Annotated in this window: 59 protein-coding genes (2 of these 59 running past the window's edge); 45 read left to right on the top strand and 14 right to left on the bottom strand. The window is 70.4% G+C overall.

Annotated features, from left to right (window positions below; translation table 11 throughout):
* On the top strand, nucleotides 1-566 hold the 3' portion of the coding sequence (locus ATK30_RS32650) for a sigma factor (protein ID WP_416332929.1). It extends 436 nt beyond the left edge of the window; 566 of the gene's 1002 nt are visible here — the last part of the coding sequence; its start codon lies beyond the left edge, outside the window; it ends in the stop codon at nucleotides 564-566.
* On the opposite strand, the gene ATK30_RS32655 is transcribed toward ATK30_RS32650, so the two are convergent.
* Nucleotides 500-1984, bottom strand: a complete 1485-nt coding sequence (locus tag ATK30_RS32655) for an aldehyde dehydrogenase family protein (RefSeq protein ID WP_101438649.1) — start codon at nucleotides 1982-1984, stop codon at nucleotides 500-502. The two genes, ATK30_RS32650 and ATK30_RS32655, sit on opposite strands and share 67 nt — an antisense overlap.
* Nucleotides 1985-2388: 404 nt before the next feature.
* Between ATK30_RS32655 and ATK30_RS32660 the strand changes: the two genes are divergently transcribed.
* The 15 genes from ATK30_RS32660 (at nucleotide 2389) to ATK30_RS32730 (ending at nucleotide 15325) form a co-directional block, all read left to right on the top strand.
* Complete coding sequence (locus ATK30_RS32660; protein ID WP_101438650.1) at nucleotides 2389-2907, top strand: cupin domain-containing protein; 519 nt, start codon at nucleotides 2389-2391, stop codon at nucleotides 2905-2907.
* An 11-nt stretch (nucleotides 2908-2918) separates the two neighbouring features.
* On the top strand, nucleotides 2919-3857 hold the full coding sequence (locus ATK30_RS32665; RefSeq protein ID WP_067579027.1) for a PDR/VanB family oxidoreductase: 939 nt from the start codon (nucleotides 2919-2921) through the stop codon (nucleotides 3855-3857).
* A gap of 9 nt (nucleotides 3858-3866) precedes the next feature.
* Complete coding sequence (locus ATK30_RS32670) at nucleotides 3867-4115, top strand: hypothetical protein (protein ID WP_067579025.1); 249 nt, start codon at nucleotides 3867-3869, stop codon at nucleotides 4113-4115.
* A gap of 33 nt (nucleotides 4116-4148) precedes the next feature.
* Nucleotides 4149-4370, top strand: coding sequence for a recombinase-like helix-turn-helix domain-containing protein (locus ATK30_RS32675; protein WP_093574284.1), 222 nt, complete (start codon nucleotides 4149-4151; stop codon nucleotides 4368-4370).
* Nucleotides 4370-5428 (top strand): Rieske 2Fe-2S domain-containing protein, encoded by a 1059-nt coding sequence (locus tag ATK30_RS32680; protein ID WP_101438651.1) that lies wholly within the window; start codon nucleotides 4370-4372, stop codon nucleotides 5426-5428. Before ATK30_RS32675 ends, ATK30_RS32680 begins: the two co-directional genes overlap by 1 nt.
* Before the next feature lie 16 nt (nucleotides 5429-5444).
* A complete protein-coding gene (locus ATK30_RS32685) occupies nucleotides 5445-6371 on the top strand; it encodes a VOC family protein (protein WP_043840271.1) in 927 nt (308 codons plus the stop codon).
* Nucleotides 6368-7147, top strand: coding sequence for an aspartate dehydrogenase domain-containing protein (locus ATK30_RS32690; RefSeq protein WP_244194798.1), 780 nt, complete (start codon nucleotides 6368-6370; stop codon nucleotides 7145-7147). The genes ATK30_RS32685 and ATK30_RS32690 overlap by 4 nt, the downstream gene beginning before the upstream one ends.
* Nucleotides 7144-7932 carry an alpha/beta fold hydrolase gene (locus ATK30_RS32695; RefSeq protein ID WP_101438653.1) on the top strand — a complete coding sequence of 263 codons (789 nt, stop codon included), beginning with the start codon at nucleotides 7144-7146 and terminating at the stop codon, nucleotides 7930-7932. Before ATK30_RS32690 ends, ATK30_RS32695 begins: the two co-directional genes overlap by 4 nt.
* Nucleotides 7929-8669, top strand: a complete 741-nt coding sequence (locus ATK30_RS32700) for a 3-oxoacyl-ACP reductase family protein (protein WP_101438654.1) — start codon at nucleotides 7929-7931, stop codon at nucleotides 8667-8669. The genes ATK30_RS32695 and ATK30_RS32700 overlap by 4 nt, the downstream gene beginning before the upstream one ends.
* 11 nt (nucleotides 8670-8680) lie before the next feature.
* Nucleotides 8681-9469, top strand: coding sequence for an SDR family oxidoreductase (locus ATK30_RS32705; protein WP_101438655.1), 789 nt, complete (start codon nucleotides 8681-8683; stop codon nucleotides 9467-9469).
* Nucleotides 9470-9482: 13 nt separating this feature from the next.
* On the top strand, nucleotides 9483-11108 hold the full coding sequence (locus tag ATK30_RS32710; protein ID WP_101438656.1) for a thiamine pyrophosphate-binding protein: 1626 nt from the start codon (nucleotides 9483-9485) through the stop codon (nucleotides 11106-11108).
* Nucleotides 11109-11120: 12 nt separating this feature from the next.
* Nucleotides 11121-11711: a dienelactone hydrolase family protein gene (locus tag ATK30_RS32715; protein ID WP_101438657.1), complete on the top strand. Its 591-nt coding sequence runs from the start codon at nucleotides 11121-11123 to the stop codon at nucleotides 11709-11711.
* A 202-nt stretch (nucleotides 11712-11913) separates the two neighbouring features.
* On the top strand, nucleotides 11914-13296 hold the full coding sequence (locus tag ATK30_RS32720; RefSeq protein ID WP_101438658.1) for an MFS transporter: 1383 nt from the start codon (nucleotides 11914-11916) through the stop codon (nucleotides 13294-13296).
* Entirely contained in the window at nucleotides 13293-14192 is a 900-nt protein-coding gene (locus ATK30_RS32725) for an MBL fold metallo-hydrolase (protein WP_244194799.1), read from the top strand. Before ATK30_RS32720 ends, ATK30_RS32725 begins: the two co-directional genes overlap by 4 nt.
* Before the next feature lie 14 nt (nucleotides 14193-14206).
* Nucleotides 14207-15325, top strand: a complete 1119-nt coding sequence (locus tag ATK30_RS32730) for an FAD-dependent monooxygenase (RefSeq protein WP_101438659.1) — start codon at nucleotides 14207-14209, stop codon at nucleotides 15323-15325.
* A 29-nt stretch (nucleotides 15326-15354) separates the two neighbouring features.
* On the opposite strand, the gene ATK30_RS32735 is transcribed toward ATK30_RS32730, so the two are convergent.
* Nucleotides 15355-15858: a DoxX family protein gene (locus ATK30_RS32735; protein WP_043840256.1), complete on the bottom strand. Its 504-nt coding sequence runs from the start codon at nucleotides 15856-15858 to the stop codon at nucleotides 15355-15357.
* A gap of 88 nt (nucleotides 15859-15946) precedes the next feature.
* Between ATK30_RS32735 and ATK30_RS32740 the strand changes: the two genes are divergently transcribed.
* The 10 genes from ATK30_RS32740 to ATK30_RS32785 all read left to right on the top strand — a co-directional run bounded on the left by ATK30_RS32740 (nucleotide 15947) and on the right by ATK30_RS32785 (nucleotide 24278).
* Complete coding sequence (locus tag ATK30_RS32740) at nucleotides 15947-16522, top strand: TetR/AcrR family transcriptional regulator (protein WP_101438660.1); 576 nt, start codon at nucleotides 15947-15949, stop codon at nucleotides 16520-16522.
* A gap of 128 nt (nucleotides 16523-16650) precedes the next feature.
* Nucleotides 16651-17145, top strand: coding sequence for a hypothetical protein (locus ATK30_RS32745; protein WP_043840253.1), 495 nt, complete (start codon nucleotides 16651-16653; stop codon nucleotides 17143-17145).
* A complete protein-coding gene (locus tag ATK30_RS32750; protein ID WP_101438661.1) occupies nucleotides 17142-18335 on the top strand; it encodes a WXG100 family type VII secretion target in 1194 nt (397 codons plus the stop codon). Before ATK30_RS32745 ends, ATK30_RS32750 begins: the two co-directional genes overlap by 4 nt.
* A gap of 6 nt (nucleotides 18336-18341) precedes the next feature.
* Entirely contained in the window at nucleotides 18342-19163 is an 822-nt protein-coding gene (locus tag ATK30_RS32755; RefSeq protein WP_101438662.1) for an ESX secretion-associated protein EspG, read from the top strand.
* A 36-nt stretch (nucleotides 19164-19199) separates the two neighbouring features.
* Entirely contained in the window at nucleotides 19200-19982 is a 783-nt protein-coding gene (locus ATK30_RS32760; RefSeq protein WP_101438663.1) for a transglycosylase SLT domain-containing protein, read from the top strand.
* A gap of 10 nt (nucleotides 19983-19992) precedes the next feature.
* Nucleotides 19993-21099, top strand: coding sequence for a CHAP domain-containing protein (locus ATK30_RS32765; RefSeq protein ID WP_101438664.1), 1107 nt, complete (start codon nucleotides 19993-19995; stop codon nucleotides 21097-21099).
* Nucleotides 21096-21413 (top strand): YbaB/EbfC family nucleoid-associated protein, encoded by a 318-nt coding sequence (locus ATK30_RS32770; protein WP_101438665.1) that lies wholly within the window; start codon nucleotides 21096-21098, stop codon nucleotides 21411-21413. Before ATK30_RS32765 ends, ATK30_RS32770 begins: the two co-directional genes overlap by 4 nt.
* The gene (locus ATK30_RS32775) at nucleotides 21413-22114 is read left to right on the top strand and encodes a hypothetical protein (RefSeq protein ID WP_220817332.1); all 702 of its coding nucleotides are present in this window, start codon (nucleotides 21413-21415) and stop codon (nucleotides 22112-22114) included. Before ATK30_RS32770 ends, ATK30_RS32775 begins: the two co-directional genes overlap by 1 nt.
* A 73-nt stretch (nucleotides 22115-22187) precedes the next feature.
* On the top strand, nucleotides 22188-22379 hold the full coding sequence (locus tag ATK30_RS32780; RefSeq protein ID WP_101438666.1) for a hypothetical protein: 192 nt from the start codon (nucleotides 22188-22190) through the stop codon (nucleotides 22377-22379).
* A 111-nt stretch (nucleotides 22380-22490) separates the two neighbouring features.
* Nucleotides 22491-24278, top strand: coding sequence for a glycoside hydrolase family 76 protein (locus ATK30_RS32785; RefSeq protein ID WP_101438667.1), 1788 nt, complete (start codon nucleotides 22491-22493; stop codon nucleotides 24276-24278).
* Here ATK30_RS32785 and ATK30_RS32790 read toward each other — a convergent pair.
* On the bottom strand, nucleotides 24175-26274 hold the full coding sequence (locus ATK30_RS32790; RefSeq protein WP_101438668.1) for an amidohydrolase family protein: 2100 nt from the start codon (nucleotides 26272-26274) through the stop codon (nucleotides 24175-24177). The genes ATK30_RS32785 and ATK30_RS32790 overlap by 104 nt on opposite strands.
* Nucleotides 26275-26625: 351 nt before the next feature.
* Here ATK30_RS32790 and ATK30_RS32795 point away from each other — a divergent pair, with 351 nt between their 5' ends.
* From ATK30_RS32795 to ATK30_RS32825, 7 genes are all read left to right on the top strand, one after another.
* A complete protein-coding gene (locus tag ATK30_RS32795) occupies nucleotides 26626-27285 on the top strand; it encodes a GntR family transcriptional regulator (protein WP_101438669.1) in 660 nt (219 codons plus the stop codon).
* A complete protein-coding gene (locus ATK30_RS32800; protein WP_101438670.1) occupies nucleotides 27282-28094 on the top strand; it encodes a carbon-nitrogen family hydrolase in 813 nt (270 codons plus the stop codon). Before ATK30_RS32795 ends, ATK30_RS32800 begins: the two co-directional genes overlap by 4 nt.
* On the top strand, nucleotides 28091-28750 hold the full coding sequence (locus tag ATK30_RS32805) for a DUF2848 family protein (RefSeq protein WP_167442041.1): 660 nt from the start codon (nucleotides 28091-28093) through the stop codon (nucleotides 28748-28750). The genes ATK30_RS32800 and ATK30_RS32805 overlap by 4 nt, the downstream gene beginning before the upstream one ends.
* Entirely contained in the window at nucleotides 28750-30210 is a 1461-nt protein-coding gene (locus ATK30_RS32810; RefSeq protein ID WP_101438672.1) for a 4-hydroxyphenylacetate 3-hydroxylase family protein, read from the top strand. Before ATK30_RS32805 ends, ATK30_RS32810 begins: the two co-directional genes overlap by 1 nt.
* Nucleotides 30207-30551 (top strand): cupin domain-containing protein, encoded by a 345-nt coding sequence (locus ATK30_RS32815; protein ID WP_037814846.1) that lies wholly within the window; start codon nucleotides 30207-30209, stop codon nucleotides 30549-30551. Before ATK30_RS32810 ends, ATK30_RS32815 begins: the two co-directional genes overlap by 4 nt.
* Nucleotides 30552-30572: 21 nt before the next feature.
* On the top strand, nucleotides 30573-31103 hold the full coding sequence (locus ATK30_RS32820) for a flavin reductase family protein (RefSeq protein ID WP_101438673.1): 531 nt from the start codon (nucleotides 30573-30575) through the stop codon (nucleotides 31101-31103).
* Nucleotides 31104-31212: 109 nt separating this feature from the next.
* The gene (locus ATK30_RS32825) at nucleotides 31213-32553 is read left to right on the top strand and encodes an MFS transporter (RefSeq protein WP_101438674.1); all 1341 of its coding nucleotides are present in this window, start codon (nucleotides 31213-31215) and stop codon (nucleotides 32551-32553) included.
* A gap of 124 nt (nucleotides 32554-32677) precedes the next feature.
* Here ATK30_RS32825 and ATK30_RS32830 read toward each other — a convergent pair whose 3' ends face one another.
* A complete protein-coding gene (locus ATK30_RS32830; protein ID WP_101438675.1) occupies nucleotides 32678-33541 on the bottom strand; it encodes an MBL fold metallo-hydrolase in 864 nt (287 codons plus the stop codon).
* Between the two features lie 91 nt (nucleotides 33542-33632).
* Between ATK30_RS32830 and ATK30_RS32835 the strand changes: the two genes are divergently transcribed.
* From ATK30_RS32835 to ATK30_RS32845, 3 genes are read left to right on the top strand one after another with little or no spacing between them, the layout of a single operon-like run.
* Nucleotides 33633-33836, top strand: a complete 204-nt coding sequence (locus ATK30_RS32835; protein WP_101438676.1) for a hypothetical protein — start codon at nucleotides 33633-33635, stop codon at nucleotides 33834-33836.
* On the top strand, nucleotides 33823-35139 hold the full coding sequence (locus ATK30_RS32840; RefSeq protein ID WP_101438677.1) for an amidase: 1317 nt from the start codon (nucleotides 33823-33825) through the stop codon (nucleotides 35137-35139). The genes ATK30_RS32835 and ATK30_RS32840 overlap by 14 nt, the downstream gene beginning before the upstream one ends.
* Entirely contained in the window at nucleotides 35136-35690 is a 555-nt protein-coding gene (locus ATK30_RS32845) for a TetR/AcrR family transcriptional regulator (protein WP_101438678.1), read from the top strand. Before ATK30_RS32840 ends, ATK30_RS32845 begins: the two co-directional genes overlap by 4 nt.
* On the opposite strand, the gene ATK30_RS32850 is transcribed toward ATK30_RS32845, so the two are convergent.
* The 4 genes from ATK30_RS32850 to ATK30_RS32865 all read right to left on the bottom strand — a co-directional run bounded on the left by ATK30_RS32850 (nucleotide 35687) and on the right by ATK30_RS32865 (nucleotide 41563).
* On the bottom strand, nucleotides 35687-36880 hold the full coding sequence (locus ATK30_RS32850) for a GNAT family N-acetyltransferase (RefSeq protein WP_101438679.1): 1194 nt from the start codon (nucleotides 36878-36880) through the stop codon (nucleotides 35687-35689). The two genes, ATK30_RS32845 and ATK30_RS32850, sit on opposite strands and share 4 nt — an antisense overlap.
* A gap of 71 nt (nucleotides 36881-36951) precedes the next feature.
* Entirely contained in the window at nucleotides 36952-37776 is an 825-nt protein-coding gene (gene xdhC / locus ATK30_RS32855; protein ID WP_101438680.1) for a xanthine dehydrogenase accessory protein XdhC, read from the bottom strand.
* The gene (xdhB, locus tag ATK30_RS32860) at nucleotides 37773-40142 is read right to left on the bottom strand and encodes a xanthine dehydrogenase molybdopterin binding subunit (protein WP_101438681.1); all 2370 of its coding nucleotides are present in this window, start codon (nucleotides 40140-40142) and stop codon (nucleotides 37773-37775) included. The genes xdhC and xdhB overlap by 4 nt, the downstream gene beginning before the upstream one ends.
* Entirely contained in the window at nucleotides 40139-41563 is a 1425-nt protein-coding gene (locus ATK30_RS32865) for a xanthine dehydrogenase small subunit (protein ID WP_101438682.1), read from the bottom strand. The genes xdhB and ATK30_RS32865 overlap by 4 nt, the downstream gene beginning before the upstream one ends.
* A 437-nt stretch (nucleotides 41564-42000) precedes the next feature.
* Here ATK30_RS32865 and ATK30_RS32870 point away from each other — a divergent pair, with 437 nt between their 5' ends.
* Nucleotides 42001-42705: a hypothetical protein gene (locus ATK30_RS32870; RefSeq protein WP_101438683.1), complete on the top strand. Its 705-nt coding sequence runs from the start codon at nucleotides 42001-42003 to the stop codon at nucleotides 42703-42705.
* A 52-nt stretch (nucleotides 42706-42757) separates the two neighbouring features.
* Nucleotides 42758-44158, top strand: coding sequence for an MFS transporter (locus ATK30_RS32875; RefSeq protein WP_101438684.1), 1401 nt, complete (start codon nucleotides 42758-42760; stop codon nucleotides 44156-44158).
* 57 nt (nucleotides 44159-44215) lie between these two features.
* Here the strand turns inward: ATK30_RS32875 and ATK30_RS32880 are convergent, their stop codons facing one another.
* Genes ATK30_RS32880 through ATK30_RS32890 form a run of 3 tightly spaced genes read right to left on the bottom strand, consistent with a single transcriptional unit; the run spans nucleotide 44216 to nucleotide 46349 of the window.
* Nucleotides 44216-44638, bottom strand: coding sequence for a DUF2871 domain-containing protein (locus ATK30_RS32880; protein ID WP_101438685.1), 423 nt, complete (start codon nucleotides 44636-44638; stop codon nucleotides 44216-44218).
* Nucleotides 44635-45333 carry an ABC transporter ATP-binding protein gene (locus ATK30_RS32885; protein WP_101438686.1) on the bottom strand — a complete coding sequence of 233 codons (699 nt, stop codon included), beginning with the start codon at nucleotides 45331-45333 and terminating at the stop codon, nucleotides 44635-44637. Before ATK30_RS32885 ends, ATK30_RS32880 begins: the two co-directional genes overlap by 4 nt.
* Complete coding sequence (locus ATK30_RS32890; protein ID WP_101438687.1) at nucleotides 45333-46349, bottom strand: ABC transporter permease; 1017 nt, start codon at nucleotides 46347-46349, stop codon at nucleotides 45333-45335. The genes ATK30_RS32885 and ATK30_RS32890 overlap by 1 nt, the downstream gene beginning before the upstream one ends.
* 165 nt (nucleotides 46350-46514) lie before the next feature.
* Between ATK30_RS32890 and ATK30_RS32895 the strand changes: the two genes are divergently transcribed.
* From ATK30_RS32895 to ATK30_RS32925, 7 genes are all read left to right on the top strand, one after another.
* A complete protein-coding gene (locus ATK30_RS32895) occupies nucleotides 46515-47690 on the top strand; it encodes a sensor histidine kinase (RefSeq protein ID WP_101438688.1) in 1176 nt (391 codons plus the stop codon).
* Nucleotides 47687-48304 carry a response regulator gene (locus tag ATK30_RS32900; RefSeq protein ID WP_101438689.1) on the top strand — a complete coding sequence of 206 codons (618 nt, stop codon included), beginning with the start codon at nucleotides 47687-47689 and terminating at the stop codon, nucleotides 48302-48304. The genes ATK30_RS32895 and ATK30_RS32900 overlap by 4 nt, the downstream gene beginning before the upstream one ends.
* A gap of 499 nt (nucleotides 48305-48803) precedes the next feature.
* The gene (locus ATK30_RS32905) at nucleotides 48804-49955 is read left to right on the top strand and encodes a cation:proton antiporter (RefSeq protein ID WP_101438690.1); all 1152 of its coding nucleotides are present in this window, start codon (nucleotides 48804-48806) and stop codon (nucleotides 49953-49955) included.
* Complete coding sequence (locus ATK30_RS32910; RefSeq protein WP_101438691.1) at nucleotides 49952-50329, top strand: hypothetical protein; 378 nt, start codon at nucleotides 49952-49954, stop codon at nucleotides 50327-50329. The genes ATK30_RS32905 and ATK30_RS32910 overlap by 4 nt, the downstream gene beginning before the upstream one ends.
* 101 nt (nucleotides 50330-50430) lie before the next feature.
* A complete protein-coding gene (locus ATK30_RS32915; protein WP_101438692.1) occupies nucleotides 50431-51387 on the top strand; it encodes a hypothetical protein in 957 nt (318 codons plus the stop codon).
* A 143-nt stretch (nucleotides 51388-51530) separates the two neighbouring features.
* Complete coding sequence (locus ATK30_RS32920) at nucleotides 51531-52124, top strand: GNAT family N-acetyltransferase (RefSeq protein WP_101441189.1); 594 nt, start codon at nucleotides 51531-51533, stop codon at nucleotides 52122-52124.
* 48 nt (nucleotides 52125-52172) lie between these two features.
* A complete protein-coding gene (locus tag ATK30_RS32925) occupies nucleotides 52173-52544 on the top strand; it encodes a VOC family protein (protein WP_101438693.1) in 372 nt (123 codons plus the stop codon).
* 453 nt (nucleotides 52545-52997) lie between these two features.
* On the opposite strand, the gene ATK30_RS32935 is transcribed toward ATK30_RS32925, so the two are convergent.
* The 3 genes from ATK30_RS32935 to ATK30_RS32945 form a co-directional block, all read right to left on the bottom strand.
* The gene (locus ATK30_RS32935; RefSeq protein ID WP_101438694.1) at nucleotides 52998-53930 is read right to left on the bottom strand and encodes an acyl-ACP desaturase; all 933 of its coding nucleotides are present in this window, start codon (nucleotides 53928-53930) and stop codon (nucleotides 52998-53000) included.
* Between the two features lie 381 nt (nucleotides 53931-54311).
* Nucleotides 54312-54821, bottom strand: a complete 510-nt coding sequence (gene aroQ / locus ATK30_RS32940) for a type II 3-dehydroquinate dehydratase (RefSeq protein ID WP_101438695.1) — start codon at nucleotides 54819-54821, stop codon at nucleotides 54312-54314.
* 46 nt (nucleotides 54822-54867) lie between these two features.
* Nucleotides 54868-55089 carry the end of an MFS transporter gene (locus ATK30_RS32945; protein WP_101438696.1) on the bottom strand. It continues 1143 nt past the right edge of the window, so only the last 222 of its 1365 coding nucleotides appear in the window; the start codon falls outside the window, past its right edge — the gene reads right to left on this strand; the stop codon is at nucleotides 54868-54870.

The following is a 55089-nucleotide window of genomic DNA, read 5'->3' on the forward strand; positions in this document are numbered from 1 at the left end:
CGCGCCCGCGAGGGGCTCCGGCAGGCCTGTCTGCAGGTCCATTCGTCGGAGAACCAAGCGGAAGGCTGCCGGGCGACGGACTGCCCCAACGGGAGCGTGTTCGGGTCGAGAACCACTTGGACGGATGCGAGAGCTGCCGTGCGCTCGCCTCGGAACTTGTGGATATCAACGGCGGACTGCGCATGATCATCGCCCCGATCGTCCTGGGCGGGGCGGCCCCCGGTTACCTGGCGACCGTCAGCACAGAGAAAGCTGCGGCCGCCGCCGCGGGTAAGGCGAGTGCTCGACAGCCGGTCGCCGTCGCGGTGTCCGGAACCCGTCTTCATCGCGGCGCTCGCCGTTGGGGCAGTCACCATGGCGCCTGCCGCGGGCGGTATGCAGCGGCCTCCGGCTGCCTCCTCGCCGATCGCCACCGTATCTCTTGTCCGAGATCCGAAACGTCTTCAACCACGTCGCCGAGTCCTGGCAGTGCGGCACGGCAAGGTCCGAACCTGCTGATTCAGCCCCGCGCCCACGGGATCGGCTCGTCCGCGAGGCTCAGGTACAGGCTCTTCTGCCGCTGGTAACTGCGGATCGCGGTGCGGCCCTTGTCCGTGCCGAGGCCGCTTTCCTTGGTGCCGCTGAACGGTGTCGAGATGCTGAACTGCTTGTAGGTGTTGATCCACACCGTCCCGGCCTCGATGCGGCGTGCCAGCCGAAGCGCGCGGCGGTAGTCGGCGGTCCAGATGCCGCACGCCAGGCCGTAGACGGTCGAGTTGGCCTGGGCGACCAGGTCTTCCTCGTCCTCGTAGGGCAGCAGGACGCCGACCGGTCCGAAGATTTCCTCCTGGCACGTCTTCGCGTCCGGGGCGAGGCCGTCCAGCAGGGTGGGCAGGTAGTACGCGCCGCGCGACAAGCGTTCGTCATCGGGGATTCGGCCACCGCAGCGGACGACCGCACCTTCTTCGCGGGCGCGGTCGACCATCGCGGCCACCTTGTCGCGGTGCGCGAACGTCGCCAGCGGAGCGACCTGAGTGGCGGGGTCGGTGCCCGGGCCCAGTCGCAAGGCGGTGGCAGCGGCGATCAGCCGGGAAGCCCATTCGCCGTACTGCCTGCGCGGCAGGAAGATTCGCGATCCGGCGACGCAGCTCTGGCCGGTCGAGGAGAAGATTCCATACAGGATTCCGGCGACGGTCTCCTCGACGTCGGAGTCCTCGCAGACGATCGTCGGGGATTTGCCGCCCAGTTCCATGGTGACCGGGATGATCCGGTCCGCGGCGACGCGGCCCAGCACGCGCCCGGTGGTCGTGCCGCCGGTGAAGGCGAGCTTGCCGACCAGCGGGTGCCGGGAGATCGCGTCGCCGACGACCGTGCCGGGGCCGGGCAGGACCGACAGCAGCGCGGGCGGCACGCCCGCGTCCTGGACGAGGCGGGCCAGTGCCAGCGAAACCAGGGGAGTGGCTTCCGCGGGTTTGAGCAGGACGGCGTTCCCGGCGGCCAGCGCGGGGGCGATTTTCTGGGCGTCGCTGGCGATCGGCGAGTTCCACGGCGTGATCGCGCCGACGACTCCGATCGGTTCGTGCACGCTCATCGTCAGGTGCGCGCCGCGGCTCGGCGGGAGTTCGCCTTCGAGGGTTTCGAGCGCGGCCGCGTAGTACCGGAAAGTGCCGGCCGCGCTCGCGACCAGCGCGCGGGTTTCGCCGAGCGTCTTGCCGGTGTTGCGGGTTTGCAGCAGGGCGAGCGGCTCGGCGTGGTCCTCGATCGCGTCGGCGACGCGGGCCAGCAGCCGGGCGCGCCGGTGCGGCAGCAGGTCTCGCCACGCCGGGTCCGCGGCGGCCGCGGCACCGGCGCGGGCGGCGGCGTCGACCTGGGCGGAGTCGGCGGCGTGGATCGAGGCGACCGTTGACCCGTCGGCGGGATCCACGCACGCGGACGCGGGACCGCCGCCGCGCTGCCAGCCGCCGCCGACCGGGATTTCGTCGGGCGGGACGGGGAAGGGCTGCATGGGCGACGTCCTTTCGGCACGGGTGACGGGGATGCGACCGAGGAAACCTTAGGACTAAGGTTTCGTCAACCCTCTGGCCGGATCAAGGACCGGTACCTGGCTCCCAGGCGGCGCCATGGGCGCGGTTGCGGGTGCGGGGCCGGGCGGCTCTCGTCGCAGCCGGAGCGGAGGGCGGGGTCGCCGCCCGTGATCCCCTCGCGGACCTGCGGCCGCGGCCACCCGGGCGCCAAGGTCCGCGAAGCCCCGCACGGCGCGCGAGCCGCCGGGAACCGCCGGAAAGAATTTTAGGCCTGAGGGGTTGTGCGGATCACAGCCCTCGGGGTACAACCCTTATCAGTAAGTCTCTTAGACCTAAGGCATTCGGCGGCGAGCCCGCCGAGGACCACCGGAGGAGTTGCCCCGCGATGACCACCACCGAAAGCAAGAATCAGCACCTTGAGGAGCTCATCGACTCGTGCATCGCCGCTCGCGAGACGCGGTACGAGGACTGGGACACCCTCGGCTTCCAGGCCGCCGCGAAGGGCGACGAGTTCCGCCGCGCGCAGATCCGCTACATCGGCTCCGGCGCGACCGGCAACCACGAGGGCGACGCCCGCCAGCTGCCCTCGGAGCACTTCACCTTCTCCAACATGCGGCTGCCGGTCGGCGCGATCGGCCCGGAGCACACCCACCACGACGTGGAAGAGGCGTTCTTCGTCCTCGAAGGCACGCTGGAGGTGACCGTGCACGACGTCGAGGACGGCACCAAGACCGCGACCCGCGTGCTGGGCTACCGCGACCTGATCCGCGTGCCCGCCGGGGTGCCGCGCAGCCTGCGCAACGCCGGCGACACCGACGCGCTGTTCTGCGTCATCATCGGCGCGCAGAAGCCGCAGCTGCCGACCTACCCGCCCACCTCGCCGATGCACGGCGTCACTCGCTGAGGACGACCGCGATGCCGACGATGCTGCGGGTGCACCGGACGACGTGGCTGGCCGACCGGGTCACGCAGGTGGAACTGCGCGATCCGGAAGGAAAGCCGCTGCCCGGCTGGGAGCCGGGAGCGCATCTTTCCCTGCACCTGCCGAACGGGCTGGTGCGCGAGTACTCTCTTTGCGGCGACCCGGCCGATCGGCACAGCTGGACGGTCGCGGTGCTGCGGGAGGAATCCTCGCGCGGCGGCAGCGCGTGGGTGCACGAGCGGCTCACCGCGGGCAGCGTCCTGCCCGTCGAGGGCCCGCGCAACACCTTCGAGCTGCACGACGCTCCGGAGCACCTGCTCATCGCCGGCGGCATCGGCGTGACCCCGATCCTCGCGATGGCCGGGAAACTCGCCGGCGGCCGCGCGCCGTGGTCCATGCTCTACTGTGGACGGTCGCGCGGCGGAATGGCTTTCCTGGACGAGCTTTCCGGCCTCGCCGGGGACCGGCTGGAAGTACACGCCGACGACGAGCACGGCGGTCCGCCCGATCTGGCCGCGAGGCTGGCCGGGCTCGCGCCGGGCACGGTCGTGCACTGCTGCGGCCCCGAACCGCTGCTCCGCGCGGTCGAGGCGGCCCTGCCGGAAACGGCCGCCCTGCGGGTCGAACGCTTCCGGGCCCCCGAGGCTCCGGCAGCCGCGCCGGGAACGGGATTCGACGTGGTGTGCGCCGGTTCCGGGACCCGGGTCGCGGTCGCCGCCGACGAGTCCATTGTGGACGCTCTCGGCCGCGCCGGGATCTCCGTGCCGACCTCGTGCCGCGAGGGCGTGTGCGGGACCTGTGAAACGAAGGTGCTCTCCGGCGAGCCGGACCACCGCGATTTCGTGCTCGACGACGACGAGAAGGCGACCGCCGGGACCATGATGCTGTGCGTGTCGCGGTGCCGCTCCGCCGAACTCGTTCTTGACCTCTAGGAGCCGGCCATGGCGGGACACACCCACCGGCAGCTCGCCGTGCTGCGCGCCGCCGCCGCGGGGCACGTGGAAATGACGTGCAGCCGCGAACCGCACCTTTACGTCGACGGCCTCGCCTGCTGCGACCCGACACTCGGGCACCAGCTGGCCGGGCTGCTCGCCCCCGAACCGGCCGCTCCGCGCGGACCGGGGCTGCGGGTGCCCGCGGTGCTCACCGCCGCCGGGCAGGCCGCGCTCGCCCCGTCCGCCGCCGCTTGAGGCCTGACCACCACGAACCGAAGGGAACGCCCGATGCCGCTGCAGCTGCGGCCGGTGCAGAGCCGCACCGCCCCGCCGACGAGCTACGAGAACGCGCTGTCCGACGAGCTGGAAGCGGTCTACGGCCGGGGTGTGCACGACCTGCCCGGCGTGGTCTCCGCGCTCAACGCGGGCGGCCTGCGCCCGGCCGACGGCTCCGACTGGACCGAAGAGACGTTCACCGCCGAACTGGCGCGGCTGGCGGGGGAGGCGTGATGGCGACCAGAACCGCTGAGGAGCTGCTGGCGCTGGGCCTGCGCGACCGCTGGTACCCGCTGTGCCCGTCCGGCACCGTCAACCGCGGCGAGCTGACCCGCATCGAGCGGGCCGGGGAGAAACTGCTGCTCTGGCGCGACTCCGCAGGGGTCGTGCACGTTCAGGAAGACCGCTGTCCGCACCGTGGCGCGCGGCTTTCGCTCGGGGTGCACATGGGCGACCGGGTCGCTTGCAACTACCACGGCGTGCAGGTGGACGGCGACGGTGTCGTCGTGTCGGTCCCGGGCAGCCCCGGATGTGCGCTGGAGGGCCGTCGCGCGCTGCGGACGTTCCCGGCGGAGGAACACGCCGGTGCGGTGTTCGCCTGGTTCGGCTTGGACGAGGCCGCCGAGCCGACGCCGTTGCAGCTGCCGGACCCGATCGCGGGCGGCGAGTGGGACACCTTCCCCTGCTACGTCGAATGGGACGCGCCGTATGGCTACTCCCTGGACAACCTGCTCGACCCGATGCACGGCGCGTTCCTGCACCGCAACAGCCACACCATGTTCGGCGGCAAGCGCGAGGCCGTCTTCCAGATCCGCGCGATCGACGACGGGTTCGTCTTCGAGAAGACCGACCAGCGCGGCGTGAACTTCGACTGGGTGCAGCTCACCGACGCCGGCGCGCAGTGGGTCACGCTCGACATCCCGTATCCGGACACCGCCGGTCCGGGCGGCGCGTTCACCATCGTCGCCGCGCTGTGCGCGATCAACGAGACCCAGCACGCGGCCTTCTTCTGGCGCTGCCGCAAGGTTTCCGGCTGGGAACGCGACAGCTGGCGCGTCCTCTACCGCAACCGGCTCGAAGCCCGGCACTGGGCGGTGCTGGAGCAGGACCGCGAGATGGCCGAGGCGATGCCGCTCGACGCGTGGGACCGGGAAAACCTGTACCAGCACGACATCGCGCTCGTCCGGATGCGCCGGCTGCTGCGGTCGGAAGCCCGCCGCCAGGCCGCCGCGCTCGCCGCTCCCGCCGCCGCACCGGCCCCCGCCGCGCCCGTGCCCGCCCCGACCCGCTGACGTTTCAGGAGGCCCCATGTCCGCCGAACCCATCGCGCGGCTCCGCGCCCTGCGCGCGGTGACGCTGCGTTCGACGCAGTGCGCCGATTCCGGCGAGTTCTACCGCGAAGTCTGGGGGCTGCACCAGGTCGAAGCCGACCGCGGCGCCGTGTGGCTGCGCGGTTCCGGCGACGAGCACCACGTGCTCCAGCTCGAACAGGCCGACCAGAACGCGCTGGGCAAGATCGCGTTCGCGGTCGCCACTCCGCGCGAGGTCGACGCGGCCGCCGCCCGGCTGGCCGCGCACGGCGTCCCGCTGGTCACCGAGCCCGGCAAGCTCGACCAGGTCGGCGGCGGGTACGGCCTGCGTTTCGCCGACCCGGAAGGCCGGCTGGTGGAGCTGTCCGCCGAGGTCGACGCGGTCGTCCCGGGCGATCCCTACGGTCGCGCCGCGGTGCCGCGGAAACTGGCGCACGTCGTGCTCAACACCGTCGACATCGACGCGGCCTGCGAGTTCTACACGCGGGTGCTGGGCATGCGCATCTCCGACTGGTCCGAGCACCAGATGGCGTTCCTGCGCTGCAACGCCGACCACCACGTGATCGCGTTCAACCAGGCGGAATTCGCGTCGGTGAACCACATCGCGTACGAGATGAACTCGATCGACCACTTCATGCGCGGCATCGGGCGGCTCAAGCACAACGGCGTCACGCCGCTGTGGGGCCCCGGCAGGCACGGTCCGGGCAGCAACACCTTCGGCTACTTCGCCGACCCGGCCGGGCTCGTCTGCGAGTACACCTCCGAGGTCGCGCAGGTCGAGGAAGACGCGTGGCTGTGCCGGGTGTGGCGGCGCACGCCGGAGCTCTCCGACCTGTGGGGCACCGCGGGTCCGCCGTCGAAGGACGTCCGCGCGCACATGCGCGGCGTGCCGGACCCCGGCTACTCGGCGTGGTGGCAGTCGTGAAGGTAGGAGTGCTGGGCGCGGGATCGATCGGCTCGGTCGTCGCGGAAGCGTTGCGCGACGGGCTGGTGCCGGGCGCGGAGCTGGCCGGGGTCGTCGATCCGGCGCTGTCCCCGGCGGGACTGCCGATGTGCGCGCTGCCGGAGCTGCTGTCCACTTCGGACTTGGTGGTCGAGGCGGCGGGACAGCGGGCGCTGACGGACGCCGGGCCGCAGGTGCTGTCGGCGGGGTGCGACCTGCTGGTGGTTTCGGTCGGCGCGCTGGCGGCGGACGGGCTGCTGGAGAAGCTGCTCGCGGCAGGCCCGGGCGCGGTCCATTTGTCGACCGGCGCGATCGGCGGCCTCGACCTGCTGCGTTCGGCGGCGCTGCTCGGGCAGTTCGAGCGGGTGGTCATCGAGACGACGAAGAAGGCGTCTTCGCTGGTCCAGCCGTGGATGTCCGAGGCGGAGGCGGAGGAGTTGCGGCAGGCGACCGCACCGGTCGAGTTGCGGCGCGGGCCCGCGCGGGAGATCACCGCGGCGTTCCCGAAGTCGGCGAACGTGGCTGCGTCGGTGGCGCTGGCGGTGCGGGACTGGGACGTCGTGGAGGCGGCGGTGATCGCCGATCCGGCCGCGCCGTTGACCTCGCACGTGATCACCGCGGCCGGTCCGGCGGGGGAGTACCGGTTCGAGATCCGCAACCGGCCGTCGCCGCAGACGCCGACGTCGAGCCAGGTCGTGCCGTACGCGGTGCTGTCCGCGCTGGAAGCGTTGGCGACGCCGAGGGCGGTGTTCCGGTGACTTCCACAGTGGACGGTGTGCGGGTGCGGACCGCCGGGGACGGCAGTCCGGTCCTGTTGCTGCACGGCATCGGCGGATCGAGCGCGTCGTTCGACGCGCAGTTGGCTGGTCTGGCGCCGAAACACCGCGTGCTGGCTTGGGACGCGCCGGGCTACGGCGGTTCGGCCGATCCGGACAAGCCGCTGGGCATGGCCGGATACGCGGCGCTCGTCGGCCGCCTGCTGACCTCGCTGGACGCGGCGCCGGCACATCTCGTGGGCGTCTCGTGGGGCGGCGTGATCGCGACCCGCGTCGCGCTGGACTACCCGGAGGTCGTGCGGTCGCTGGTGCTGGCCGATTCGACCCGGGGCTCCGGCGTCGACTCCGAGCGCGCAGCGGTGATGCGGGACCGGCCGAGCGAACTGAACCGGGTGGGTGCGGCGGAATTCGCCCGTCGGCGCGCGCCTCGGCTGCTCGCGCCCGGCGCGGATCCTGCGGTGGCACAACGGGTCGAGGACATCATGGCGGGCATCCGGCTGCCCGGGTACACGTCCGCCGCGGAATCGATGGCCGAGACGGATCATGGTCCGCGGCTGGCACGGATCTCGGTGCCGACGCTGGTGCTTGTCGGCGAGCACGACCAGGTGACCGGCGTGTCCGAGTCGCGACGGCTCGCTGCGTCGATCCCGGGTGCTCGGCTGGAAGTGCTGCCCGGCGGGCACGCGGCGAATCAGGAATCGCCGCGCCGGTTTTCCGCCGAAGTGCTGGACTTCCTGTCCCAAGTGGACTCGGTGGTGGCGCGATGAAGGACCGGCTGTATGTGGTCACCGGCGCGGGCCGCGGGCTCGGCTGGGCGATCGCCCGCGAGATCGGGCGTCAAGGCGGTCGCGTCGTGATTGCCGAACGTTCTCCGGATCGGGCTGCGGACGGGGTCGCCCGGTTGCGGGCGGAAGGCGTTGAGGCGCACCGGCTCGACACAGATGTCGCGGATCCGGAGTCGGTCGCGGCCTTGGCGGACGCGGTCGCGAAGCTCGGCCCGTTGCACGGCTTGGTGAACAACGCGGCAATGGCCGATGGCGTGGGCGGCAAGCACTTCGCGGAGCTGGACGTCGAAGCGTGGGACACGTTGATGACCGTCAACGCGCGCGGCCCGTGGCTCGTCTCTCGCGCGCTGTATCCGCAGCTCGCGCAGACCGGCGGACGCATCGTCAATCTCGCGTCCGACGCCGCGCTGTACGGCTCGCCGCGGCTGGTCCAGTACGTGGCCTCGAAGGGCGCGGTGATCGCGATGACCCGCGCGATGGCGCGGGACGGCGGTCCGGACGGCGTGACCGTCAACGCGGTCGCGCCCGGGCTGACCGAGGTCGAAGCCACCGCGGGCATTCCGCAGGAGCGGCACGACCTGTACGCGATGAACCGCGCGCTGACCCGGCCGCAACAGCCGGAGGACGTCGTCGGTTCGGTGGCGTTCCTGCTGTCCGACGCGGCCTCCTACATCACCGGCCAGACCCTCGTGGTCGACGGCGGATTCGTCTGCAGCTGAAGGGAAAACCCGTGGATTTGGGATTGAAGGGCGCGGCGGTGCTCGTGACCGGGGCCAGCTCCGGCGTCGGGCTCGCGACCGCGGCCGCGCTGCTGGCCGAGGGTGCGCACGTCGCCGCCTGCGCCCGCGACGGCGTCCGGCTGGAGAAGGCCCTCGCCGACCTGCCCCGCGCCGAGGGTGCCCGGCTGTACACCGCGTCCTGCGACGTGCTCGACCAGGCACAGGTGGAAACCTTCGTCGCCGATGCCGCCCGCGAGCTGGGCGGCCTGGCCGGGGTCGTGAACAACGCGGGCCGGTCGCTGATGGCGCGGCTCGCCGAGACCACCGACGACCAGTGGCGGGACGAGCTGCACCTCAAGATCTTCTCGGTCCTGCACGTCGTCCGGGCCGCGTTGCCGTGGCTGCGGGCCGCGGCGAATCCGGCTGTGGTGAACGTGAACGCGATCCTCGCGCGCCAGCCCGAACCTCGATTGGCAGCCACTTCGGCGGCGAGGGCTGCGTTGCTCAATCTCTCCACGACTCTGGCGACCGAATTGGCCGAGGACGGCGTGCGAGTCAACTCGGTCTGTCTCGGCCTGGTCGACACCGGACAGTGGCGCCGCCGGTACGAGGCCTCCGGCAGCGAGCTGTCCTTTGTGGACTGGTCGGCGGAGCTGGCGGCCGACCGCGGCATTCCGCTCGGCAGGCTCGGCACCGCGGAAGAGGTCGCTTTCCCCATCGTCACGCTGCTTTCGCCGCGTGCCTCCTACGTGACCGGCGCGACGATCGACGTCGGCGGCGGCATTGCCCGTTACGTCTAGAAGGGACGGACCCATGAATCACGGTCACGGAGGCGAGCTTCTCGTTCGCCTGCTGTCCGAAGCCGGAGTGGACACCGCCTTCGGCGTGGTGAGTGTGCACAACCTGCCGCTGGTGGAAGCAGTCGCGCAGCAGCTGCGGTTCGTGCCCGTGCGGCACGAGGCCGCCGCGGTGAACGCCGCCGACGGGTACTCCCGGGCCAGCGGCGGCCTCGGCGTCGCGATCACCAGCACCGGCACCGGCGCGGGCAACGCGGCGGGCGCGCTGGTCGAGGCCCTCACGGCGGGCAGCCGCGTGCTGCACGTGACCGGTCAGATCGATTCCGAATTCCTCGGCGGCGGACGCGGCGTCATCCACGAGACGCGCGACCAGATCGGCATGCTGACTGCGATTTCCAAGCACGCGGCCACGGTCACGTCGGTCGAGACCGCCGAGGAGACGCTGCGTGCGGCGATCCGGCACGCGCTGTCGGTGCCGAGCGGTCCGGCGAGCGTCGAATGGCCGATCGACCTGCAGTACTCACGGCACGAGTTCCGTACTGGCTCGCTCGAACCGACCCCGAGCCCGCCGCCCGACGCCGCTGCGCTCGCGGAAGCCGCCGAACTGCTCGCTGCTGCCCGCCGTCCGGTGTTCTGGCTCGGCGGGGGAGCGACCAGCGCGCGCGACGAGGTGCGTGCGCTCGCGGAACGGCTCGGCGCGGCAGTGTTCACCAGCAACTCCGGCCGAGGCACGGTGCCGGAGAACCACGAACTGGTCGTCGGGAACTTCGCCGCGCACGAGTCGGCGGCCCAGCTCCTCGCCGACGCCGACCTGCTCGTCTCGATCGGCACGCACTTCCGCTCGAACGAAACCAAGCACTACCACCTCGCATTGCCCGAACGGCATCTGCAGATCGACGTCGACGCCGACGCGCTGGGCCGCGTCTACCCGGCCACTGTCGGAGTGCAAGGCGATGCCGCGACGGTGCTCGCCGACCTGTCCACTGTGGAAACCAACACCGAGCCGGGCTGGCGAGACCGCGTCGTCGAGACCCGGAAAGCGGTGCGGGACAAGCTGAACGAGGCGATCGGCCCGTACGCGGAGATCTGTGCTGCCCTGCGCGAGGGCCTTCCGGCCGAGTCCGTGATCGCCCGCGACGTCACCATCCCGTCGAGCCAGTGGGGCAACCGGCTGCTGGACATCCACGACCCGCGCACCAACGTGTTCCCGGTCGGCGGCGGCATCGGTCAGGGCCTCGCCACCGGCATCGGGGCCGCGCTCGCGACGCCGGACGCGCCGACCGTGGTGATGGTCGGCGACGGCGGCCTCGCGGTGCACCTCGGCGAACTCTGCACGCTGGCCCAGGAACGGCCGTGGCTCGCGCTGGTCGTGTTCAACGACGGCGGATACGGCGTGCTGCGCAACATGCAGGACCACCACCGCGGACAGCGTGCCGGAGTCGACCTGTTCACGCCTGATTTCGCGCGCCTGGCGCAGTCGCTGGACCTGCCGCACACGCTGGTGTCGAAGCCGGGCCAGTTCGCCGACGCGCTGGCGAAAGCGGTGGCCCAGCACGGTCCGTCGGTGATCGAGGTCGACGTGACCGCTTTGCCCGCCACGCCGCGGCCGTTCGTGCCGCCGGTGCCGGTTCCGGAGAGCTGAGGGAGACCAGACGTGGGAGGCACCATCGAAGCTGCCGAAGTCCACCATCACGGGCACGGACCCGCGAACCGCCGCCGCCGGGTGGTGCGGACGTCCGCGCCGCTGCTGGTGCGGCACCCGCCCGGCCGCGTGCGCGGCGCGGTGCTGGTGCTGCACGGCGCCGCCGGCCTCGACGAGTCCGTCGAGAACTGCTGCCGCACGCTCGCGAGCTGCGGATACGTCACTGTCGCGCCGCTGTTCTACTACGAGACCGGCGGCCACACCTTCGGTCCGGACAAAGCGGACGCCGCCTTCGCCGCGCTCGCGCTTCCCGACCTCGAAGCCGACCTCGCCGGCGCGCTCGATTACCTCGGGACCCGGCTGGGCATGCCGCGCCACCGCGTGGCCGCCGCCGGTTTCGGCTCCGCCGCCCACCTCGCCGAACTGGCGGGCGTGGACCTCGCCGCCGCACTCGGACCCGAGCCGCCACCGTGGCCCGGTACGCCCGGATTCGACCCGCACGCACCCGACCGGCTCGTGCTGCCCGCCGGACCGTCCGCCGCCGACGACCTGGTCCGGTTCCTGGACGCCGAGCTGCCGGATTCAACGCCCTCAGGTCCGTGACGAAGCCCGCCCCAATGTGGCACTGGGTGCGTCAGACGCACCCAATGTGGCATTCGGTGCGTCACATGCACCCAATGCCACATTGGGGCGCAAACCCCCCCGCTCCCGGCCCGGCCGCGACGGCAATGTCCAGCGCCGCCTTGATTTCCGGCCGCCTGAACCCCCTACGATCGATTGCACGCTCCGGCTCCGAGGAGGGCCCATGAGTATCGCCGCCACCCCCGAGGTGACCCAGCGGGACATCGCCGCCCGGCTGGAACGGCTCCCGATGTCGCGCTGGCAGGTGTCGATTCGCCTGATCATCGGCATCGTCACGTTCTTCGAGGCGTTCGACCAGCTGCTGATCGCCTACACGCTGCCGGTCATCGGCCGCGAATGGCACATGACGACCGCGTCCAGCACCGCGACGCTGACCATCGGCTCGATCGGCATGCTGCTCGGCGCGCTCGCGTCCGGCTGGGCCGCCGACCGGATCGGCCGCGTCAAGGTGATCACCCTGTGCGTCGCCGTCACGGCGTTGTGCAGCTTGGCGATGACGTTGTGCACCGCGTTGCTGCCGTTCCTGATCCTGCGGTTCGTCCAAGGTCTCGCGATCGGCGGTGAAGTGCCGACCGCGGCCGCGTACATCGCGGAGATCAGCCGGGCCCGCCGCCGCGGCCGCTTCGTGCTGATGTACGAGATCGTCTTCCCAGCCGGGCTCGCGGTCGGCGCGCTGGTCGCGGCCTGGGTCATCCCGCACTGGGGCTGGCGTCCGCTGTTCGCGCTGGCCGCCGTTCCGGGTCTCGCCGCGGTGCTGCTGCAGCTGCGGATCCCGGAATCGCCGCGCTGGCTCGCCTCGCACGGGCACATCGAGAAGGCCGAGGCGACGATGGCGCTGATCGAGCGCCGGGTCGAGGAATCCCTTGGCCGTCCGCTGCCTCCGCCCGCCGAAGCCGTCGCGGCACCGGCAGCGGTTCCTTCGAAGCGCAGTTCGTTCCGCGACCTGTTCGCCGGTCGCTACCGGCGGCGCACGCTGATGGTGTGGACGATCTGGTTCGTCGGCTACCTCGCCAACTACGGCATCACCTCGTGGCTGCCGACGCTGTACAAGGGTTCGTTCCACCTCTCCATCGGCCAGGCGCTCTGGTACAGCACCGCCACGTCGGTCGCCGGTCTCGTCGGCTGCCTGATCGCCGCGCTGGTCGTGGACAAGCTCGGCCGCCGGGTCGTGCTGGCCGCGGGCCTGGGCGGGACGACCGCGATGCTGGTCGTGCTGGGCGCGCTCGGCGCCGGAACCCCGTTGCAGTTGCTGGTGTGGTCGTCGCTCGCGGCGATGTTCAACTTCGCGGTGAACGTCTGCCTGTACCTGTACACGCCGGAGCTGTACCCGACCCGCAGCCGCGCGCTGGGCGTCAGCCTCGGCGGCGTGCTGAACCGGTTCGGCCTGATCCTCGGCCCGATCCTGGTCGGCGCGCTGTACGCGGGCGGCAGCGGGCTCGCGTCGGTGTTCCTGGTGCTCGGCGGGATCTGCTTCGTCGGAGCGCTGGTGGCCGGGTTCTTCGCCGAGGAGACCAAGGGCCGCACGCTGGAAGAGGTTTCGCCGTGACGGACGCGCTGCGCGTGGTCCTGCTCGGCACGGCGGCCGGGCCGTACCCGGCGCCGGGCAGGCAGGGCTGCGCGAACGCGGTGGTGGTCGGCGGGCGCGTCTACCTGGTCGACGCGGGCTACGGGACGCTCGGCAAGTACGTCTCCGCCGAGCTGTCCCTGCGCGATCTGGGCGGGGTGTTCGTGACGCACCTGCATTCCGACCACGTCGCCGAGCTGTTCACGCTCTTCCTGCTCGGCTGGGGCCCGGCCAACCAGGGCGTCGTCGATCCGGTGCGGGTCTACGGCCCCGGTCCGGACCCGACCGACCCCGGCCCGCCCGCCGCGGGCACGGAGGGGCTGGTGGCGGGCAATCTCGCCGCGTTCGGACAGGACGTCGCGGTGCGCCAGCGGACCAGCGACCGGCCGCGGCTGGCCGGGCTCATCCACGCCACTGATCTTTCGGCGGCGGCGGGTGCGGAAATCGTGGTGCACGAAGACGACCGGGTGCGCGTGACGGCTCGGGCCGTCCCGCATCCGCCGCTGCACCTGGCGCTGGGCTACCGGTTCGAGACCGAACACGGCGTCGTCGCGTTCTCCGGCGACACTGCTCGCAGCGACGCGGTCGGCGAGCTGGCCGCGGGCGCCGACTTGCTGGTGCACGAAGCGATGGAGCCCGATTTCTACCGCAGCATCGGCTACTCGCCGAAGCTGCTGGATTTCCTCGCCGCCTCGCACACCTCGCCCGCGGACGTCGGCCGGGTCGCCGCGGCGGCCGGGGCCAGGCGGGTCGCGCTGTCGCACCTCGGCCCGTGCGATCCCGCCCGCCTCGACGACGAAGGCTGGCTCGGCCGGGTCCGCCCGCACTACTCCGGCCCGGTCGTCGTGGGCCACGACCTGCTCGACCTCACTGTCTAAAAGGAGCTTTCGCTGTGCCGGAAATCGCGATCGTCGGCGGCGGGATCGGCGGCCTCGCCGCCGCCGTCGCCCTGCGGAAGGCCGGATTCTCCCCGGTCGTGCACGAACAGGCGGCCGGATTCGGCCGCGTCGGCGCGGACATCAACCTGACCCCGAACGCCGTCCGCGCCCTCGACGGCCTCGGCATCGGCGACGAACTGCGCGAAACCGCCGCGCGGCCGAAGTACCGGATCAGCCGCACCTGGGACACCGGCGAGGAAACGTCGCGACTGCCGATGGGCGACGAAGCCGAACGCCGCTACGGCTCGCCGCAGCTCACGATGCACCGCGCGGACCTGCTGGCCGCCTTGGAACGCGCGCTGCCCGACGGCGTAGTCCACTTGGGACACAAGCTGACCGGACTGTCCACAACGGACTCGGTGTCGCTGGACTTCGGTTCTTCGGCGGTTTCCGCGGATGTCGTGATCGGCGCCGACGGCATCCACTCGGCCGTCCGCACCGCGTTGTTCGGCGCGGAACACCCGGAGTTCACCGGCGTGGTCGCCTACCGCGCGGTGCTGCCCGCGGGTTCGGTGGACGTGCCGAACCTGGACTGCTTCACCAAATGGTGGGGCCCGGATCCGGACACGCAGCTGGTGACTTTCCCGCTCAACCGCGGCGAGGACGTGTTCGTCTTCGCCACCACGAGGCAAAGCCAGTGGCGGCACGAATCCTGGACCACGCCAGGGGATGTCGACGAACTGCGCGAGGCGTACCGCGGCTTCCACCCCGAGGCCCGCGCGTTGCTGGCGGCGTGCGATTCGGTGCTGCAATCGGCGCTGTACGTGCGCGACCCGCTGCCGAACTGGTCATCCGGCCCGGTCACGCTACTGGGCGACGCGTGCCACCCGATGATGCCGTTCATGGCCCAGGGCGCGGGAATGGCCATCGAGGACAGTGTGGTGCTGTCGCGGGCGCTGGCGGCGTACCCGAACACCGAGGTCGCGCTGAAGGCCTACCAGGCCGCCCGGCTGGACCGGACCCGCGAAGTGCAACTGGCCTCGCGGGGCAACAGCTGGCTCAAGGAGAGCGGAAACAGCTCGGCCGCGGCGGACGCGATCTACGGGTACGACGCTTGGCATACTTCGGTGTGACTCGGGGGTCGTGCGTGGCAATGCCGGTTCTAACCGGCATTGCCACGCACGACCTCCAGGTCACCGCTGCTCTCCCCCTTCGCCGACCTGCGGCGGACCTCGCCGACGAGTACCGTCACGGCCGCCGCGAGGAAGATCGCCTGCATGGCTGTGCGCCACGGCAGCTCGTCCCACCACGGAAGGTTTTCGCCGGTCAACGCCACATGAACGTTGGCCGGGAACATCACCGCGAGGAGCAGGGTGAGCCCGCCGGCGGCGAGCAGTCTCAGGCGAGGGACCAGCAGCCCGATCGCGCCCGCCCATTCGGCCAGCCCGGTGAGCGTGACGAGCAGTCCGGGCGCGGGCAGCCACGGCGGCACCATCGCCACCAGGTCCGCGCGCAGGAACGCGAAGTGGACGAATCCGGTGAGCAGGAACATCGCCGCGAGGCCGGTGCGCACCGCGGTCCGCAGCGGAGCGGCGGGCGTGCCCCTGACCAGGCAGACGACGAACGCGACGACGCTGACCGCGACGAGCGTGACGAGCGGTTCCATGGCAGGGCCCTCCGTTAATCTTGTCAGTGACTAGACTTAGGCTAGCCGCTTCGTCTAGTCACTGACAAGTTCATGGCATACTCGCGGCATGGCACGGCGTTACCACCACGGCGACTTGCGGCAGGCGGTGCTGACCGCAGCCGTCGAGGTGCTCGGCGAATCCGGTCCGGCCGCGGTCAACCTGCGCGACCTCGCCCGCCGGGTCGGGGTCTCGCACGCCGCCCCGGCGCACCACTTCGGCGACCGCACCGGCTTGCTCACCGCCGTGGCCGCGCAGGGATTCGACCTCCTCGCGGACACGCTCGAGGAGCTGTCGCCCTCGTCGGACCTGCTCGAGGCCGGCGTCGCCTACGTTTCGTTCGCGGTCGGGCACCGGGCGCATTTCGAGGTGATGTTCCGCGCGGACCTGCTCCGCGGCGACGATCCGGACCTGCTGGCCGCGCAGGAGCGCAGCAGCCAGGCGCTGGACTGGGCGGCCGCCGGGTTCCGGGACGGCAGCGTCGACCCGGTGGTCGCGGGCGCGGCGGCCTGGTCGCTCGTGCACGGGTTCGCGACGCTGTGGCTGCAGCGGGCGCTGCCCGCTGACCTCGGCGACGACGCTGCGGCGGCCGCGCGCTCGGTCGCCGGACTGCTCGTCCGGGGTGCGCACCCGCCGTCCGGGTGACCCGCGGAACCGCGGTCGCGGCGGGCTCGTCTCATCGCCGACTTTCCCGGACCGGATGCCTGCGGTCCGGCTGGCTGACATACTGGTGCGCGCGTCCGAGGAGGACGCCCGCTGGGAGGTGGACTGGGGTGAGTTCGCACCGGGTTTCCGACTGGGCAGACGTCCGTGCCCTGCACAAGAAACAGGCCAAGGAGACGCACCGGTCCGGGCGGCCGGAGACGTCGGATTCCGTGCGGGACCCGTCGGGGGCGGGCAACGCCGAGATCGTCGCCGACACCGGGGTCATCGAGCTGGACCCGGCCGAGATCGCGGCGGCCGACGCGGAGCTGGAGAAGCGCGAGCAGGAGCTGACCGCGTGCCTCGAACAGGCGAAGCAGCTCACGCATCCGCTCAAGGACGGCACCAGCCCGGTGGCCGCGCACCTGCGGAAGGCGTTCGGCCTGCGCGGGTCCGCCGACGGCGGCGCGCAGGCGATCCTGCAGCAGTACCTCGACGAGCTGTCGTCCTTGCGCGAGGCCATCCGCCGGGCGAGCGCGGGGCACGTCCAGCAGGAAAGCGACGCGAAGGACTCGCTCGACGCGCTGGGCCGCCGGGCGGACGACGGGGGAGGGACGCCGGCATGAGCCGGACACCGGGCTACGAACGGCTGCCGTACGAGAAGCACCGCAAGCACCGGCTGTGGAGCGAGGACCACCCGCCCACCGCCGCGCAGCGCCGGGTCCTGCGGCGCACGAAGCTCGCCCAGCGGGCGAACATGAAGGACGCGTCCTTCGGCAAGATCAACTGGAACGCCTGGGCGCACACCACGCTCTACGACATGATCATGACCGCGGACCCGGTCGCCATGGGCGCGTCCGCGCACCAATGGGGGAAGCTGGCGTACGACGTCGACTCGGCGACCTCCGCGGTGCACAAGACGGTGCAGAAGCTGCTGCTGTCCTGGCGCGGCGGCGCGGCCGGGAACGCGGCGCAGTCGGCGTCGAAGCTGACTTCCTGGGGCGCGGGCGCGAGCGAGACGATGCGCACGGTCGGCGACAAGCTCGACCACTACACGAGCGCGGTCGAAACGGCGAAGCACAAGATGCCCGAACCGGTGTTCTACGCAGCCGAAAACCAGTTCCGCGACGGCTACGACGTCAACGCGGCCAGCGGTCCCAGCGGCGCGGTGATGGTCGATCAGCTCCTCGACGACCATCTGCCCGCCAAACGCGCCGCGTCGCACGCGAAGGCCGAGGCGGTCCGCGTGATGGAGGGCTACGAGGCGTCGAGCAAGGGCGTGCACGACAAGCTGCCGCATTTCACCGACGCGCCGGCGGTCACGAACGTCGATCCGGACGGCCGGTCGCGGAGCGAGTCGCGCCGCTCCGGGTCGTCCGGGCATTCGTCCGGCTCCTCCTCCGGTTCCTCGGACGCGGGCCTGACCACGGCTTCGTCCGCGCTGGCGGGAGGCTCCGGGCTGCTGCCGGGGGCGAGCGGTCCGTCGGGCGGGACAGCCGGAATGCCGGGATCGTTCGGCAGCGGACCAGGCGGTGCGCTCGGCTCCGGCGCGGGCGCCGGCAGCGGGAGCGCGTCGCCGGGCGGGCTGCTCGGCGGTGGTTCGGCCGGAGCCGGCGGTGCGGCCGGGGCGGCGGGTGCGACCGGGGCCGCGGCTGGCATGCGCGGCGGCAGCCCGACGTCCGGAGGATTCTTCCCGCCGATGGCGGGCCAGCGCGGCGAGGGCTCCGAAGACCACCAGAACCGCTACACCAAGGGCAGCGCCTTCGACTTCCTCGAGGACCTGCCGGACGCGTACCCGCCCGTGCTGGGCGAGTGAGGCGGGATGGCCAGACATCTGCCCGAGGTCGACGGGATCGCGCTCTCGCATCTGGAATTCGACCTGCTGTGGTCGGATTTCGACCTCGGTCCCCCGCCGTATCCGCTCGAAGTGCCGTCGCACGGGCAGACCATGGACGAACGCGACCGGCTCGGCGCGCAGGTCGCGGAGAGCCTCGCGGCGGCCGGGCTGCTCGACGACGAGGACGAACTGCATCCGCGGCTCGGCCAGGTGTTCGCGGTGCTGGCCGAACCGGCGTTTTCGGTCGACCTGCTGGTGTTCCGCGATCCGCCGCTGCGCGCGCTCGCCGCGGCCGGGCGCAAACTCGGCGTGCTGGCGGTTCTCGACGCGGCTGAACTCGCGCTGCGGCCGTGCCTGCCGGACGACGTCCCGCAGCTCGCGGCGAGCGTCATCGGCCCCGCCGAACCCGGGCCCGGCAACGCGGTGCGATTGCCGCGCGAGGCGTTTTCCGAAGCTATGCAAGCGTTTGCGGACCACGGGCACGGTGCGTTCGAGCGAGTGCTCGGCCGGGCCGGTCTCACCGGTCGCGATCTGCGCGCGATTTCGACGCTCGTCGCCACGCCGCGCGTCGCGTACGGCCAGTTCGCGGTCAACGGTCCGGGCGGCCGTTCGCCGGTGGTCGCTTGGTACGACACGGAGGCGGGCCGGTACGGCGCGGTCGTGCGCGAGTCCGCGGGCACGAAATGGGTCACCCTCGCGCCCGCGGACCACGCGTGGCTCGCCGACCGGATGCAGGAACTCGGACGCGGGGTGTCGTCCGTTCGGGGGACTAGGGAACCGGCAGACGAAGGGTTCCGTCTCACTTAGGGCAGCGGCGAAGCGCCCTGCTGAAGGGGGCAGGAGATGAGCAAGTTGTCGGCCGAGGAAATCGCCCGGCACGCGTACCGGGCGGGGTTCCGCGGGCACGCGCTGACCACCGCGGTCGCGGTGGCGCTGGCGGAATCGGGCGGGAACCCCCGTGCGCACAACGGGACCCCGCCGGACAACTCGTACGGGCTGTGGCAGGTCAACATGCTCGGCTCGCTCGGGCCCGCCCGCCGCCACGAGTTCCATCTGCACTCCAACGACGAACTGTTCAACGCGGACGAGAACGCCAAGGCGGCCTGGGCGATTTCGGGGCACGGCGCCAGCTTCCAGCCGTGGTCCACCTACACCAACGGCGCGTACAAAAGCCATCTCGCCGCCGCGCGCAAGGCCGCCGAGGATGTCACCCGCGACCACGGCAAGGACGGCCATCATCCGCACAAAGCCGACCACCGCACGCACAAACCGCATCACGGCAAGGGCGGCAAGGACGGCGGGTTCAAGGCCGATCTCGAACAGTTCCTCGCCTACGAGCGCACCACCGAGCACGTCGCGGACGAACTGGTGTCGGTCGGCAGGAAGACGGTGCACCGGGTCACCGGGATCGCCAAGGACAGCTTCGGGAAGGTCGGCCAGGAAACCGGGTTCTCCGACGCGCTGGGGGATTTCAGCCGTTCGCTGGAATCGCAGGTGCGCGCCACCGGGGCGCACGCGCGCACGCTGAGCGCTTCGGTGTTCCGGGCCCGGCAGGCGTACGCGGGCGCCGATGCCGACGCCGGCGCGGCGATCCGCGAACACGACATCAAGGGCATTCTGGGCTGAGGGGGAATCCGTGCTGGACACCGCAGGGGTCGCGACGCTGTTCGCGGACGAGATGAAAACGCACCACGGCAAGCTTCAGGGCAAGGCCGCGGAGTCGCAGGCCGCGCAGCACGCGCTGCAGCAGGCGGCGCACGAGATCACCGAACAGTACGAGGCGCAGCGCAAGGCCGCGCACGCGCTGCTGAACACGTGGCACAGCAAGGCGAATCCGGCTTTCGAACACGACACTGACAAGTTCGGCCGCGATCTCAAGGTCACCGCGCAGGCGAGCACGCACGGAGCGAAGGTGGTCGGCGAGGTCACCGACGCGCTCGCCGGGCGGCACCAGGCGACCGGCAAGCTGATCGACGAGTTCGTCGCGAAGGCGCGGAAGATCATCGATGCCGGATACGTCCTGGCGCGCAACGGAAGCCCGGCCGCGCTGCTGATGGCGATCGGCGACGTGGCCGACCTGGCGGGCAAGTACCTGAAGGAATCCGGCGGACACCTGAAGAACGCCCGCGCGGAGATGGAAGAGGCGGCCCGGAAGCTGCGCGCGCTGCAGAAGGACCTGAACCACGACGGCGTCGCCGACCCGGGCGGAACGCACCGCGGCAAGCCTGGGGAGCATCGCGAGCACGAGCAGCATAAAAAGCACGAAGCGCACCAAAAGCACCAGCAGCACCACGGGTCCACGCACGCGAGCCACAGCAGGAAGGTCGACGAGATCCTCGACCACGCGCAGCACAACCTCGGCTACCACGAGGGCCCGAACAACCGGAACAAATGGGGCCCGACCGGACAGCCGTGGTGCGCGTACTTCGCGACGTCGATGTGGCGCTCCGCAGGGGTGGACATCCCGAAGTACGGCTTCACCGGCGACGTCTACAAGTGGGGCCAGCGCCACCACCTCGCCTACGACCGCGCCGCGCTCGCGCACAACGCCCGCCCGGGTGACACGATCCTGTTCGGCGACGGTCCGTCGTGGGGCGAGAGCCACCACATCGGGATCATCGAAAAAGTCGAGGGCAACAAGATCACCACGATCGAGGGCAACGCGAACGACCAGGTCGAGCGCCTCACGTACACGCTGCCGCGCGACCTGCACAAGTTCTACGGCGGGGTGCACCCGCAGTGAGCATCACCGGCACGGCGCGACACGCCGGGGTGACAGTCGAGGTCGCGCCCGGCGGAGCCCTGCGCACCCTGGAACTGACCGCAGACGCCCTCCGCGGCGGCGGTCCCCGGCTGGCGGACACGATCCTGCGCGCGGTACGCGAGGCTGCCGCTGAGGCGAACGAACGCGCCCGCCGAGCCCTGGAAGCAGAACTAGGAGATCTCGGCGGCTCCGGCGGTCTCAGCGGTGCCGAACTGAGCCGTCTCGGCCTCGGCACCGAGGAAGGCCTGGCCGACCGGGCCGAAAACACCACCCCGGACACGTGGAGGGTGTGATGACGGAGGCGAACTGGGGCAACCCGGCCGAGGACCAGCGCGCGGCCGCAGGCGAGAGCGGTTCTGGCGGTGCGGAGGTCGCCGCAGCGGCGCGGCCTGCGCCCGGCGGGCACCCAGCTCAGCCGGTGATCGAGGAGCGAGCCGCCGCGTTCGAGCGAGGGGCAGCCGGGCTTTCGGGCCAGTTCGCGGGCGAAGGTCCCGAGGCTCCGGGCGAGTCCCGTGCACTGGTCGAGGCAGCCGATCCCGCCGGAGACGAGCGAGGCATCGACGAGCTGATCGAGATCGCCGAGGAAATCCCGGATCAGCTGGGCCTGTCCGAAGGCCTCGCCGCCATCCGCGCGACGGCTAGTGGCGAGGGATTGAGCGTCACGGTGAACCTGCACGGCATGCTCGTCCACCTGGACATCGGCGAGTCCGCGCTCGAACTGGGCCCCGCCGCGCTGGCCGCCGAGATCTCGCGGCTCAGCACCGAGGCTGGCTCGCTGGCGTTGCAGCAGGGTCTGCGGGCCGTCCGCGCGGGGTGCGTCCCGGCGGTCGCGGCGGCCGTCGAAGACGAGTTGGCGCTGGACGACGTTCCGGAAGCTCCCCAGCCCGCCCAGGAGGCACCGCGCGAGCCTGAACCGGCGCGGGTCTCGCGGCGTCGGGCTCCGGTCGACGACCAGGACGACGAAGGGTTCGTGCTCACCCCGGTCAAGGACTGAACGACGCGCCCGCATCCCCCGCCCTCGGTGCGTCCCCGAGCGCCTGACCGCGCCCGATGCCATCCTGTGAGGCATGACCCACTACGCACTGACCCAGTCCGTGGCGATCGCGACCGATCTCGAGGCCAAGGGGTTCCTCGGCACAGTCGGGAAAATCGCCGCCGCCACCGTCATCTTCTTCATCGCGATCGGTCTGATCGTCGGGCTCATCATCGGGTACTTCATCGGCCGTTCGGTGGGACGGCGCCAGAGCACCGGCGGCTGATCGGGTTAACCCGGCTGTCCGGAACGGGACAGAACCTCGCGCGGGGCTTCACCGGCACCCGCGCGGGTTCTTATTCTGGGCGGAAATTCACCCGGCCGAGGGGACGAGTCCATGCGGACCGTGCTCGTACTGCTGCTCGTGTTCGCCTCGTTGACTGTCCCGCGCGCGGCCGCGGACACCGCCGCTTTCTGCGCGCTCTCGTGCGACACCCTCGATCCGTCGCGGGCAGCGCAGGAGAGTTTCCCCTTGCCGGACAAGGACATCAACGGCCGGGTGCTGCGGCTGCACGTGTCCGATCCGGACGGAATGGCCTGGGCCAGCATCGACAACGGCCGCACCGGCGACGCGGTGTGGCTCGACCGGTCCTGGGACGGCGGCCGCACCTGGGACGGCCTCCTGGGCAAAGCGAGCATTCCGGACACCTGGACCGGCACCCGCACGCTCATGTACAACCTCACCGACCCGGTCGGCCACCGCCGCGGCCTGCTCCGGGCCTGCGGAGACGCACAAGCGGTCGCGTGCACGGCCTGGATCTACCCGACCGTGTGCGCCGCAGCGTGCGACGGTTCCCCACCCGGTGTCGGCGACCACCAGCCGGTGCCGGGCGCGACGATCTTCGGTCGAGCCGTCCGGCTCCACTTCGACGACCGCGGAATGGCCTGGGCCAGCATCGATTCCGGCGGCCCCGGCGATGAAACCTGGCTCGACCGGTCGTGGGACGCAGGCGCCACCTGGCCCGACGGCTCGTCCCTCGGCCGCACGAGTGTCCCCGCCGGGGCGACCGCGACACAGACCGCAACGTTCGCCGCCCGAGATCCACGCGGACGGATGAACGGGGGCGCCGTTCGGGCGTGCGGCCGGCAAGCCTCTCACCAAGAGGGCACCTGCACCGAGTGGGCACGCCCCGTCCCGTCTCGAGTCGCCGCCGGCGTCGACGCTTTGCTGTGGTCACAGGACATTTACCGAGCCTGGTGGCCGTCGAGCTGGTGGAATTCGGCAATTGCGGTGACCGCCTTGGCGGATTCCGGAGTGCCCGACCTGGACCCGGTACTGGCAAGGGTTTTCGACGTGAACCGGGCGGCGTTCCCCGCCGGAGCACGCAGCTCCGACCCGATCGACGGCGACTTCATCAGCCGATCGATCGACGACACCGCATGGTGGGGCCTGGCCTGGCTCGCGGCCTACGACCGTACGCACGACACCCGGTATCTCGCCGAAGCCACGAAAATCGCCGATTACGTGCACGGTTTCTGGGACCCCAGCACCTGCGGCGGGGGAGTGTGGTGGGATCGCGAACGGACGTACAAAAATGCCGTCACCAGCGGTCTCTACCTTCGCCTCGCGGCCGCCCTGCACCGCCGCCTAGACGGCGACACCGAATGGCTCGCGCGCGCCCGCACGGCCGGTGACTGGTACCTGCGAAGCGGCCTGATCAACTCGGCCGGCCTGGTCAACGACGGCCTGACTTCCGGCTGCGCGAACAACGGCCAGACGGTTTGGACCTACAACCAGGGCCTGGCCATCGGCGGCTTCACCGAACTCTGGCGAGCGACCGGTGATCAGTCCTATGTGGATGCCGCCCGCCGACTGGCAGATGCGGCAATGATCGGTCTCACCTCGGACAGAGTGCTGGTAGAATCGTGTGATACCGGCTCCTGTGATGATAATCAGAAGCAATTCAAGGGCATCTTCCTGCGCTATTTCGGCGATCTAGCGTCAGCGATCGGCGACCAGAAGTACCGGGATTTCGTGCGGCAGCAAGCGGATTCGATCTGGTCGCGGGACCGTGACTCGCTCAACCGGATCGGCGAACGGTGGGATGGCAGCACGCCGAACGCGGTGGATTGGCGGACCCAGGCGTCGGGGCTGGAGGCGTTGATCGCCGCGGCCGCGCAGTAACTGGCGATGGCCGGTCGTCGGGCCGTCGTGTGGCGGCTGGCGGTGGCTGGTTGTTGGGTCGTCGTGTGGAGGCTGGCGGTGGCTGGTTGTTGGGTCGCCGAGTGGAGGCTGGCGGTGGCCAGTTGTCGGGTCGCCGAGTGGAGGCTGGCGGCGGCCGTTGGCCAGTTGTCGGGTCGTCGGCTGGCGGCGGCCGTTGGCCGGTCGTCGGGATGCCGTGTGGTGGCGGGCGTTGGCCGGTCGGTGGGCCGTCGTGTGATGGCTGGTCGTCGGGATGCTGTGTGGTGGCTGGGATGCTGCGCGGTCGTCGGGATGCTGTGTGGTGGCTGGGATGCTGCGCGGTCGTCGGGATGTGACCTGTCGGCCGAGAGGCTGTGTGGTCGCCGGGTTTCCGCACTGTGGCCGGGGCCGTCGCGTGGTCGTCGAGATGTCGCATGGTTGTCGGGATGCTTTGTGGCGGCTGGGATCCTGCGGGTGGTTGGCACGCTGTCATCGCGGCGAGGTCGCGTGGTGGCACGAATGTTGCGCGCTGACTGGAGATCCTGCGCGGCGGCGGCGACGCCGGGTGGCCATCGGTAGGTTGCGGAGTGGCCGGGATGCTGCGTGGCGCATCGAATGTTGTGTAGTGACGGGACCGTTCTGCGGCGATCGGGATGCGGCGCGGTCGGCGGGATGCCGCATGGCGGTCGGGACGTTGGGGTCGTCGGAAGGTCCCGTGGTGAGCGGCATATCGCGTGGACGCAGCGTGGCACCGCGCATGACCTGCCGCCACCGGATCCGGCGTGCGCGACCGCGTGGCCTGGCCCAGCCGACGAGGCGCGTCAGGAGCCGTTGCGCCAGACGCGGCGGATTGAGAGGGTGTCGCCGATGGTGGCCGTGGGTCGCCGGCGACCAGTACGAGGTCTGCGCGGAGACCGGGCTTGATGCGGCCTCGGTCGGTCAGTCCGAAGCGCCGCGCTGGGACGGAGGTCGCTGCTCGCAGGGCTTCGGCCGGTGTGAATCCCGCCGTCGTCAGGAGGCGCAGTTCGTCGTGCAGGCTCGCTCCGTGGGCCATCCCGGGCGCGCCGAGGTGTGCCGCGTCCGTGCCCGCGAGGATGCTGACCCCGGCTTCCTTGAGTGCGGCCAACGTTTCCAGTGCGTAGTCGAAGTACGAACGGGGGCTGGTGGCCATCGCGCCGCACAGGTTGTCTCGCCATTCTGGAGCCAGCTTGGGATAAACCCGCCGATCCTCAGCGAGCCGTCGACCGGCGGGCTCGCCGGTGATGGACGCGATCACCGTCAACGTGGGAATGACGAACGTGTCGGCAGCAGCGACCTTTGCGATCAACTCCACGGTGGGCGGCCGATCGAAGAAGAGATGAGTGAGCCCGTCCACTCCCGCGTCGACGACCTGCTCGGCGGTTTCCGCGGTCATCGCGTGCGCCAGCACCATTTTCCCGCGACGGTGACTCTCGCGAACCGTCGCATCGACCAACTCGGGAGCGAGGCGGGGCAGCGTGTCGCTTCCGAACAGCCGTCCGTCCTCCACCAGCACCTTGAGGTAGTCGGCCCCTTCCGCGATCCGGGCCTCGACAAACGCCGCTACCTCGTCCGGACGGGTGGCAGTCGGCCACGGCGGGTCGCCTTCGCCCTTCCTCAGTTGATGCGGATGCCCGCCCGCGGGGGTGAGCCCGATGGACGGAGAACGCACGTCCGCGAGGTCATTCGACGCGGCGACCTGGCTGCGCAACGGAATCATCTGGTGCGGCATCGAAAGCATGTCGAATTCAGTGGTGACCCCGAATGCCAACGCCTGGCGGAGCGACTCCGCGCCGGTGTGGGTGTGCGCGTCGATGAGCCCGGGCAGCAGGGTGGCACCGGACCCGTCGATGAGCTCAACCCCGTCGGGGTGACCGCCTCCGACGCTGGCGATCTTGCCGTCGGCGACTTCGACGTCCACGGTTCCTAGCGAATTCTCGCCGTCGAAGACGCGCGCGCCCGTGATGACGAAGTGGTTCACGGAGCACTCCTGGCAGGTTTCGTGCTGACTCCGGAACGGTAAGCCGAGGTGATCATGGTGCCAAGAAGGCACTTTTCGGCTAGCTGGTGAGGCCGAGGTGACCACGTTGCCCGGACGCGAGAAGTCGCTCGGCAACCGTCACGGGCGCTCCCCGCGCGGCGTCGGCACGGGGAAGGAGTGCCACCCGGTGAGGACCAAGGCTGCTCAGCCGGGAGAGTCGAAGCAGGCGATCCGGTGGCCCCGCAGGTCCGGAGACCCCTCCCCGGAAGGCCGAGCCCGCTCGGTCCCACCGGTGCCACCTCGGCAAACGCCTCTTGCCCGCCTGCCATGCGTGATGTATACATCTTGTCCATGAGCAGTGTACGACAGGCTGGGCGGGCCGGATCCGCGCAGGACGTCACCTATCGGTTCCTCAAGCAGCGCATCGCCGAGCTGCCCCGCGACGGCGGGACGTTCCTCACCGAGTCGGAGGTCGCCGAGGCGGCCGGGACGTCGCGTACGCCGGTCCGGGAGGCGCTGTTGCGGCTCGAGGCCGAGGGGTTCCTCGAGATCGTGCCGAAGAAGGGCGCGTTCGTGCCGCCGATCTCCGACGCGGAGGTGCGGGCGGTGATGGAGGCGCGCGAGCTGGTCGAGGACTGGTGCGTCCGCAAGCTCGCCGAGCGCGTCGACGAGGCCTTCCTGGCCGAACTGGACGACGTTCTCGCGAAGCAGCGCGAAGTGGTCGACGAACCGGTGCGGTTCATCGAGTTCGACCGCGCGTTCCACCGGGCGATCGTGCGGCGTGCCGGGAATCCCGTGCTGGCCGAGTTCTACGAATCGTTGCGGGACCGGCAGGTCCGGATGGGGCTGCGCGCGGTCGCGGGCAGCGAGACGCGGGCGGAAACGGTGCTGGCTGAGCACGCGGCGATTGTCGAAGCGTTGCGGGGCGGCGAGCCGGCCGCGGCAGGCGAAGCGCTGGCGAAGCATTTGTCCAGCACGATGACGGCGTTGCGGGTCGGGGAGCGGCTGTGAAGGTCGCGTTGGTGCAGCTGGCCAGCCCGCCGGACGAGACGGCCGCGGACCGCCGGGTGCGGGCCGGGCGGTTGGTGGAGGCGGCGCGCGGAGCCGAGCTGGTCGTGCTGCCCGAGTTGTGGGCGGCGGGGTATTTCTCGTTCGACGCGTATCCGGACGAAGCGGAATCGCTCGACGGGCCGACGGTCGCGGCGGGGCGCGAGTGGGCGCGAAGCCTTGGTGCGTATGTGCATCTCGGCAGTCTGGTCGAGCGCGACGAGGCCGGGCGGTTGTTCAATACCGCGGTGTTGCTCGCGCCGGACGGCACCATCGCGCACACCTATCGCAAGGTGCACGTCTTCGGCTATGCCTCGCGTGAGGCGGAATTGCTCACGCCGGGGGATTCCCTCAGCGTCGCCGAGACCGAACTCGGGCCGATCGGCGCGACGACCTGTTACGACTTGCGATTTCCCGAATTGTGGCGCGGGCTGGTGGACCGAGGCGCGAAGACCGTCGTGGTTCCGGCCGCGTGGCCGGCGGCGCGGCGCGAGCACTGGCGGATGTTCACCTCGTGCCGTGCGGTGGAAGAGCAGGTCGTGGTGATCGCGGTCAACGCGGCCGGCACCCAGCGCGGCGGCGTCGACTTGGCTGGTACCAGCCGGATCGTCGACCCGTGGGGGACCGTGCTGGCCGAGGCGGGCACGGGCGAGGAAGTGCTGCGCTGCGAAATAGACCAATCCATTGTGGACACCGTACGGGCGGAGTTCCCGGTGCTGGCCGACCGGCGGTGGCCGGTGTCCACAGCAGACTTCACGGGAGCGGGAGTATGAGCACGATTGCCCTGCACGTCGCGGGAACCGGGGAGGAACTGGCCTTCACTCCGGCGCGGCTGGTGGTGGCCGGATACACCGGAAGCGACGAGGCCGCGGTCGAGGAGCACATCGCCGAACTGGCGGCGATCGGCGTGCCGCGGCCGGAATCGGTGCCCGCGTTTTACCGCCTGGATCCGGAATTGCTGACGACCGAGCCGGTGGTCGGCGTGAGCGCGCCGGGGACGTCCGGGGAGGTCGAGCCGGTGCTGATCCGGCACCAGGGAAGGTATTTTCTGGGCGTCGGATCCGACCACACCGACCGCGACTTGGAGCGGGACGGCGTGGAACTGTCCAAAGCGGCCTGTCCGAAGCCGCTCGGGGAGGTGGTCGCCGAGCTAGGTCCCGAAGTGTCCATTCCGGACTGGGACCACGTCGTCGCGGACTCCAGTGTGGACGGATGTCCGTACCAGAAGGGGGAACTGTCCGCGCTGCGGCATCCGGCGGATCTGCTCGACCGGCTCGGTCCGGTCGACGGCGATTTCGCCCTGTACTGCGGCACCCTGCCGCTGCTTGGCGGCGAGTTCACCTATGGCGCGTACTGGCGCATCCACCTGGAGCTGCCCGGCGGCCCGACCCTGACCCACGCTTACGAAACGAAACAGAGGAGCGAGTGATGCGCAGCGGAGCCGACTATCTGGCCGCACTGAAAGGCCCCCGGCGGATCTATCTCGACGGCGCGCCGGTCGAGGACGTCGCCCATCACCCGGCGTTCGCGCCGATCGCGAAGACCATCGCGGAACTGTTCGACCTCGCGGCCGACCCGGAGAACGGCATCTCGGTCACCGACCCGGCGACCGGGTCCACCGTGAACCGCCTGTTCACGCCGCCGCGCAGCCGGGAAGACCTGAAGGCGTACCGGGAAGCGGCGACCGTCTGGGCGCGGCACACGCACGGCTGGGTCGGGCGCAGCCCGGACCACGTCGGCGCTTTCGTCGCGGCGTTTTCCGCGCACCCGGAGGCCTTTTCGCAAGGGGAGCGGGACTTTTCCGCCAACATCGCCGCGTACCACAAGCGCGTGCTGGAGGAGAATCTGTACGTCTCGTACGCGATCATTCCGCCGCAGGTGTCACGGGCTACCACCGCGCACGCTTGGGAGGGCGACCTGATCCAGGCGGGGGTCGCGGAGGAGCGCGAGGACGGCATCGTGATCCGCGGCGCGCAAATGCTCGCGACCGGCGGCGCGGTGGCCGACGAGATCTTCGTGTCCTGCATCAAGCCGCTCGGCCCGGAGGACGCTGACTTCGCGCTCGGCTTCGCGGTTCCCGTTGACGCAGAAGGGCTTAAACTCTACTGCCGCCGTCCGTACGCGCCGGCTGCCACGAGTGAATACGACTACCCGCTCACCTCGCGCTACGACGAAACCGACGCGCTGGTGGTCTTCGACGACGTCTTCATTCCGTGGGAGCGGGTGTTCGTCTATCGCGATGTCGCGGGGTTGCGGCGGCAGTTCTTCGACACCGGCGCGCACGTGTTCGGCAACTGGCAGGCGCAGATCCGGTTCATGGTGAAGACGCAGTTCATCGCCGGGCTCGCCCGCAAGGTCGCCGCTGTCAACGGGGTGGACAAATTCCCCGGCGTGGTCGAGAAACTCGGCGAGCTGGCGAGTCTCACGTCCATTGTGGAATCCGCGGTGCTGGCGGCGGAATACACCGCGGAACCGGACGAGAACGGCATGTGGCGGCCCGGCTCCCGCGCGGTGTACGGCGCGATGGGGCTGCAGGCCGAGCTGTACCCGCGGCTGCTGGCGATCCTGCGCGACCTGGTCGGCGGCGGGGTGCTGCAGGTGCCCTCCAGCGTCGCGGACCTGACGAATCCGGAGACCCGTGCCGATATCGACAAATACATTTACAGCCCGTCCGCGCCCGCCGAGGAGCGGGTGAAGCTGTTCAAGCTCGCCTGGGACGTCGTCGGCAGCGAATTCGCCGGACGCCATCACCAGTACGAGATGTTCTACGCCGGCGCGCCCTTCGTGGTGAAGGGCTACGCCTTCCGCAATTACGGTTTCGACGGCGTGCTCGGCGACATCGACGCCTTCCTCTCCAGCTACGACCTCGACGGAGCGATCACCCGATGAACAAACCGGAACACGAATTCTTCCCGGTGACCGACGTCGCCTTCACGGTGTGCCCGGGCGACGACCCGAAGATCACCGAACGGATTCTCGCCAAGGACCCGGAAACCGGGGTGGCGACGCGGATCCTGCGCTACGAACCCGGTGCCGATTCGACGCCGATGGGCGTGCAGAAACACGATTTCTGGGAGGAGGTCTACATTCTCGAGGGCTCGTTCACCGACCTCACGCTCGGCCGGACGTTCACCGCGGGGATGTACGCCTGCCGTCCGCCGGGCATGCCGCACGGCCCGTGGCGGACCGACGAGGGGGTCGTCACATTCGAGGTCCGCTACCCGGCTTGACCCTCCGCAAGGGAGAACCCCATGATCACCACTCCGTCGACTTCCGAGGCCGAGGTCGACCCGATGACGATGCGCCGCACGATGGGGCGTTTCGCCACCGGCGTCGCGGTGGTCACCACCCGGGGGGCGGGGGTGCCGCACGGGATGACCGTCAACTCGCTGACGTCGGTTTCGCTGGATCCGCCGCTGCTGCTGGTGTGCCTGACGATCGGTGCGCGCAGCACCGACGCCGTCGTCGAGGCGGGCCGGTTCGCGGTCAACATCCTGTCCGCGCGGCAGGAACAGCTCGCGCTGCGCTTCGCGCGCCGCGGCGAGGACCACTTCGCCGGACTGGAGGTGACCGAGGGCAGGCACCGCGTGCCGGTGATCCCGGACGCCTTCGCGCACCTCGAATGCGACGTCGAACGGCACCTGGTCGCCGGCGACCACGTGGTCGTGTTCGGGCACGTGCGCAGCGTGTGCGAGCGCGACGGCGAACCGCTGGCGTTCCACGGGGGACGGTTCGCGGACCTCGCCGACCGGGCCAACGAGCCCGTGCACTGGTTCTTCTGAGGCAGTTCCCGAGGGGGGAATACGCCTCGGTGGCTGCGGCAACAGCCACCGAGGCTTCCGGCACCAGCACTTCATCCGCGTCACGGACCCTCCGACTCCAGGAGCCGAAATGCCTGACACCTCTCGCGAACGTAACAGAAAACGCCCGCACACGCGGCTGGGGGTGGTGGCGGCGTCGAGCCTCGCCGGCACCGCCGTCGAATGGTACGACTTCTTTCTGTACGGCACCGCGTCCACTTTGGTCTTCAACAAACTGTATTTCCCGTCGCACGACCCGCTGGTCGGCACGGTTCTCGCGTTCGCCACCTACGCCGTCGGATTCCTCGCCCGGCCGCTGGGCGCGGTCGTGCTCGGCCACCTCGGCGACCGCAAGGGACGGCGGTCGACGCTCATCTCCAGCCTGCTTTTGATGGGTGCTTCGACCTTCTTGATCGCTCTGCTGCCCACTTACGAGGCGGTCGGCGTGCTCGCGCCGTTGCTGCTCGTTGTCTGCCGCCTGGTGCAAGGGTTTGCGCTCGGCGGCGAATGGGGCGGGGCGGTGCTGCTGGTGTCCGAGCACGGCGGCAGCGCGCGTCGGGCGTTCTGGTCTTCGTGGCCGAATGTCGGGCCGCCGCTGGGAAATCTGCTCGCCGCCGGTGTGCTGGCGGTTCTCGGCGCGGCGATGCCGTCGGCACAGTTCCTGTCCTGGGGCTGGCGGCTCGCGTTCGGACTTTCCGCGGTGCTCGTTTTGATCGGGTTGTGGCTGCGGCTTTACGTCGCGGAAACTCCGCTGTTCCACGACGCGCCGAAACCCCAGGGGCTGCCTGCGGGCGTGGTGATTCGCAAGCACTGGCGTAGCGTGTTGCTCGCCGCGGCGACGCGTTTCGGCGAGAACGCCGGGTTCTATCTGTTCTCGCTGTTCGTGATCACTTACGTCACGACTGTGCTCAAAATGGACAGTTCGGTCGGGCTGACAGCGGTGCTGGTCGGGCAGGCGTGCGCGGTCGTGACGATTCCGCTGTTCGCCCTGCTGGCCGACCGGGTCGGACGGCGGCCGATCTACGTGGTCGCTTCGGTGGCGACCGTAGTGTGGGCGTTCGTGTTCTTCGCCTTGGTCGACACGCGGAGCCCCGGCCTGATCATGGTCGCGGTGGCTGGCGGGTTGCTCATCTTCGCCGCGTACAGCTCGGTGATCGGAGCGTTCTTCGCGGAGCTTTTCCCGACTGAGGTGCGGTATTCCGGAGTTTCGCTGGCGTACAACCTGGCGTCGGTGCTGGCGGGTTCGCTCGCTCCGATCATCGCGATCGGGTTGTACGCGAAGTTCGGCACCGGATACGCGATCGGGGCGTACCTGGCGGTGATGGGCCTGATTTCGCTCGTGGCTTCGTTGCTCGCGAAAGAAACGAAGTCGGTCGATCTTGGTTCGGTGGCGGGGAAAACGGTGGAAGAAGTTCGTGCGCCCGTTGACTGACGATCTCGAGGTGTACGGCCGTAGCGGTGTTCGGTTCGGACGCGACTGACAACGCCGAAGCGCACCGAGCCACCTGTGCTGAAGTCCGTGAAGGACTCCTTGCGGGAATATCGCGAGGAGTCCTTCACGGCTTTTCCACCAGCCGGTAGCCGGAACCGTGCGGGACCAGGTGCCCGCCGGTGGGCGGGGTGAAGTGCGTGCCCAGCACGAGAGTTTCCGAGTCGGCCAGTTCGGTGAGGAGGCGGCGGCGGGTCTTCTCGGACGCCGCCGGGTCGATGTCCACCGACGCGCCGATTTCCGGGTGCGCGAACTGCACGGGATGGTGCACCGCGTCCCCGGTGATCAGCGCGGTCTCGCCGGCGCTGCGCAGTTCGACCGAGACGTGGCCCGGGGTGTGGCCGGGCGTCGGCAGCAACCGCACGCCGGACACGATTTCCACGCCGTCCGCGGGGACGTCGACCAGGTCCAGCAGCCCCGCGCGCTCCACCGGCAGCACGGAATCCTCGAACATCTGCCGCCGCGGCGCGTCCATGTCGTAGCCCGCCCAGAACTCCCGTTCGGCGCGGGCAGTGACGTGCCGGGCGGAGGCGAACGTCGGCACCCACTCGCCGTCCTGCTCGCGGGTGTTCCAGCCGACGTGGTCGGCGTGCAGGTGGGTGAGCAGCACCAGGTCCACTTCGTCCGGAGCGAACCCGGCGGCCGCCAGCGCGTCCAGGTACCCGGTGTCGAGGTCGTGCCACGCCGGGTTGGCGCGGGTTTTCCCGTTGCCGATCCCGGTGTCCACGAGGATTTTCCTCCCGTCCTTCTCGAACGCGAAACTGTGGCTGTGCAAGCGGATCGCGCCGCCGTCGGCGAAGTCCGGCCGCAGCCAGTCCTCGCCCGAGACGACCTCGGCGGTCGCGCCGGGCAGCAGCCACGGTCCGGTCTCGGCGGGGAATTCGATCTCGTCGACCCGATGGACAGTGATCTCACCGACGGTCCAGGACATGCCCCGTTCCTCCTTAACGCAACTTGTTTGCTTTAAGCGACGGTAGCGACTACGGTCGCTTAAAGCAAATGGTTAGCTTTTAGGAGTCTCCGTGTCCGACCTGACCCCCGACGAGGCAGCGAGCCTGGCCGCCCGTGCCGGACTGCCGCTGGCTGCGGCGCGGCACACCACCGTGGCCGCCGTCGCCAACCACATCCACTCCGTGGTGAGAGTCCTACGCGACCTGGATTTCGGCGACACGCCACCGGCTTCCACCTATCGTGCGGAGGAGGACGTCCGGCATGTCGCTCGCTGACCTCACCCTCGCCGAAGCCTCCGCCGCGATCCGGGACCGGCGGGTGTCGCCCGTCGAGCTAGTCGAGGCCGTCCTGGCTCGCATCGACGAGGTAGAACCCCGGCTGCACGCGTACGTCGCGGTCGACGCAGATCGGGTCCGGGCCGAAGCGGCCGCGCTCGGGCAGATCCGCGGCCCGCTGCACGGCATCCCGATGGGCTTGAAGGACCTGATCGACGTCGCCGGAACCGCGACCACCGCCAGTTCCCAGGTCCGCGCCGGGCATCGCGCCGAACAAGACAGCACCGTCGCCGCCCAGCTCAAGGCCGCCGGAGCAGTCCTCCTCGGCAAAACCCACACGCACGAGTTCGCCTACGGGCTCACGACTCCGCAGACGCACAACGCCCGCAACCCCTCCCGCGTGGCCGGGGGATCGAGCGGCGGTTCCGCGGTAGCTGTCGCAGCAGGCGCCGCGACATTCGCCCTCGGCACCGACACCGGCGGTTCGATCCGGGTGCCCGCCGCGCTGAACGGAGTCGTCGGCCTCAAGCCGACCTACGGCCTCATCCCGCGCCACGGCGTGACGTCGCTGTCCTGGTCGCTGGACCACGTCGGCCCGATCACCCGCACCGTCGAGGACGCCGCGCTCGTGCTGTCTGTCTTGATTGGACAGTCGTTCCCGATCGGCGACGACCTGACCGGCCTGCGCGTCGGAGTCCCCGGCAACTACTACTTCGACCACATCGACCCGACGGTGGAAGCCGCCGTTCGCGACGCCATCGACCGCCTCGCCGAGCTGGGGGCCGAGCTGGTCGACGTCGAAATCCCGCTGACGCGCTACCTCCAGGCAACGCACTGGGGCCTGATGGTTCCGGAAGCCACGGCGTATCACGAACAAACCCTGCGCACGGTGCCCGGCCAGTACGCCGCCGACGTCCGGGTCCTGCTCGAAGCCGGTGAGCTGATGGGCGCGGGGGACTACCTGCGCGCACAACGCGCCCGCACCCTCATGCGCCAGGAATGGACTCGACTGTTCGAAGAGATCGACGTCCTCGCCGCGCCGACCGTTCCGATGACCGCCGTCCCTGCTGGTCAGGAAACGGTCACCTGGTCCGATGGCACCGTCGAAGCGGTCTCGGACGCGTACGTGCGGCTGTCGGCCCCCGCGAACATCACCGGCGTACCGGCCTTGACGCTCCCGATCGGCGACGACCTCGACGGAATGCCGATCGGCCTGCAGCTCCTCGCCCGGCCGCACGGCGAGCAGGTGCTGCTGCGGACCGGACACGCACTCGAACGGACGCGCCTTAAAGTGGCACGGTGAGCCAGAAGCGGATGGTGCGTCCGGGCGGGCGCAGTGCGCGAGTCCAGGAATCGGTGCACGCCGCCGTCCGCGACCTGATCGCCGAATCGGGCCGGGACGCGCTGACCGTACCCCAGGTCGCGGCGCGGGCGGGCGTCACGCCGTCGACGATCTACCGGCGCTGGGGCGACCTGCAGGAACTCCTGTCGGACGTCGCGGTCGAACGGTTGCGCCCGGAAGCGCCGCCGGAGGACCACGGTTCGCTGGCCGCGGACCTGGCGGCGTGGACCGAGCTGTTCCTGGACGAAATGGCCTCTCCGGCGGGCCGCGCCTACATCCGCGACGCGCTGCTCGGCGATCCGGACGGCAGCAACGCCGGGCAATGCTCGGCGTACGCCGCTGACCAGGTGGAAGTCGTCCTGGCCAGGGCGGTCGCCCGGGGCGAGGCGGCCCCGCCGGCGGAGACGGTGATGGACCGGGTGGTGGCGCCGATCATGTACCGGATCCTGTTCCGTCCGGAGGGGCTCGACGCCGCCTACGCCCGCCGGTTGGCGGCTGAGGTGCTGGCTTAGAACCAGTGCACGCAGTGCGGCGCGCGATCCGACCGGAACAGCGCGTCCGCAAGCCCGGGCGCCTCGCCGTGGTGCGCCTGGATGTGCCCGGCCCGGATCAGCACGCTCGGCAGCGTCCCGCCGAGATAGATCGACCCGAGATCGCTCACGTCCAGCGACAGGTCCGGCGCGAGGTCCGTCCGCACGCACTCCGCCTTCCCGTCGCGCACCGTCAGCCGGTACCGGCCGTGCTCCTCCAGGAACGGGTCCGTCACGTCCAGGACCAGCGAACCGTCCGTGAACCAGCCTCGCGTGGTCAGGGCGCGCGGGATGTCCAGCAACCGCACCCACAGCCAGTCCGTTTCGGCCGGCTCGCCCGCGCGCAGATCCGCCAACTGCCAGCGCAGCGGGTTCCCTGGCGGAAGGTGCTTGAACTCGATCTTCTTGACCAGGTCGTGCCCGAGCAGGTACTGGGTCAGCGAGGTGAAAGCGGCGTCGTCGACCGCGATGACCTCGTCGACCGTCAGGGTGTCGCCGTTGACCAGGTAGCTCGCGTACCCGTCCGCGGTGCCCTCGGCGTCCCGGTGCACGGCGAGGTACCGCGGCTCCGGGCCGGTCGGCGGATGTCCCGCGCCGAGCGCCCACCAGCGGTGCGGTCGCGAAAGCGCGCCGGGCTGGGTGCGGCGGTAGCGGTCGTAGATCTCTTCCAGCAGCTCCGCGCAGTCGACGCGCCGAAGCAGTTCGACGGAGCCGGTCGCGACCGCAGTGCCCCCGCGTGGTGCGGCGAAAGCGGAGCGGTGCCGTTCGACGGTCATCCGCTCCGTGTAAGTCGCTGGTCCGTAGCCGAAGCGCCGGTAGATCACCGCTTCGGAGCAGAGCAGGACGGACAGGAACTCTCCGCGGGCGCGAACGTCGGCGAGGTGCTCCTGCATCATCGCGCGGAGCACTCCCTGCCGCCGGTGCGTCGGCAGCACGCCGACGGCGGTGACGCCCGCGGCGGGGGAGAGCACGTCGCCTGGCAGGGTGAGGTCGAAGGAGTACGCGCCGGTGGTGCCGACCGGTTTCCCGTCCGCCGCGTGGGCGATCAAGCTCCGTTCGCTCTCGAAAGCGCCCAGGATGCCGCTGCCCGCCGAGTCCGTCCAGTAGCGGCCGAACGCGGCCTGGACGGTGCTGAAGAAGAGCTCGTAGTCGTTGTTGTGCCGGATTTCCATGGCAGGAGGCCCCCAGGAGCTGACGGTGTCTCCCCGTATCCCAGTCGTGCTCCCGGGGGCAGGCAAGCGATTTACGCCTGAAGGGCTCCCGGCTGGACCCGCGCCTGGAATTTCCGCAGCAGCGCCGCCGCGACGCTCACCGCGATCACCGCCGGTTCCTTCCCGGTCAGGTCCGGGAGCCCGATGGGGGTCGTGATCCGGGACAGCGCCGCCTCGTCGTGGCCGAGGTCGGTCAGGCGTTTCCGGAACCGCGACCATTTCCCGGCGGACCCGATCAGGCCGACCGACCCGCACGTGCCGCTGCGCAGAGCCGCGTCGCACAGCGCGATGTCCTCGGCGTGGTCGTGCGTCATGATCAGCACGTGCGTGCCCGCGGGCAGCTCCGCGAGCACCGTCTCCGGCAGCAGCGGGACCTGGTGGACGTGCACGCTCGCCACCGCGTCGTCGAGCACGGCCAGCCGTTCCGCGGTCAGCTGCTCCGGCCGGCTGTCGATCAGGTGCAGCGAGACCTCGTGCCGGGCGAGCACCCGCGCCAGCTCCAGGCCGACGTGCCCGACCCCGAAGACCGCCACCGCCGGACGCACCGGAAGCGGCTCGAACAACAGCGTCATCGTCCCTCCGCAGCATTGCACGCCGTGCTGGTAAGGAGCCTTGTCGGACAGCGAAAGCGTTTGCAGCACCGGCGCGGTCGCGTTGTCCCGCAACAGTTCCCGGGCCCGGTCGATCGCGACCGCCTCGGCATTGCCGCCGCCGATCGTGCCGTGGCATTCCGAGGGGCCGACCACCATTTTCGCGCCGCCCTCGCGCGGGGTGTGCCCGCGCGAGGACGTCACGGTGACGAGCACGCCCGGCAGCCCCGCGTCCCGCAGGTGCTGGACCGCGCTGATCCAGTTCATGGCTGGCCCACCAGATCCGGCACCTGCGCTTCGATCTCCGGAGCGGCGGTGACGACGCGGTCGATCGCCCAGAACACGGCCTCCGGCGTCGCCGGAGAAGCCAGATCGACGCTTCGCCCGGGCTCTCCGAAGGCGGCGACCGCCTGCCGCAACGCCTCCCGCACCGCGAAGGCCAGCATCAACGGCGGCTCGCCGACCGCCTTCGAGCCGTAGACCGCGCCTTCTTCCGCGGCGTCGGCCAGCAGCGTGACGTTGAATTCCTCCGGCATCTCCGACAGGCTCGGCAGCTTGTACGTGCTCGCCGCCTGGGTCGCGAGCCGTCCGCGAGACGGCCGGTCGGATTCGTCCCAGCGCAGGTCTTCCAGCGTCAGCCAGCCCATGCCCTGCACGAAGCCGCCCTCGATCTGGCCGATGTCGATCAGCGGGGACAGGCTGTCGCCGACGTCGTGCACGATGTCGACCCGCCGCGTCCGGTACGCGCCGGTGAAGTCGTCCACCTCGACCTCGGCCAGCGCCGCGCCGTAGGCGAAGTACTTGAACGGCGATCCGCTCATCGTGGCGGAATCCCAGCTCAGCCCCTCGGTCCGGTAGTACCCGGCGGCCGACAGGTGCACCCGGTCGAAGTAGGCCGCGTGCACGAGCTCGTCCCAGCCGATTTCCTCGCCGGAGGACGTGCGCGCGGCGCCGCGGACGATCCGGACGTCGCTTTCCGGGACTCCGAGCTTGCCCGCCGCGACGGCGACAAGCCGGTCGCGGATCTGCTCGCAGGCGTTCTTGACCGCACCGCCGTTGAGGTCCGCGCCCGAACTCGCCGCGGTGGCCGAGGTGTTCGGCACCTTGTCCGTCCGGGTCGGGGCCAGCCGCACCTTCTCCGGCGGCACGCCCAGCGCGGTCGCGGCCACCTGTAGCATCTTCGTGTGCAGGCCCTGGCCCATTTCGGTGCCGCCGTGGTTGATCAGCACCGAGCCGTCTTTGTAGACGTGCACCAGCGCGCCGGCCTGGTTGAACGCAGTGAGGTTGAAGGAAATCCCGAACTTCACCGGCGTGATCGCGAGGCCGCGCTTGGCATGCGCGTGTTTCGCGTTGTACGCGGCGATCTCGGCCTGCCGACGTTCGGCGTCGCCCGAGTCCAGCAGCTGCTGCCAGATCCGGTGGAGGCGTTCCGGGTGCCGGACCGGCATCCCGTACGGCGTGTCCTGGCCTTCGGTGTAGAAGTTGCGCCGCCGCAGCTCAGCCGGGTCGATGCCGAGCAGCGGTGCGCAGCGGCCGAGGATGTCCTCGATCACCAGCATGCCCTGCGGCCCGCCGAAGCCGCGGAACGCGGTCTGCGACGTCTTGTTCGTCTTCGCGATCCGCCCCATCGCGCGGACGTGCGGAATCCAGTACGCGTTGTCGACGTGGCACAGCGCGCGGGCGAGCACCGGTTCGGACAGGTCGAGGCTCCAGCCGCCGTCCGCGGTCAGCACGACGTCGAGGGCCTGCAGCTTGCCGTCGGCGTCGAAACCGACGCTCCATTCGGCGCGGAAACCGTGCCGCTTGCCGGTCATCGTCATGTCCTGCGTGCGGGTGAGCCGCAGCCGCACCGGACGTCTGGTGAGCGTGGCTCCGAGCGCGGCGACGGCGGCGTACCCGTGCGGCTGCCATTCCTTGCCGCCGAACCCGCCGCCCATCCGCAGGCTCTGCACGGTGACCTCGTGGCTGTGCTTACCCAGCACGTGCGCCACGATGTCCTGCGTTTCCGACGGATGTTGCGTGCTGCTCTGCACGAAGACTTGGTCGGATTCGTCGACGTGGGCCAGTGCGCATTGGGTTTCCAGGTAGAAGTGCTCCTGGCCGGCGAAGTCGAACTCGCCGCGGAAAACGTGCGCCGAACTGGCCAGCGCCGGGTCGACGTCGCCGCGTGCCACCACCCGCGGCTCGCCCTGGAAACTGCCCGCGGCGATCGCTTCGCCGACTGTCACCAGCGACGGCAGCGCCTCGGTGTCCACCTCGACGGCCGCCGCGCCCAGCCGTGCCGCCTCCAGCGTCTCGCCGAGCACCCAGCACACCGCGTGGCCGTAGAACATGACCTCGGACGGGAACAGCGGTTCGTCGTGGTGCACGCCGGAATCGTTGACGCCGGGGACGTCCGCCGCGGTGAGGACGCGAACCACGCCGGGTACGGCTTCGGCCGCTTCGGTGCGGATCGCGAGCACCTTCGCGTGGGCCTCGTTTACCTGTACGGGGTACGCGTGCAGCACGTCCTTGGTGCGGGCGACGAGGTCGTCGGTGTACAACGCGGTGCCCCGGACATGCGCTGCGGCGGCTTCGTGCGGCCGGGCGATCCCGATGGACGGGCTTTCCGGGCGTTCGGACAAGGCGCTCATGCTCGTGCCCCCTCCAGGGAGTCGGCGTGAAGTTTCAGCAAGCTGCGGCCCAAAGTCGCGGCGCGGTAGGCAGCGCTCGCTCGGTGGTCGTCCATCGGCGTGCCCTCGCCGCGCAGGATTTCCGCCGCGGCGCGGACGGTTTCCTCGCTCCATGGCTGATCGACGAGTGCGGCTTCGGTTTCGATAGCGCGAATCGGCGTCGCGGCGACCCCGCCGAGCCCGATCCGCGCGGTGCGCACGAGACCGTCTTCGATGTCAAGCGCGAACGCGACGGCGACGCTGGAAATGTCGTCGAACCGCCGCTTCGCGACCTTGTGGAACGCGGTGGTTCCGGCCAGCGGCAAGGGAATCCGCACCGACCGGATCAGCTCGTCGGCCCGCCGGACGCTCTGCCGGTAGCCGGTGAAGTACTCGGCGAGCGGCACCTCGCGCTCTCCGTCTACAGAGGACAAGACAACGCTTGCGCCGAGGGCGAGCAGCACCGGTGCCGAGTCGCCGATCGGCGAACCGGTGCCGAGGTTTCCGCCGAGGGTCGCGGCATTCCGGATCAGCCGGGACGCGAACTGCGGGATCAGCTGGCTCAGCAGCGGCACCCGTCCGCCGAGACGGCGGTCCATTTCGGTCAGGCTCAGCCCGGCGCCGATCTCGATCGCGTCCGCGCCGATGTCCAGGACCTGCAGCTCCGGCACGCGATCGATGGCGACAACGCAGTCCGCTCGCACGCCGCGGATGTTCACCTCGACGCCCCAGTCCGTCGACCCGGCCACGAAAGTCGCGTTAGGACGGTCGTGGCGCAGCTGCAGCGCTTCGGCCCAGCTGGCCGGGCGAAGGTAGTCCCGGCCGCCGTCATGCAGTTGCGTCGCGACGGGTTCTGGTGCGCGGCAGGTTCGCCGCTGCGCCAACGGGTCTTCGGCCGGAGGAGCACCGAGCGCGTGCGCGGCGTCGCGGATCGGCCGGTATCCGGTGCAGCGGCAGAGATTGCCGCTCAGCGCGTGGATGTCGAAGCCGTTCGGCGCGTGGTCGTCGCCGGTCGCGTCGCGGTCGCTGCGGTAGTACTCGGCCGCCATGCTGCAGACGAACCCAGGAGTGCAGTACCCGCACTGGGATCCGCCGCACACGGCCATTTCGTGCTGGACCGGGTGCAAGTCCTCAGTGGACCCGAGACCCTCGGCCGTCCACACCTCCTGCCCGTCCAGCGAACCGACCGGGGCGAGGCACGCGTTGATCGCGACCAGGTCCGTCGGGGATGCGACGCCGGGGCGCGCGACCAGGATCGCGCACGCGCCGCATTCGCCTTCCGCGCAGCCCTCCTTGCAGCTGGTCAGGCCCTGTCCGCGGAGCCAGTCCAGTGCCGTGGTGTGGACGGGAACGTCGCCGATCGCGGTGCGTTTCCCGTTGACGGTGACCTCGGGGTCGACCATCGGAGTTCCTCTCGTCTTTTCTCGGCTGGGTCCACGGCCGCCGACGCGCCGGATCGGCGCGGGTCAGGGGACCGTGAAGAGTGGTCAGGCGGAGGCCTGACGGCACCGGGACCCGGGGTCCCGGGCGAGAGCGCGACCGAGCGGGGAGACCGCTCAGGGCCGCGTTGGCCAGCCGTGCGCGACGCGCCCCTTGTTCCAGGCGGACTGGCGCGTGCGCTGACGGAGGTCGGCGAGCTGTCCGGAAGTCAGAAGCACGCGCACCTCCTCGAGAGCGAACGGAACGGGCGGTGCGGGCGCACCGCCGTTGACGAAGCGTAACGCCGGGCGCAGGCGCAGACAAGGGCCGGCGTCGCCCGGACTGAGACCCACGACACACTTCCAGATACCCCCTAGGGGTATAAAGTTCGTGCCGTCGAGAACGAGCGAAGGAGAAACCGATGAACGTCAACGGCACCGCACTTTCGGCCGGCGAGGTCCAGCTCGGCGTGGTGCACGCCCCCGCTCGCGCGGGGCAGGACGGCGAGCTTTCGTTCACCGTCGCCACCGCCGGTGGACAACCGGTCACCAAATACGAGGAGGCGCACGGCAAGCAGTTACACCTGATCGTGGTTCGCACCGACGGCGCGCACTTCCGGCACCGTCATCCGGTGCTCGACCCGGAGACCGGCGTATGGACGATCCCCTGGACGTGGGACGCGGCGGGCACCTACCGGGTCTTCACCGATCTGACCCCGGCGGGCGGCGAGAGCGTCACGCTGTCGCGCACGGTCGAGGTGGCCGGTGACTACCAGCCGCAGGCCCCGGAACCGGTCGCGAAGAGCGTGGTCGACGGCTACGAGGTGACCCTCGAAGGCACGCTCGCGGCCGGCGCCGGAACGATGCTGACCGCCCGCGTGACCCGCGACGGACAGCCGGTCACCGATCTGGAGCCGTATCTGGGGTCGTTCGGGCATCTGGTCGCGCTGCGCCAGGGCGACCTCGCTTACCTGCACATCCACGCGCTCGCCGACGGGAAGCCCGGGCCGGAGATCCGCTTCCACGCCGAAGCCCCGACGACCGGCCGGTACCTGCTGTACCTGGACTTCCAGGCCGAGGGCGTCGTGCGTACCGCGGCGTTCGTCCTCGACGCCGGACTCGCCTGAGCCGCCGGATGCCGTGCTGCTGCCGTTCCCCTTGAAGAGAAAGCGAAAAACGATGACTACCGCACAAGAAACCCGGCCGAACACCCTCCGCTGGTGGGCGCTCGGGCTGATCGCCCTGGCCCAGTTCATGGTGATCATGGACACCTCGATCATCGGCGTCGCACTGCCGCGCATGCGCGACGCCCTCGGCTTCACGCCCAGCACCCTGTCCTGGGTCTTCAACGCTTACGTGATCGCCTTCGGCGGCTTGCTGCTGCTCGGCGGGCGACTATCGGATTTGTTCGGCGCCAGAAGGCTTTTCGCCGCTGGGTGGGCCATTCTCCTGGCCGGTTCGGTGCTCGCCGGAGCCGCGGGGAACGTGCCGGTCGAACTCGCCGGCCGGGTCGTACAGGGCGCGGGAGCCGCGCTCATCGCCCCGTCCGCGCTGACGTTGTTGATGATGCTCTTCGGCAGCAATCCGAAGGAACTCACCAAAGCCCTGGCACTGTACGGCGCGGCGGCTCCGGCCGGCGGTACCGCGGGGGTGTTCCTCGGCGGAGTGATCACCGAGTACCTGTCGTGGCCGTGGGTGTTCTACCTGAACGTGCCGATCGCGCTGCTCGCCCTGTTCGCGACTCGGGCCGTCCTGCCTGGGGGAGCGGCGGGAACCCGCGGCGCCGTCGACGTCCTCGGCGCGCTGACTGTCACCCTCGGCTTGGGCACGCTGGTGTACGGGATTGTCCGCGCTCCGGAAGCGGGCTGGGCGGCCGCGGAAACCTGGATCGCGCTCGGTGCCGGTTTCGTCTTGCTGGCCGGTTTCGTGGTGCGGCAAGCGAAAGCACGCACTCCGCTGATGCGGTTGTCGATTTTCCGCGCTCCCCGGCTCGGCGCTGCGAACCTGGCGCAGGTTTTCCTGGGTGCGGCGTGGATTCCGATGTGGTTCTTCCTGAACCTCTACCTGCAGCAGGTGCTCGGCTTCCGCGCCTTCCCGGCCGGCGCCGCGCTGCTGCCGATGACCGCGCTGATCATGCTGGGAATGATCGCGCTGGCCCCGCGGGTGATCGGCCGGTTCGGCCCGAAGCCGCCGATCGTCGCCGGACTGCTCTTGCTGGCGGCCGGACTGGGCTGGCTCGCGCTGGTGCGCGCGGACGGCAGCTTCTGGGTCGACGTCCTGCCCGCGTCGCTCGTCGCGGCGCTGGGGATGTCGCTGGCGTTCATCCCGTCGCTCAGCACGGCGATTTCCGCGGCCCGGCCGGAAGAAGGCGGGCTCGCGTCGGGCATCGTGAACACCGGCTACCAGGTGGGTTCGGCGCTGGGGCTGGCCGTGATGACCGCGCTGGCGGCGGCTTCGGGCGCGGGTGCGCTCGGCGACCCGGCGGCGTTGACCAGCGGCTACTCGGTCGCCTTCGTCGGCTCCGCGGCGATCGCGCTCGTCGGCGCCGGCCTCGCGGCGCTCACCTTCCGCCGCCGGTAAGTCCGTGAAGGACTCCTTGCGGGAACCAGATTCCCGCAAGGAGTCCTTCACGGTACGTCAGGCTTTCGTCTCGGCGGGCTTCCAGATCCGGCCGTGCAGGCCGACGAACAGCAGGACGAACGCCACCGTCAGCAGGATGTGCCCCAGCCCGGCGATCCCGGCGATCGCCGCGCCGGATTCCTTGCCCAGCACGGTGAGCGTGCCGTGCACGACCATTCCGCCGACCGTGATCAGCATCCCGGCGTGGTAAATCCAGAAGAACGGCGCGAACGACCTCGTCTCCGAGAGCGCGAACACCTTGTCCAGCACCAGGACGATCAGGAACACCAGCGTCCCGAGCGCGAGCAGGTGGGTGTGCACAATGGACAGCTGGGTGTCGCCGGTGAAGTTCCTCGCCTTGGTCAGCTCGCGGTAGTAGAGCCCGCCGAGCAGGCCGAGGATCGTGTAGATCGCGGCGGCCCAGTAGATCTTCTTCGTCATCGGTTCTCCTCGGCGCCGGCCCGGGCCGGCTGGTGGATCCGTCCGTCGACGACCTCGTGCACCGAGTCGACCCCTTCGAGGTGGGAGCGGTCGTGGGTGACCAGTACGGTCGCCGTCGCCTGTTGGTGCGTGATCGTAGTGAGCAGATCGATCACCGCCGCGCCGCGGTCCTGGTCCAGCGCGCTCGTCGGTTCGTCGACCAGCAGCACCGCGGGCTCGTTCATCAACGCGCGCGCGATGTTCACCCGCTGCTGCTGTCCGCCGGAAAGCCGCCCCGGCCGATGTATGGCCCGGTCGGCGAGCCCGACCGCGTCGAGCAGCTCCCTCGCTCGTTTCGTCGCCTCGCGACGCGGCGTTCCGTTCAGGTGCGCCATGACTTCCAGCTGTTCCACCGCGGTGAGCGAGGCGAGCAGATTCGGTTGCTGGAACACGATCCCGATCGTCGAGCGACGCAGGTCCGCCAGCGCGGCCCGGTCGAGGTCCGCGGTGTCGACCTCGCCGACGACCACGCGTCCGCGATCCGGCCGGATGAGCGTCGCGGCGACGGCCAGCAGGCTCGATTTGCCGGACCCGGACGGTCCGACCACCGCGGCGACGCTCCCGGCAGGCACGTGGAGGTCGACCTGGTCGAGCGCGGTGAGACGGGAATCGCCGTCGGGGTAGGTGAGGGTGACGCCGGACAGGTGCAGGCTCATCAGTGCGCTCCGGAGGTGAGGGCGGTCAGCGGATCGACGGAGGTGATGCGACGGACCGCCAGCGCGGCCCCGAGCACACCGAGGACCACCAGCACCGCGGCCGGGCCGAGCAAGGTGCCCGCGCCGAGCACGAACGGCACCGTTCCCGACGCGACCGCTCCGAGCGCGGCGGCGAGCCCGGTCCCGAGCACGGTTCCGCCGATCAGCAGCACGACGGCTTGGCCGAGTGCGTCGCGCAGCAGGTACTTCGTGGTCGCGCCGAGCGCTTTCAGCACCGCGATGTCGCGGCTGCGCTGGATCGTCCACACGGTGAAGAACGCGCCGATCACCAGCGCGGCGATCACGAAGAGGAACCCGCGCATGAGCTGGAGCGAGCCGTTTTCCGCCGAGTAGGAACCGATCGCGGACAACGCGTCGTCCTTCGCGACGGTGCGAGTGCCGAGGCGCGCGTCCGCCGCGGCGAAATCGGTGGACGGGTCGGTGGTCACCGCGAGGACTGTCGCGTTTGGACCGGCGGAATGCGTCCACACCACCGGGAGATGGCTGTAGGAGTCGTCTCCGGCGATGGCGGTCACGGTGACCTTCTGGCCTTGCAGGGTGAGCTGATCGCCTTCCGTGGCCTTCAACGCGTCGGCCGCGCCGGTGGACAACACGGCCGTGCCCGGGCTCGGGTTCCGGACCCCGAACGCCGCCACCGTGGCGGTGCGCCCGCCGACCGCCGCGCTGGCCGTGCTGATCGCGATCGGCTCCGCGCTGGTCACTCCGGGAACCCGGGCGTACTGCTCGGCCTGCTCTCGGGTCACTGTGGACTGTCCAAACGAGAGGGATCCGCGGCCGGGTTCGGCGAAGACCAGGTGATCGGCCCGTAATCCGGTGATCGCGGACGTGCTCTGCGCGGCCAGCCCCGCGGTGAGCCCGGACAACAGCCCGACCAGCAACGTCATCAGCACGACGACGGTCCCCATCAACGCGAACCGGCCCTTGGCGAAGCGCAGATCCCGCCACGCGACGAACATGTGCGTCCCTTCCTTCTCGGTGTGCCACCCAGCCTCGTCCGGCCGGTGCGCGGGAACATCGCGCTGCGGATGGCCGGCTGGGAATCGATGGGTGCACTCGCCGCTCAACCTTTCGATTGATGCGGATTCCGCTCGGGACCCGGACAATCGAGGCAGGAGGCTTTCGTGAACCCGCACACCCTCGACCGGCCGTTGCGCGTGCTGCGCGTCTGCCTGCACCTCCTGCTGGCCGGGCTGCTGGTGCTCGCCGTCGCGCGCGCGTTCGCCGAAGGCCTCCCGAACGCACCCGCGGTGCTCGCGGGTGCGCTGGTGATGGGCGGCGTCTACACCGCGGGCCCGCTGCTGTCCCGCGTCGGCCGGGTGCCGGGCGCGACGGCCGGATGGCTTGCCGTGCTGGGCATCGCGTGGCTCGTGCTGCTGTGGCTCACTCCGGACGGGGTGTGGCTGGCTTTCCCGCTGTACTTCCTCCAGATGCATCTGCTGCCGACACGCTGGGGTCTCGTCGTCGTCGCGCTCACCACCGTCCTCGCGATTGCCGGTTTCACGCGCCACCAAGGCGGATTCAGCGTCGGCGTGATCATCGGCCCGGCGCTCGGAGCCGCCGTCGCGGTCGCCACCGTGCTCGGCTACCAGGTGCTCTACCGCGAAAGCGAGCAACGGCGGCACCTCATCGAGGAGCTGCGCGAAACCCGCAACGACCTGGCCGCGATGGAACATTCCGCCGGAGTCCTCGCCGAACGCGAACGGCTGGCACGGGAAATCCACGACACCCTGGCCCAGGGGCTGTCGAGCATCCACCTGCTGCTCCGCGCCGCCGAACGCGCTTTGCCGGACCGTCCCGACGCCGCGGTCCCGCACGTCGCCCAGGCTCGGCAAGCCGCCCAAGACAACCTGACCGAAGCCCGCCGTCTCGTCTACGCCCTGGCCCCGGTGGAGTTGGAAGGCGCTTCCTTGCCCGCGGCGCTGGAACGCCTCTGCGCGACCACGCAACAACGTTCCGGCCTGACTGTCCACTTTCACCTCAGCGGCACCCCGTTCGACGTGCCGACGGCGTACGAGGTCGCCTTGCTGCGCATCGCCCAATCGGCGCTGGCCAATACCGTCCGGCACGCCGCGGCCGGCCGGGCCGAGCTGACCTTGAGTTACATGGACACGAGCATCACCCTGGACGCCGTGGACGACGGCATCGGCTTCGACCCGCAAGCAGTGCGCAGCGGCAGCGGTTTCGGCCTGCCCGCGATGCGCGCCCGCGCCCGGTCCCTCGGCGGCTCGTGGACCGTGGAATCGTCGCCCGGCACCGGCACCGCACTGGCCGTGAGCTTCCCCGTGGAGCCGCGATGATCCGCCTCCTGCTGGCCGACGACCATCCCGTCGTCCGGGCCGGACTGCGCGCCGTCCTGGAAACCGAGCCGGACCTGGAGGTCGTCGCCGAAGCGTCCTCCGCCGCGGAAGCGGTCCGCCTGGCCGCCGGGGTGGACGTCGTGCTGATGGATCTCCAATTCGGCTCCGGAATGCACGGCTCCGAAGCGACCGCGAAGATCACCGCCGCGACGGACGCGCCGAAAGTCCTGGTCCTGACGACCTACGACACCGACGGCGACATCCTGGCCGCGATCGAAGCGGGCGCCACTGGGTATCTGCTGAAGGACGCGCCGCCGGAGGACCTCGCCGCCGCGGTGCGGAACGCCGCCGCCGGACAGACCGTCCTGGCCCCCGCGGTCGCCCACCGCCTGATGAACCGCATGCGCACCCCGGCGGCCGCGTTGTCGCCGCGGGAGATCGAGGTGCTGGGGCTGGTCGCGGACGGGCTGTCGAACCTGGAGATCAGCAAGAGGCTGTTTCTGAGCCAGGCGACGGTGAAATCGCATCTGGTGCACATCTACACGAAGCTCGGAGTGGATTCCCGGACCGCGGCGGTGGCGGCGGGGAAGGAGCAGGGACTGATCCGCCGCTGACGGTCGGCGCCCGGGGTTTCGGCGGAGGCATTCCGCGGCTGGCCAGTTGTCGGCGGCTAGGACCGGGCCGCATTGTGGTTTTCTCTGTAGCCGTTGTGCGCGGCTTCGGGGTCGGTGAGGGGCCCCTTTGATGCCAGGGAGTCAAGCCGCGTGGCCGCACCGGCTGTTGAGCGTCCACAAAGGACGCCAAGCCTGGCGAACGCCCGATTTATCGCTATTCGGCTGTTCGCGGACGATAACCCGCTCCCAGCACCCGGAGGGCCCGTCGCCAGTCAGCCCGGGCCCGCGAGGTCATTCGGCCTCGGCAGGAGCGCTTCAGCCCCGCCCATCGTGCCGCCTTGAGTTCCTGGCGTTGGAACTAAGCTCCCTCCGGACGTTCGCGGTGCCGGGCCGGACGAGCGCCGGATTTCCGGATGCCGCAGCCGCGCCGCAACCAGGTGACGGGAGTGGTCCGGAAAGCCGGGCCGGGCGACAATACCCGGCGGGAGGAGGCGTGCCGATGACTCTGTTCGCGATGGCCGTCGTCCTTCTCGCCGGTCTGGCCGGGCCGCTGCTGGCCACCCCGGAACGCGCCCGGATCCCGATCGTCGTCGGGGAAATCCTGCTCGGCGTCGTCGTCGGCCGGACCGGGTTCGGCTGGGTGAAGGCCGACGATCCGATCCTCTCCTACGTCGCCTCCGCCGGGTTCGCGCTGGTGATGCTGGTCGCGGGCAGCCACGTGCCGTTGCGGGACCCGGCGTTGCGCGTCGCGGCCGGGCGAGGGGCGTTGCTGGCCGCGCTCGTGGGCGTGTTGTCCGTGCCCGCCGGATTCGGGGTGGCGGCGCTCATCGGCACCGGGCACGGGCTGCTTTACGCCGTCCTCCTCGCGTCCAGTTCCGCAGCGCTGGTGATGCCGGTGCTGAACGAGACGAAACTCGGCACGCCGCCCGCGCTGGCCTTGATCGTGCAGGTCGCGATCGCGGACACGGCGTGCATCGTGGCGTTGCCGCTGGCGGCGGCGCCGGAGCGGGCCGGGCGGGCGGCCCTGGGCGCGCTGGCGGTGGTCGCGGCCGGTGCGGCGTGGTTCGCGATCTTGCGGTGGCTGCATTCCCGCGGCCTCGTCGACAAAGCGCACGACCTCAGCAAGTCCCGGCATTTCGGCCTCGAACTCCGGGTCGCGCTGATTGTCCTTTTCGGACTCGCCGGGCTGGCTCAGCTCGTCGGGGTGTCGGTGATGCTGGCGGGATTCGTCGCGGGGCTCGCGCTGGCCGCGGTGGGGGAGCCGCGCCGGCTCGCGCGGCAGTTGTTCGCGGTGACCGACGGCTTTCTCGGACCGGTGTTTTTCGTGTGGCTGGGCGCTTCGCTCGACGTGCGCGCGCTCGGCCAGCATCCGGTGATGCTCCTGCTGGCGGCGTTGATCGCGGCCGGGTCGATCGTGGTCCACGGCGCGACGCGGCTGCTGGGACAGCCGTTGCCGCTGGCCGTGCTCGCGGGTGCGCAACTGGGGGTGCCGGTCGCGGCGGTCACGATCGGCACGCGCGAACGATTGCTCGCCCCGGGCGAGGGCGGGGCGATCCTCGCCGCGGCGCTGATCAGCGTCGGCGTCACCGCGTGGGCCGCGTCCCGCGCTGCCAAGGCTGCCCAAGAGGTCGAATCGAGGGAGGCGTCATGAAAGAACACTGGAAAGACGAACCGGACGAGCACGATTATCCGGCAGCATTCGACTATCTCACCCTCGTCGCGCCCGAGGAAGCCGCGACCGGCCTGGTCGATCAGCTGAAAGAAGCGAAGCTGACGCACCGCAAAGCGAAGGACATCCTGCGCGCCAGCAGGCTGAAGCTGCTGCCCGAGGACAACGTGCACGTCGCGAAGGATCTCGAGAAGGTCAAGGACGGCAAAGCGCTCTCGCCGGTGCTGCTCGTCCGCGGGCACGGCCACCCCGGTTTCGAGACGGCCGACGACCTCGTCATCGCGGACGGTTACCACCGCGTGTGCGCTTCGTATCACCTCGACGAAAATGCCGACATTCCGTGCAAATTGATTTGAGGACCGCCTGGATTCCGAATTGATTGCGAAGGTCCGCCGCTCGTAACGCCCGCCCGTGGCTGTCGATCTTTGGGTGCGGGATCGACGAGACAGGCGGGCGAGTGGACGAGCACAACATCGAGAATCACCCGGATCTGATGGATCCGGATTGGCGGCGGCACGCCGAGAAGGAAGCCTGGACCGGCCTGCGCCGCCAGCGTCGCCGGGCGCGCAGGCGCAGGTGGCTGACCATCTCCGCCGCGGTCGTGATCGTCGTGGCCGCGGCGGGGTTTTACCTGTGGAAGCAGGGGACGCGTCCGGAGGAGATCGCCGGGAACACCCCCTCCGTGCCCGCGGCGACCACCACCGCGCCCGCGCCGACCGACCTCCCCGACTCCGCGCCCGTCGACCTGACCCGGCCGTTCGAGAAGACCCCGGCGCAGAACTGGCCCGAGGGCATCGCCGGCCTGACGATCCCGGCCCCGGCGAAGGTCGGCTCGTTCTCCGCGAAGCAGGTCGGGGACGCGCAGGAGCAGGTGAAGCACGCGGTCGAGGTCGCGCAGTTCGACAAGGACGTCCTGGAAGGACATCACCCGGACGGGTACATCGGGCTCTTCGCGCCGGACCAGCGGGCGGACCTCCAAGCCCATGTCCGGCACTACGCGATCTACCTGGCCGAGGGCTACCACCTCCTGCCCGTGCAGCCGAGAATGACCGGGAAGATGACCGTTCGCCCCGGCGAAACCGGCGAACTGATGGTGCACGTCTCGTACGTGGTGGCCTATGCCTTCGATCCCGGCAGCCGCGTCGTCGAAGGGCCCGCTGACCTGGATCCCTTCGTCCGGGTCGACACCGACTACATCGTGCGCAGCGGCTCGGGCTGGGCACCGGGCGACCGCGGACTGTGGACGGGTGCCGGAGGCTCGTTCTTCACCAGTGTCGCGTGCCGCACGGCCGAGTCCGAAGACCTGGCGCCCGCGTTCAGCGACCCGAACTACGACGCTCCCTCGGTCAGCCGGGAGCCGGGCGAGTTCGACCCGGACAAACCGTTGCCCACGAAGGGAAACTGCAAAGAGTGACGGGATCCGGCTCCGATCGGGGATTCTCCTGAACGCGGTCCGGACGCGGCCCGGTACCATCACTCCCGATGATCACGAATGTGTCTCGGCGGGCCGGGTCCGGCGCCGTCGCCCCGTGGCGGGTCGACGAGGTCGGACGGAAGGTGCGGCTGCGCGAGGTCCGCCCCGGCGACCAGCGCACCCTCGCCGGATTCGACCGGGACTCGGTCCGGGCTCGGGACCCGCAGGTCGGCGGTTACCGGCACTGGGCGACGCATCGCGGGCACGCCTCCCCGGACGGCTTCCACTTCGCGATCGAGACGCTGCACAACCGGACGCTCGTCGGGTCGGTCTGGGTCGAAACGGACCCGTTCGCCGGCCGGTTCAGCTACGGCATCGGGATCGGCCCGCAGCACCGCCGCTGCGGGTACGCCGCCGACGCCGTCGCGCTGCTCCTGGCGTTCATGTTCGAGCGGTGCCGGTACCGGGCGTGCGAGGTGAGCGTCAACGGCAGCAATTTCGCCTCGTTGTCGCTGCACGGCGAGCTGGGTTTTCGCGAGGAGGCCCGGCTCCGCGACGCCGAGTTGCGGCGCGGGGAGATCAAGTACCCCGTCCTGATGAGCATCACGGCGGAACAGTTCGCCGAACGTCATCTGGCGCTGACGGCTCGGGGCTCCGGCCGGTCGTCGCGCGGGCGGCACTGGCGAGTCCAACGCCCCGGACGGCACCGCCGCATCGCCTACTCCACCGGCGGCTAGCTCCCGTTTCTCCAAGCTTCCGCGAACCCGCTCTGCGACGCTGACCGGGTGATCAAGCGCATCATCGCCTACTCCGAAGGCCCCGACGACGCCGCGACCCGCGACTTCTACGTCCGCGTCCTCGGACTCGACGTCGCCATGGACGATCCGGTTCTCGGCCTCCGCAGCGGCGACAACCCGGCCGCCCAGGTGCTCGTCCTTCCGCCCGGAGGCACCGATCCCGTTCCGCGCTGGGGCATCGACCTCGGCGAACCGGCTGCAGTCGAGCGAGCCCACGCCGAAGCGGTCCGGCGCGGGCTGCGCGTCGTGTATCCGCTCACCGACGAACCGTGGGGCGTGCGGCGGTTCTTCGTCGAGGACCCGGGCGGCACCGTCGTCAACGTGCTCGCCCACGTGCCGGGTAGTTCGCGTGCTGAGTAGAAGATCGTTTTCCCTTGCGCTCCAAGTGATCCAGTGGCTGAGCCAACGCCGGTGTCGGCACCCGCCGGGGCAACGCCGAGGCAGAGGCGCCCAGCCGTCAGCCCTCGGCAGTGCCGTCTTCACCAGGACCTTCGAGCCCGCTCCACAGAAACGGATGCCTGCGCCCAGCTGATTCGTCGCGCGCGACGAACTCGGCCAACAGTGCGTCCAAACGCGACTGCAGCTCAGCTGCGGCCTTGTCGCCGAATCGGACCACACCGCGGCAGGTTTGCTGGATTGCCGCTGGGTCGGCCCGCTGGGCACGATGATGGCCGCCGTCTTCCCGCCGGGGACCGCGGCGACCAGACTCTCGATCAGCTACCACATCACGGCGTCGGTGCCCGGCTGGTTCACGCCAATGGTGGTGATTTGGGCTGACTCAGGCGACTGAGCGGCCCGTCGTCAGCGGTGACCTCAGCCTTTCGCGGCATCGCGGCGTGCGGCGGCGGCGTCGCGGCGTTCTTCGAAGCGAGATGCTTGCGTGCCAAGGGAAACGAGGAAGGCCGCCAGCTCGTCTCGTGCGGTTTCGCCCACCGGGCCGAGGCCGGTCAGGTCGAACACCTTCCAGTAGCGCAGCAGCGGGAGGATGACGTCGTCGTGGTGGATGCGCAGGTCGTAGATGCCGGCCTTGGCGATCAGCGCCGCTTTCCGGGCGAAGCTCGGGATCACCGCGCCCGGCATCGCGAAGTTCAGGACCTCGTCGGCGATCGCGCGCAGGGTCGCGTCGGGAGAGATCTCCAGCGCGGCCTTGACCAGGTTGCGGTAGAAGACCATGTGGAGGTTCTCGTCCGTGGACACCCTGGCCAGCAGGCGTTCGGCGAGCGGGTCCTGGGTGTAGCGGCCGGTGTTGCGGTGCGAGAGCCGGGTGGCCAGCTCCTGGAACGAGACGTACGCGCAGACGCGCAGCAGCGGCTTGTCGCCGGTCGCGTAGCCGGCCTGCATGGTCGCCATCCGCATGCGTTCCAGCTCGACCGGGTCGACGGCGCGGGTCACCAGGAGGTAGTCGCGGATGCAGATGCCGTGCCTGCCCTCTTCGGCCGTCCACCGGTGCACCCAGGTGCCCCAGGCCCCGTCGCGGCCGAACGCGCGCTCGATTTCGCGGTGGTAGCTCGGCAGGTTGTCCTCGGTGAGCAGGTTGACCTCGAGCGCCGTCCGCGCGACCGGGCTGACCCGGGACTGCTCGGGGTCCCACGCCTCCCCGCCGAGATCGGCGAAGTCGCGCCCCTGGCTCCAGGGGACGTACTCGTGCGGCATCCACTCCTGCGCGGCGGCGAGGTGCCGGTTGAGATTCTCCTCGACCGTCCCTTCCAGTTCGTGCAACAAGCGCGTGCTTTCGGAAAGCGGCATGAGGACGACCTTTCGTACCTACGCGACCGTAACTTACGGTGCCGTAAGTACGGTCAACGGCCGCGAGGCCCGCCGGGTTCCCGCGGCGGCGGTCCGGGTGATGCCGCTCACGGCTCCCGGGTGCGTACGGACCGACGGCCTGCGCGGATAGGCTTGCCCGGTGTCAGGGACCGTGGCCCGGAGGCCAGCGTGGTTGCCTTGCTGGTCTGCCTGGCGCCCATCGTGGTGCTGCTCCGGCGAGCCGTCCGCACCGGCCAGCCAGGTCCGGCCCCGCCAGCGGGTTCGCCGGACCTCCGCTTGACCCCTCGGCCGTGGTCCTGCGACTGAACGGCCTCGCAGAGCTCGGAGCCGCCGGTCTGGAATCGGGTGCCCAGGACGGCGTTATCCAGCAGCGCCTGCAGGTTCGCCGGGCCTTGCGTGCGGTGGCGGCCTCGTCGAGCGGACGTCCCGGCGTTCGAGAGCTTGGTGCAAGACCTCGACTCCGTAGGCGTAGCCGTGAATGCCCGCACCGGCAATCACTGCTTCGGCGAGGTCGGAAACGTAGGAGTGGTGCCGAAACGGCTCGCGTCGGTGGATGTTGGTGAGGTGCACTTCGGCGACGAGCAGTTCGGACGCAAGGAGCGCGTCGCGGAGGGCGACGGAGGTGTGGGTGAGCGCGCCGGGGTTGAGCACGACGCCGTCGGTGGCGCCTCGGGCTTCGTGAAGACGGTCGATCAGCGCTCCTTCCCAGTTGCTCTGCAGAAAATCGGTTTCGTAGCCGAGTTCCTTGGCGCGGGCCGCGGCGAGTTGTTCGGCGTCGGCCAGCGTGTGCGTGCCGTAGAGGTCGGGCTCGCGGGTGCCGAGGAGATTCAGGTTGGGGCCGTTGAGGATCAGCAGCCGGTGGTGTCGCATGTGGACTCCTGGGCGGGCGGCGGTTCGGCCGCCCGCCCGCGGGGCGTCAAGCGGTGACGGTGCGCTCGTCATTGGCGGGGCGGGAGACCGGGCGGCCCAGGTCGGCCAGCGGTGTGCGGTAGGTCTCGCGCATGGTCAGCACGGCGAGCGCGGAGACCACGCAGGCGGCGGTGGTCAGCGCGGCGACGGGCATCCAGTTCGCCAGCTTGGGCCCGGCCAGCGCGGCGGCGACCGACGGCGCGAACCCGCCGAGCGCGAAGCCGAACTG

This window comes from Amycolatopsis echigonensis (genome assembly GCF_002846615.1).
GTDB classification, from domain to species: Bacteria; Actinomycetota; Actinomycetes; order Mycobacteriales; family Pseudonocardiaceae; genus Amycolatopsis; species Amycolatopsis echigonensis.

What these genes read in the sequence shown, in the direction of transcription:
- ATK30_RS32870 (WP_101438683.1), top strand. Translation starts at nt 42,001, where the DNA reads ATGAACGTCAACGGCACCGCACTTTCGGCCGGCGAGGTCCAGCTCGGC.
- ATK30_RS32735 (WP_043840256.1), bottom strand. Translation starts at nt 15,858, where the DNA reads ATGGAACCGCTCGTCACGCTCGTCGCGGTCAGCGTCGTCGCGTTCGTC.
- ATK30_RS32660 (WP_101438650.1), top strand. Translation starts at nt 2,389, where the DNA reads ATGACCACCACCGAAAGCAAGAATCAGCACCTTGAGGAGCTCATCGAC.
- ATK30_RS32830 (WP_101438675.1), bottom strand. Translation starts at nt 33,541, where the DNA reads ATGTCCTGGACCGTCGGTGAGATCACTGTCCATCGGGTCGACGAGATC.
- ATK30_RS32755 (WP_101438662.1), top strand. Translation starts at nt 18,342, where the DNA reads ATGGCCAGACATCTGCCCGAGGTCGACGGGATCGCGCTCTCGCATCTG.
- xdhB (WP_101438681.1), bottom strand. Translation starts at nt 40,142, where the DNA reads ATGAGCGCCTTGTCCGAACGCCCGGAAAGCCCGTCCATCGGGATCGCC.
- ATK30_RS32760 (WP_101438663.1), top strand. Translation starts at nt 19,200, where the DNA reads ATGAGCAAGTTGTCGGCCGAGGAAATCGCCCGGCACGCGTACCGGGCG.
- ATK30_RS32710 (WP_101438656.1), top strand. Translation starts at nt 9,483, where the DNA reads ATGAATCACGGTCACGGAGGCGAGCTTCTCGTTCGCCTGCTGTCCGAA.
- ATK30_RS32740 (WP_101438660.1), top strand. Translation starts at nt 15,947, where the DNA reads ATGGCACGGCGTTACCACCACGGCGACTTGCGGCAGGCGGTGCTGACC.
- ATK30_RS32900 (WP_101438689.1), top strand. Translation starts at nt 47,687, where the DNA reads ATGATCCGCCTCCTGCTGGCCGACGACCATCCCGTCGTCCGGGCCGGA.
- ATK30_RS32655 (WP_101438649.1), bottom strand. Translation starts at nt 1,984, where the DNA reads ATGCAGCCCTTCCCCGTCCCGCCCGACGAAATCCCGGTCGGCGGCGGC.
- ATK30_RS32885 (WP_101438686.1), bottom strand. Translation starts at nt 45,333, where the DNA reads ATGAGCCTGCACCTGTCCGGCGTCACCCTCACCTACCCCGACGGCGAT.
- ATK30_RS32795 (WP_101438669.1), top strand. Translation starts at nt 26,626, where the DNA reads ATGAGCAGTGTACGACAGGCTGGGCGGGCCGGATCCGCGCAGGACGTC.
- xdhC (WP_101438680.1), bottom strand. Translation starts at nt 37,776, where the DNA reads ATGAACTGGATCAGCGCGGTCCAGCACCTGCGGGACGCGGGGCTGCCG.
- ATK30_RS32905 (WP_101438690.1), top strand. Translation starts at nt 48,804, where the DNA reads ATGACTCTGTTCGCGATGGCCGTCGTCCTTCTCGCCGGTCTGGCCGGG.
- ATK30_RS32700 (WP_101438654.1), top strand. Translation starts at nt 7,929, where the DNA reads ATGAAGGACCGGCTGTATGTGGTCACCGGCGCGGGCCGCGGGCTCGGC.
- ATK30_RS32670 (WP_067579025.1), top strand. Translation starts at nt 3,867, where the DNA reads ATGGCGGGACACACCCACCGGCAGCTCGCCGTGCTGCGCGCCGCCGCC.
- aroQ (WP_101438695.1), bottom strand. Translation starts at nt 54,821, where the DNA reads ATGCGACACCACCGGCTGCTGATCCTCAACGGCCCCAACCTGAATCTC.
- ATK30_RS32680 (WP_101438651.1), top strand. Translation starts at nt 4,370, where the DNA reads ATGGCGACCAGAACCGCTGAGGAGCTGCTGGCGCTGGGCCTGCGCGAC.
- ATK30_RS32890 (WP_101438687.1), bottom strand. Translation starts at nt 46,349, where the DNA reads ATGTTCGTCGCGTGGCGGGATCTGCGCTTCGCCAAGGGCCGGTTCGCG.
- ATK30_RS32910 (WP_101438691.1), top strand. Translation starts at nt 49,952, where the DNA reads ATGAAAGAACACTGGAAAGACGAACCGGACGAGCACGATTATCCGGCA.
- ATK30_RS32935 (WP_101438694.1), bottom strand. Translation starts at nt 53,930, where the DNA reads ATGCCGCTTTCCGAAAGCACGCGCTTGTTGCACGAACTGGAAGGGACG.
- ATK30_RS32820 (WP_101438673.1), top strand. Translation starts at nt 30,573, where the DNA reads ATGATCACCACTCCGTCGACTTCCGAGGCCGAGGTCGACCCGATGACG.
- ATK30_RS32865 (WP_101438682.1), bottom strand. Translation starts at nt 41,563, where the DNA reads ATGGTCGACCCCGAGGTCACCGTCAACGGGAAACGCACCGCGATCGGC.
- ATK30_RS32685 (WP_043840271.1), top strand. Translation starts at nt 5,445, where the DNA reads ATGTCCGCCGAACCCATCGCGCGGCTCCGCGCCCTGCGCGCGGTGACG.
- ATK30_RS32840 (WP_101438677.1), top strand. Translation starts at nt 33,823, where the DNA reads ATGTCGCTCGCTGACCTCACCCTCGCCGAAGCCTCCGCCGCGATCCGG.
- ATK30_RS32665 (WP_067579027.1), top strand. Translation starts at nt 2,919, where the DNA reads ATGCCGACGATGCTGCGGGTGCACCGGACGACGTGGCTGGCCGACCGG.
- ATK30_RS32750 (WP_101438661.1), top strand. Translation starts at nt 17,142, where the DNA reads ATGAGCCGGACACCGGGCTACGAACGGCTGCCGTACGAGAAGCACCGC.
- ATK30_RS32875 (WP_101438684.1), top strand. Translation starts at nt 42,758, where the DNA reads ATGACTACCGCACAAGAAACCCGGCCGAACACCCTCCGCTGGTGGGCG.
- ATK30_RS32825 (WP_101438674.1), top strand. Translation starts at nt 31,213, where the DNA reads ATGCCTGACACCTCTCGCGAACGTAACAGAAAACGCCCGCACACGCGG.
- ATK30_RS32850 (WP_101438679.1), bottom strand. Translation starts at nt 36,880, where the DNA reads ATGGAAATCCGGCACAACAACGACTACGAGCTCTTCTTCAGCACCGTC.
- ATK30_RS32810 (WP_101438672.1), top strand. Translation starts at nt 28,750, where the DNA reads ATGCGCAGCGGAGCCGACTATCTGGCCGCACTGAAAGGCCCCCGGCGG.
- ATK30_RS32805 (WP_167442041.1), top strand. Translation starts at nt 28,091, where the DNA reads ATGAGCACGATTGCCCTGCACGTCGCGGGAACCGGGGAGGAACTGGCC.
- ATK30_RS32775 (WP_220817332.1), top strand. Translation starts at nt 21,413, where the DNA reads ATGACGGAGGCGAACTGGGGCAACCCGGCCGAGGACCAGCGCGCGGCC.
- ATK30_RS32720 (WP_101438658.1), top strand. Translation starts at nt 11,914, where the DNA reads ATGAGTATCGCCGCCACCCCCGAGGTGACCCAGCGGGACATCGCCGCC.
- ATK30_RS32880 (WP_101438685.1), bottom strand. Translation starts at nt 44,638, where the DNA reads ATGACGAAGAAGATCTACTGGGCCGCCGCGATCTACACGATCCTCGGC.
- ATK30_RS32815 (WP_037814846.1), top strand. Translation starts at nt 30,207, where the DNA reads ATGAACAAACCGGAACACGAATTCTTCCCGGTGACCGACGTCGCCTTC.
- ATK30_RS32675 (WP_093574284.1), top strand. Translation starts at nt 4,149, where the DNA reads ATGCCGCTGCAGCTGCGGCCGGTGCAGAGCCGCACCGCCCCGCCGACG.
- ATK30_RS32785 (WP_101438667.1), top strand. Translation starts at nt 22,491, where the DNA reads ATGCGGACCGTGCTCGTACTGCTGCTCGTGTTCGCCTCGTTGACTGTC.
- ATK30_RS32780 (WP_101438666.1), top strand. Translation starts at nt 22,188, where the DNA reads ATGACCCACTACGCACTGACCCAGTCCGTGGCGATCGCGACCGATCTC.